Origin of the sequence: Winogradskyella undariae, assembly GCF_013285155.1 — a bacterium.
In the GTDB taxonomy this organism is placed as follows: domain Bacteria; phylum Bacteroidota; class Bacteroidia; order Flavobacteriales; family Flavobacteriaceae; genus Winogradskyella; species Winogradskyella undariae.
In genome coordinates this window covers 1-57,671 of the sequence record NZ_JABTEL010000012.1, presented here as the reverse complement: position 1 = coordinate 57,671, position 57,671 = coordinate 1, and the positions used below count along the sequence as shown (strand labels likewise).

General features: G+C 31.7%; 57 protein-coding genes (1 of these 57 running past the window's edge). 22 read left to right on the top strand and 35 right to left on the bottom strand.

Going from position 1 to position 57,671, the window contains the following annotated elements; genetic code table 11:
* On the bottom strand, positions 1-351 hold the beginning of the coding sequence (locus HSX10_RS15035; RefSeq protein WP_173589066.1) for a proline dehydrogenase family protein. Its footprint begins 822 nt before the window's first position; 351 of the gene's 1,173 nt are visible here — the first part of the coding sequence; its start codon is at positions 349-351; its stop codon lies off the left edge, out of view.
* Positions 352-453: 102 nt separating this feature from the next.
* On the opposite strand from HSX10_RS15035, the gene aroB reads away from it, so the two are divergent.
* Positions 454-1,524: a 3-dehydroquinate synthase gene (gene aroB / locus HSX10_RS15030; protein ID WP_173589065.1), complete on the top strand. Its 1,071-nt coding sequence runs from the start codon at positions 454-456 to the stop codon at positions 1,522-1,524.
* Here aroB and HSX10_RS15025 read toward each other — a convergent pair.
* From HSX10_RS15025 to HSX10_RS15015, 3 genes are all read right to left on the bottom strand, one after another.
* On the bottom strand, positions 1,521-2,033 hold the full coding sequence (locus tag HSX10_RS15025) for a DinB family protein (RefSeq protein WP_173589064.1): 513 nt from the start codon (positions 2,031-2,033) through the stop codon (positions 1,521-1,523). The genes aroB and HSX10_RS15025 overlap by 4 nt on opposite strands.
* 70 nt (positions 2,034-2,103) lie before the next feature.
* Positions 2,104-2,583 carry an Lrp/AsnC family transcriptional regulator gene (locus HSX10_RS15020; RefSeq protein WP_173589063.1) on the bottom strand — a complete coding sequence of 160 codons (480 nt, stop codon included), beginning with the start codon at positions 2,581-2,583 and terminating at the stop codon, positions 2,104-2,106.
* 74 nt (positions 2,584-2,657) lie between these two features.
* Entirely contained in the window at positions 2,658-3,800 is a 1,143-nt protein-coding gene (locus HSX10_RS15015; protein ID WP_173589062.1) for a M14 family zinc carboxypeptidase, read from the bottom strand.
* 303 nt (positions 3,801-4,103) lie between these two features.
* Here HSX10_RS15015 and HSX10_RS15010 point away from each other — a divergent pair, with 303 nt between their 5' ends.
* Both HSX10_RS15010 and HSX10_RS15005 read left to right on the top strand, forming a co-directional pair.
* Positions 4,104-4,520 (top strand): helix-turn-helix domain-containing protein, encoded by a 417-nt coding sequence (locus HSX10_RS15010; protein ID WP_173589061.1) that lies wholly within the window; start codon positions 4,104-4,106, stop codon positions 4,518-4,520.
* A gap of 40 nt (positions 4,521-4,560) precedes the next feature.
* Complete coding sequence (locus HSX10_RS15005) at positions 4,561-4,950, top strand: hypothetical protein (protein WP_173589060.1); 390 nt, start codon at positions 4,561-4,563, stop codon at positions 4,948-4,950.
* 108 nt (positions 4,951-5,058) lie between these two features.
* Here the strand turns inward: HSX10_RS15005 and HSX10_RS15000 are convergent, their stop codons facing one another.
* The 9 genes from HSX10_RS15000 to HSX10_RS14960 all read right to left on the bottom strand — a co-directional run bounded on the left by HSX10_RS15000 (position 5,059) and on the right by HSX10_RS14960 (position 18,860).
* Complete coding sequence (locus tag HSX10_RS15000; protein WP_173589059.1) at positions 5,059-7,674, bottom strand: DNA gyrase/topoisomerase IV subunit A; 2,616 nt, start codon at positions 7,672-7,674, stop codon at positions 5,059-5,061.
* Positions 7,675-8,148: a hypothetical protein gene (locus HSX10_RS14995; protein ID WP_173589058.1), complete on the bottom strand. Its 474-nt coding sequence runs from the start codon at positions 8,146-8,148 to the stop codon at positions 7,675-7,677.
* Between the two features lie 83 nt (positions 8,149-8,231).
* A complete protein-coding gene (locus HSX10_RS14990; protein WP_173589057.1) occupies positions 8,232-10,091 on the bottom strand; it encodes a DNA topoisomerase IV subunit B in 1,860 nt (619 codons plus the stop codon).
* Positions 10,092-10,238: 147 nt separating this feature from the next.
* Positions 10,239-11,150: a DMT family transporter gene (locus tag HSX10_RS14985; protein WP_173589056.1), complete on the bottom strand. Its 912-nt coding sequence runs from the start codon at positions 11,148-11,150 to the stop codon at positions 10,239-10,241.
* A gap of 65 nt (positions 11,151-11,215) precedes the next feature.
* Positions 11,216-11,671 (bottom strand): SRPBCC family protein, encoded by a 456-nt coding sequence (locus HSX10_RS14980; protein WP_173589055.1) that lies wholly within the window; start codon positions 11,669-11,671, stop codon positions 11,216-11,218.
* 194 nt (positions 11,672-11,865) lie between these two features.
* Positions 11,866-13,371 carry a hypothetical protein gene (locus HSX10_RS14975; protein ID WP_173589054.1) on the bottom strand — a complete coding sequence of 502 codons (1,506 nt, stop codon included), beginning with the start codon at positions 13,369-13,371 and terminating at the stop codon, positions 11,866-11,868.
* Between the two features lie 106 nt (positions 13,372-13,477).
* A complete protein-coding gene (gene ychF, locus HSX10_RS14970) occupies positions 13,478-14,572 on the bottom strand; it encodes a redox-regulated ATPase YchF (protein ID WP_173589053.1) in 1,095 nt (364 codons plus the stop codon).
* Between the two features lie 246 nt (positions 14,573-14,818).
* Positions 14,819-18,406, bottom strand: coding sequence for a PAS domain S-box protein (locus HSX10_RS14965; RefSeq protein ID WP_173589052.1), 3,588 nt, complete (start codon positions 18,404-18,406; stop codon positions 14,819-14,821).
* 7 nt (positions 18,407-18,413) lie between these two features.
* A complete protein-coding gene (locus HSX10_RS14960) occupies positions 18,414-18,860 on the bottom strand; it encodes a response regulator (RefSeq protein ID WP_173589051.1) in 447 nt (148 codons plus the stop codon).
* A 647-nt stretch (positions 18,861-19,507) separates the two neighbouring features.
* Between HSX10_RS14960 and HSX10_RS14955 the strand changes: the two genes are divergently transcribed.
* A complete protein-coding gene (locus HSX10_RS14955) occupies positions 19,508-20,773 on the top strand; it encodes an arylsulfotransferase family protein (RefSeq protein WP_246293578.1) in 1,266 nt (421 codons plus the stop codon).
* Positions 20,774-21,061: 288 nt separating this feature from the next.
* Here the strand turns inward: HSX10_RS14955 and HSX10_RS14950 are convergent, their stop codons facing one another.
* The 7 genes from HSX10_RS14950 to HSX10_RS14920 all read right to left on the bottom strand — a co-directional run bounded on the left by HSX10_RS14950 (position 21,062) and on the right by HSX10_RS14920 (position 25,263).
* A complete protein-coding gene (locus HSX10_RS14950) occupies positions 21,062-21,403 on the bottom strand; it encodes a hypothetical protein (RefSeq protein WP_173589050.1) in 342 nt (113 codons plus the stop codon).
* 161 nt (positions 21,404-21,564) lie between these two features.
* Positions 21,565-21,942, bottom strand: coding sequence for a hypothetical protein (locus tag HSX10_RS14945; protein ID WP_173589049.1), 378 nt, complete (start codon positions 21,940-21,942; stop codon positions 21,565-21,567).
* A gap of 217 nt (positions 21,943-22,159) precedes the next feature.
* Complete coding sequence (locus tag HSX10_RS14940) at positions 22,160-22,639, bottom strand: hypothetical protein (RefSeq protein WP_173589048.1); 480 nt, start codon at positions 22,637-22,639, stop codon at positions 22,160-22,162.
* Positions 22,640-22,663: 24 nt separating this feature from the next.
* Complete coding sequence (locus HSX10_RS14935) at positions 22,664-22,957, bottom strand: hypothetical protein (RefSeq protein WP_173589047.1); 294 nt, start codon at positions 22,955-22,957, stop codon at positions 22,664-22,666.
* Between the two features lie 311 nt (positions 22,958-23,268).
* A complete protein-coding gene (locus tag HSX10_RS14930; RefSeq protein WP_173589046.1) occupies positions 23,269-24,291 on the bottom strand; it encodes a transporter in 1,023 nt (340 codons plus the stop codon).
* A gap of 77 nt (positions 24,292-24,368) precedes the next feature.
* Positions 24,369-24,743 carry a hypothetical protein gene (locus tag HSX10_RS14925; protein ID WP_173589045.1) on the bottom strand — a complete coding sequence of 125 codons (375 nt, stop codon included), beginning with the start codon at positions 24,741-24,743 and terminating at the stop codon, positions 24,369-24,371.
* Between the two features lie 163 nt (positions 24,744-24,906).
* On the bottom strand, positions 24,907-25,263 hold the full coding sequence (locus HSX10_RS14920) for a 4Fe-4S dicluster domain-containing protein (protein ID WP_173589044.1): 357 nt from the start codon (positions 25,261-25,263) through the stop codon (positions 24,907-24,909).
* A gap of 77 nt (positions 25,264-25,340) precedes the next feature.
* On the opposite strand from HSX10_RS14920, the gene HSX10_RS14915 reads away from it, so the two are divergent.
* From HSX10_RS14915 to HSX10_RS14875, 9 genes are all read left to right on the top strand, one after another.
* Positions 25,341-26,399, top strand: coding sequence for an acyl-CoA reductase (locus HSX10_RS14915; protein ID WP_173589043.1), 1,059 nt, complete (start codon positions 25,341-25,343; stop codon positions 26,397-26,399).
* A 104-nt stretch (positions 26,400-26,503) separates the two neighbouring features.
* Complete coding sequence (serC, locus tag HSX10_RS14910) at positions 26,504-27,565, top strand: 3-phosphoserine/phosphohydroxythreonine transaminase (RefSeq protein ID WP_173589042.1); 1,062 nt, start codon at positions 26,504-26,506, stop codon at positions 27,563-27,565.
* Between the two features lie 112 nt (positions 27,566-27,677).
* Complete coding sequence (locus HSX10_RS14905) at positions 27,678-28,628, top strand: D-2-hydroxyacid dehydrogenase (protein ID WP_173589041.1); 951 nt, start codon at positions 27,678-27,680, stop codon at positions 28,626-28,628.
* Positions 28,629-28,788: 160 nt separating this feature from the next.
* Positions 28,789-29,421, top strand: a complete 633-nt coding sequence (locus HSX10_RS14900) for a DUF937 domain-containing protein (RefSeq protein ID WP_173589040.1) — start codon at positions 28,789-28,791, stop codon at positions 29,419-29,421.
* Between the two features lie 248 nt (positions 29,422-29,669).
* On the top strand, positions 29,670-30,107 hold the full coding sequence (locus HSX10_RS14895) for a DUF6146 family protein (RefSeq protein ID WP_173589039.1): 438 nt from the start codon (positions 29,670-29,672) through the stop codon (positions 30,105-30,107).
* A gap of 49 nt (positions 30,108-30,156) precedes the next feature.
* Positions 30,157-30,651 carry a DUF6787 family protein gene (locus tag HSX10_RS14890; RefSeq protein ID WP_173589038.1) on the top strand — a complete coding sequence of 165 codons (495 nt, stop codon included), beginning with the start codon at positions 30,157-30,159 and terminating at the stop codon, positions 30,649-30,651.
* Positions 30,648-30,989 (top strand): hypothetical protein, encoded by a 342-nt coding sequence (locus HSX10_RS14885; RefSeq protein WP_173589037.1) that lies wholly within the window; start codon positions 30,648-30,650, stop codon positions 30,987-30,989. Before HSX10_RS14890 ends, HSX10_RS14885 begins: the two co-directional genes overlap by 4 nt.
* A 37-nt stretch (positions 30,990-31,026) precedes the next feature.
* The gene (locus HSX10_RS14880) at positions 31,027-33,423 is read left to right on the top strand and encodes a TonB-dependent receptor (protein ID WP_173589036.1); all 2,397 of its coding nucleotides are present in this window, start codon (positions 31,027-31,029) and stop codon (positions 33,421-33,423) included.
* A 14-nt stretch (positions 33,424-33,437) separates the two neighbouring features.
* Entirely contained in the window at positions 33,438-34,010 is a 573-nt protein-coding gene (locus HSX10_RS14875) for a type 1 periplasmic binding fold superfamily protein (protein WP_173589035.1), read from the top strand.
* 44 nt (positions 34,011-34,054) lie between these two features.
* Here HSX10_RS14875 and HSX10_RS14870 read toward each other — a convergent pair whose 3' ends face one another.
* Positions 34,055-34,333 carry a hypothetical protein gene (locus HSX10_RS14870; protein ID WP_173589034.1) on the bottom strand — a complete coding sequence of 93 codons (279 nt, stop codon included), beginning with the start codon at positions 34,331-34,333 and terminating at the stop codon, positions 34,055-34,057.
* 197 nt (positions 34,334-34,530) lie between these two features.
* On the opposite strand from HSX10_RS14870, the gene HSX10_RS14865 reads away from it, so the two are divergent.
* Positions 34,531-35,196 (top strand): ABC transporter ATP-binding protein, encoded by a 666-nt coding sequence (locus tag HSX10_RS14865; RefSeq protein ID WP_173589118.1) that lies wholly within the window; start codon positions 34,531-34,533, stop codon positions 35,194-35,196.
* Positions 35,197-35,199: 3 nt separating this feature from the next.
* On the opposite strand, the gene HSX10_RS14860 is transcribed toward HSX10_RS14865, so the two are convergent.
* Together HSX10_RS14860 and HSX10_RS14855 are read right to left on the bottom strand one after the other, a co-directional pair.
* Positions 35,200-36,363, bottom strand: coding sequence for a DUF3999 family protein (locus tag HSX10_RS14860; RefSeq protein ID WP_217363290.1), 1,164 nt, complete (start codon positions 36,361-36,363; stop codon positions 35,200-35,202).
* A gap of 49 nt (positions 36,364-36,412) precedes the next feature.
* The gene (locus tag HSX10_RS14855; RefSeq protein ID WP_173589032.1) at positions 36,413-38,818 is read right to left on the bottom strand and encodes a DUF2339 domain-containing protein; all 2,406 of its coding nucleotides are present in this window, start codon (positions 38,816-38,818) and stop codon (positions 36,413-36,415) included.
* 361 nt (positions 38,819-39,179) lie between these two features.
* On the opposite strand from HSX10_RS14855, the gene fumC reads away from it, so the two are divergent.
* Positions 39,180-40,577 (top strand): class II fumarate hydratase, encoded by a 1,398-nt coding sequence (fumC, locus tag HSX10_RS14850; RefSeq protein ID WP_173589031.1) that lies wholly within the window; start codon positions 39,180-39,182, stop codon positions 40,575-40,577.
* 189 nt (positions 40,578-40,766) lie between these two features.
* Positions 40,767-42,005 (top strand): imidazolonepropionase, encoded by a 1,239-nt coding sequence (hutI, locus tag HSX10_RS14845; protein WP_173589030.1) that lies wholly within the window; start codon positions 40,767-40,769, stop codon positions 42,003-42,005.
* Between the two features lie 57 nt (positions 42,006-42,062).
* Here hutI and HSX10_RS14840 read toward each other — a convergent pair whose 3' ends face one another.
* Positions 42,063-42,950 carry a DUF8428 domain-containing protein gene (locus HSX10_RS14840; RefSeq protein WP_173589029.1) on the bottom strand — a complete coding sequence of 296 codons (888 nt, stop codon included), beginning with the start codon at positions 42,948-42,950 and terminating at the stop codon, positions 42,063-42,065.
* Positions 42,951-43,061: 111 nt separating this feature from the next.
* On the opposite strand from HSX10_RS14840, the gene HSX10_RS14835 reads away from it, so the two are divergent.
* Complete coding sequence (locus tag HSX10_RS14835) at positions 43,062-44,081, top strand: formimidoylglutamase (RefSeq protein WP_173589028.1); 1,020 nt, start codon at positions 43,062-43,064, stop codon at positions 44,079-44,081.
* Positions 44,082-44,263: 182 nt separating this feature from the next.
* Here HSX10_RS14835 and HSX10_RS14830 read toward each other — a convergent pair whose 3' ends face one another.
* From HSX10_RS14830 to HSX10_RS14820, 3 genes are read right to left on the bottom strand one after another with little or no spacing between them, the layout of a single operon-like run.
* A complete protein-coding gene (locus HSX10_RS14830) occupies positions 44,264-45,091 on the bottom strand; it encodes a mechanosensitive ion channel family protein (RefSeq protein WP_173589027.1) in 828 nt (275 codons plus the stop codon).
* Between the two features lie 35 nt (positions 45,092-45,126).
* Positions 45,127-45,300 carry a hypothetical protein gene (locus tag HSX10_RS14825; protein WP_173589026.1) on the bottom strand — a complete coding sequence of 58 codons (174 nt, stop codon included), beginning with the start codon at positions 45,298-45,300 and terminating at the stop codon, positions 45,127-45,129.
* Positions 45,284-45,877 carry an RNA polymerase sigma factor gene (locus HSX10_RS14820; protein ID WP_173589025.1) on the bottom strand — a complete coding sequence of 198 codons (594 nt, stop codon included), beginning with the start codon at positions 45,875-45,877 and terminating at the stop codon, positions 45,284-45,286. Before HSX10_RS14820 ends, HSX10_RS14825 begins: the two co-directional genes overlap by 17 nt.
* 322 nt (positions 45,878-46,199) lie before the next feature.
* Between HSX10_RS14820 and HSX10_RS14815 the strand changes: the two genes are divergently transcribed.
* Entirely contained in the window at positions 46,200-46,793 is a 594-nt protein-coding gene (locus HSX10_RS14815; protein ID WP_173589024.1) for a hypothetical protein, read from the top strand.
* A 43-nt stretch (positions 46,794-46,836) separates the two neighbouring features.
* On the opposite strand, the gene HSX10_RS14810 is transcribed toward HSX10_RS14815, so the two are convergent.
* The 7 genes from HSX10_RS14810 to HSX10_RS14780 all read right to left on the bottom strand — a co-directional run bounded on the left by HSX10_RS14810 (position 46,837) and on the right by HSX10_RS14780 (position 52,985).
* Positions 46,837-47,436, bottom strand: coding sequence for a DUF6515 family protein (locus HSX10_RS14810; RefSeq protein ID WP_173589023.1), 600 nt, complete (start codon positions 47,434-47,436; stop codon positions 46,837-46,839).
* 238 nt (positions 47,437-47,674) lie between these two features.
* Positions 47,675-47,974 carry a hypothetical protein gene (locus HSX10_RS14805; RefSeq protein ID WP_173589022.1) on the bottom strand — a complete coding sequence of 100 codons (300 nt, stop codon included), beginning with the start codon at positions 47,972-47,974 and terminating at the stop codon, positions 47,675-47,677.
* Between the two features lie 128 nt (positions 47,975-48,102).
* The gene (locus HSX10_RS14800; RefSeq protein ID WP_217363288.1) at positions 48,103-48,837 is read right to left on the bottom strand and encodes a LytR/AlgR family response regulator transcription factor; all 735 of its coding nucleotides are present in this window, start codon (positions 48,835-48,837) and stop codon (positions 48,103-48,105) included.
* 48 nt (positions 48,838-48,885) lie between these two features.
* Positions 48,886-49,902, bottom strand: coding sequence for a hypothetical protein (locus tag HSX10_RS14795; protein WP_173589021.1), 1,017 nt, complete (start codon positions 49,900-49,902; stop codon positions 48,886-48,888).
* Positions 49,903-49,915: 13 nt separating this feature from the next.
* On the bottom strand, positions 49,916-50,515 hold the full coding sequence (locus HSX10_RS14790; protein ID WP_173589020.1) for a YbhB/YbcL family Raf kinase inhibitor-like protein: 600 nt from the start codon (positions 50,513-50,515) through the stop codon (positions 49,916-49,918).
* A gap of 12 nt (positions 50,516-50,527) precedes the next feature.
* The gene (locus HSX10_RS14785; RefSeq protein WP_173589019.1) at positions 50,528-51,856 is read right to left on the bottom strand and encodes a YHYH protein; all 1,329 of its coding nucleotides are present in this window, start codon (positions 51,854-51,856) and stop codon (positions 50,528-50,530) included.
* Positions 51,857-51,950: 94 nt separating this feature from the next.
* Complete coding sequence (locus HSX10_RS14780; RefSeq protein WP_173589018.1) at positions 51,951-52,985, bottom strand: sensor histidine kinase; 1,035 nt, start codon at positions 52,983-52,985, stop codon at positions 51,951-51,953.
* Positions 52,986-53,537: 552 nt separating this feature from the next.
* On the opposite strand from HSX10_RS14780, the gene HSX10_RS14775 reads away from it, so the two are divergent.
* Positions 53,538-54,179: a DUF6266 family protein gene (locus HSX10_RS14775; protein ID WP_173589017.1), complete on the top strand. Its 642-nt coding sequence runs from the start codon at positions 53,538-53,540 to the stop codon at positions 54,177-54,179.
* Between the two features lie 154 nt (positions 54,180-54,333).
* On the opposite strand, the gene HSX10_RS14770 is transcribed toward HSX10_RS14775, so the two are convergent.
* The gene (locus HSX10_RS14770; RefSeq protein ID WP_173589016.1) at positions 54,334-54,591 is read right to left on the bottom strand and encodes a helix-turn-helix domain-containing protein; all 258 of its coding nucleotides are present in this window, start codon (positions 54,589-54,591) and stop codon (positions 54,334-54,336) included.
* Between the two features lie 401 nt (positions 54,592-54,992).
* On the opposite strand from HSX10_RS14770, the gene HSX10_RS14765 reads away from it, so the two are divergent.
* The 3 genes from HSX10_RS14765 (at position 54,993) to HSX10_RS14755 (ending at position 57,572) form a co-directional block, all read left to right on the top strand.
* Positions 54,993-55,394, top strand: a complete 402-nt coding sequence (locus tag HSX10_RS14765; RefSeq protein WP_173589015.1) for a hypothetical protein — start codon at positions 54,993-54,995, stop codon at positions 55,392-55,394.
* A gap of 242 nt (positions 55,395-55,636) precedes the next feature.
* The gene (locus HSX10_RS14760) at positions 55,637-56,200 is read left to right on the top strand and encodes a DUF6624 domain-containing protein (protein ID WP_173589014.1); all 564 of its coding nucleotides are present in this window, start codon (positions 55,637-55,639) and stop codon (positions 56,198-56,200) included.
* Positions 56,201-56,621: 421 nt separating this feature from the next.
* Complete coding sequence (locus HSX10_RS14755) at positions 56,622-57,572, top strand: Kelch repeat-containing protein (protein WP_173589013.1); 951 nt, start codon at positions 56,622-56,624, stop codon at positions 57,570-57,572.
* Positions 57,573-57,671: the final 99 nt, after the last annotated feature.

Below are 57,671 nucleotides of genomic sequence, written 5' to 3'. Positions count from 1 at the left end.
ATTAATAATCTTCAGGATTTTTTCTAAAGCATTATCAAACTGATTTTCTTCATCCTTACCTTCAACAGAGTAATCTAAAACAGAACTAACACCTTCCGTGTATAGTTTATCTATAACGGGCAAGCAGTCATCTTCATTAATTCCACCACAAAAATGATCAAAAACAGTGGCTCGTATAAGTTTTTCTACAGGAAGATGCGCTTTTAATGCAAAATTTGTCGCAATAGTTCCAATCCGAACCAATGGTTCTGAAGAAATCATTTTAAATAAAAAATACGCACGATCTAATTCTGAATCAGATTTTAGAGTAAAGGCCGTAGCTGTGTTCTCAAAGAGTGAACGATCTATCATTAGCTTAAAGAATATGTAATGACAAATATATTTAATATTGTTTTACATTTTTTTCTAAAAAGGAAGTATTTTCACATATTATTACTGATTATAATTTTTAATATGAATTCTATTACTACAAAAGACGCCGTTGTATATTTTAACTCTGATGTTTACACAGAACTTAACGGTTATATAAAAACAACTGAACCTTCAAAAATATTTGTTCTAGTTGATACTAACACGCACGATTATTGTCTACCTAAGTTTTTAGAACGCTTAGAAAATGGAGATATCGCCATTGAGGTTATGGAAATGCCAAACGGTGAAGAACATAAAACCATTGATATCTGTACAGGTGTCTGGGAAGCTTTATCTGAATATAACGCAGACCGCAAAAGCTTATTAATCAATTTAGGTGGCGGTGTTGTTACCGATTTAGGTGGCTTTGTTGCCAGTACTTACATGAGAGGTATTCCATACATTAACATTCCTACATCTTTATTGGCCATGGTTGATGCTTCCGTTGGAGGTAAAACAGGTGTAGATTTAGGTGTTTTAAAAAACCAAGTTGGTGTAATTACTGAAGGTAAAATGGTTGGTATAGACACATCATTCTTAGATACATTACCTCCGAACGAAATGGTTTCTGGATTTGCTGAAATGCTAAAACACGGTTTAATTTATGACGAAAAGTATTGGGATACTTTAACGCATCTTGAAAAACTAGATATTTCTGATTTAGATAGTTTAATCCATCAATCGGTGATTATAAAAAATGATGTTGTAACCTCTGACCCAACAGAACAAGGTTTAAGAAAAATATTGAATTTCGGACATACTCTAGGCCACGCTATAGAAAGTTATTTTCTTGAAAATGACGAAAAAACAACACTTCTACACGGAGAAGCTATTGCATTAGGTATGATTTTAGAAACTTACCTCTCTACCAAAGTTTGTGGTTTAAGCAATGAAAGCTTAGAAATTATTAATGAAGGCATTCTAAAAACGTTTTCTAAAGTTGAAATTACTAAAGAAGATCAATTACAAATTGTCGAATTATTAAAATACGACAAGAAAAACAGTCATGGTATTGTAAAATTTGTACTTCTTGAAGCTATAGGGCAACCTAAAATAGACTGTGTAGCTACAAATGAATTAATCTCAGAAGCTTTTGAGTATTATAACAATTAAAGATAACGCTCTTTTATAATTAGGTTGTGATGATTTTCATGACCTAATATAATATAACCTAAAGCTCTAACAGAAATAGGAAAACCTGAAGCCTCACCTATAAAAAGTAAATTATCTCCTGTTAATGAATTAAACAAAGTAATAGTAGCTTGTCTTACTGCTTTATACTCTTCAATTAAGCTTTCCATTGAACGGTTTTTAGCAAAACCGTGCTCAACATAACCATCTTGTTCAAAACCTGCTAAAGACGTTTTATCACCTCTCGCTATACGTAGTGCTCTATAAGCCAAAATACGTTCTGTATCTATAATATGTAATAACACATCTTTTACAGTCCATTTACCTTCCGCATAAGCATAATCATATTTCTCTTCCGGAATACTATGATAAAAAGAAGCAACTGACTCTAGATGTTGTTTTAATCCCTCTACCAAACTTTCGTATTTATTAACCTTATCTATATAAGGCTGAAAGTAAGCATTGCATTCTGATGTACTAAGTCTATTCATATACCAATTTTACAAAAAAAAGCCCAAAGTAAAATAAACTAAGGGCTTTTGTTAAAATATATTCTAATGCTTACAATTCATTAAAAATAGTATGCATTAATCGTTTTTTATCATTTAAACTTTCCTCTAAAGAAATCATTGTTTCTGTTCTATAAACACCATCAATATCATCTAACAAAAAGATAATATCTTTAGCGTGCATGGTATCTTTAGCTCTTATTTTACAAAAAATATTGAATTTCCCTGTTGTAATATGTGCTACCGTTACATATGGTATATCAGAAATACGTTCTAAAACAAATTTAGTCTGTGATGTATTTTGAAGAAAAACACCTACATAAGCTATAAATGAATAATCTAGTTTTTGGTAATTTAAGGTTAATGATGAACCCATAATAATACCTGCTTCTTCCATTTTCTTTACACGTACATGTACAGTACCTGCAGAAATCAATAATTTCTTAGCGATATCTGTAAAAGGAATTCGTGTATTATCAATTAACATATCTAGAATCTGGTGATCAACTTCATCTAATTTAAACTTTGCCATAATCATATAATATTTAAAGTAAATGCAAAATTAAGACATTTAAGTTAACGATTGTGCATTTTAAATGAATTATTTTAAGGTTTTAATAAGATTCTTTCATCATTTACCATTACGAAAACGATTTCGGAACCTATATTTAACTCAGAATTACCTGATGTTGTTACAGCACAGCCCTTTGCATCTATTTCTTTGTGACCAAATTTAGTTTTTAAGTCAGAAATAGCATCAACCACAGGAGTAAAATGTAATTCTCTAGAAATCAACACTTCTTTATACTGAATAGCTATATCTACAAGTTCGTTTGAATCAGAATATTTTACATTTCGTATGATAATATCATTGAAACACTTTCCATTTTCAGGAATTAAGAAGTAAGATTCGTAGTTTTTCTGCTTAATTTCATTAATTATCGCATCTAGACCTTTAAGTATTGCTAAAAACATAAATCTTCTCACCTCTTCCCTATCATAATCATCAGCATAATGACCAGCTTCATATAAAAGTGTTGGTACACCAAAGTTTTGAAAAGTATCTCCAACGCAATTCAAATTAAAACCATCATCATAACGTCCTATGCCATTAGGAATTTCGATCTGTAATAGTTTATTAATTTCAGCTATAATAGCCATAGAAGCTTTCCTATTCGCTGTTAGCGTACGTTCTGGATCTTGTGCAGGTGATAAGAATGATAATGTTGCAACCTTATTTGTTTCACCAACACTAAATAAAGTACGCTGTCCATGTAAATTAAAACAATAATCAGGTTTTACATCATTATATATTTGACGTAATATCTTACTTTCTGGTTGTGTTAAATCTTGAGCATCCCTATTTAAGTCTACTAAATTAGCATTTAAGCGTGTAAAACGCTCCGCACCATCTGGGTTTAATATAGGAATTACAACCAAAGTACAACGCTCTAAAATTCGTTTAGCAACATCATGATCCGATTCTAAAAGATTAAAACAATCAAAAAGTGCTTTTGTAGATGTAGATTCGTTTCCGTGCATTTGAGACCATAATAAAACTTTAATTGGTCCTTGTCCATATGTTAAACTATAAATTGGTCGCTCTTCAACAGAATAACCAAGTGTCTTTATAATAGGTTTTGATAATTTATCAATACAGGGTTGTATATGTGAATTCGTTATATAACGACCGTGTAATTCTTCAGTTTTTAACTCTAAGTATATATGGTTTAAAAGTTCTAGATTCATAAGGTTATTTTCTTGGTTACAAATGTAATCATTTACTCATTTACAAATGTAAACAATAAAAACCAGCTTTTAAGTTACAACCGTAAACGTGAATTTTAAAAGTAGTTTACTTATAAATCAACATTTCCTACAATAAATAGTCACAACACAATATAATACATCATTCGTCTTGTTTTCAGTTGTTTACATACCTAAACTAAAGTGATTATTTATGCTTAATATATTTAAAACAGTAATAATTTAGGTCATCTAAACTCTAATGTTTACATTTGTACCACGGCAAACACAACCTAAATGTTTACAATGATAAACTCAACTGAATTCACTAAACGTTTACAAAAAGTAATCGATTTTTATAACGAATCTGCTTCTGGTTTTGCTGAAAAAATCGGAGTACAACGCTCTAGCATTTCACATATATTATCTGGAAGAAATAAACCTAGTTTAGACTTTGTTATGAAGATTCTACACGCCTACCCGGAAGTAGAATTATATTGGTTACTGAATGGAAAAGGAAATTTCCCTAATAATCCTAATACACCAGAATTACCAGGGTTAAAAATTTCAGAACCCACAAAGCCTATTGATCAAGAAATAGTTGAGAAACAACAAACAGTAAAACATGATTCGGTTTCTGTTCCCAGTTCTGAATCGGATTCAGAGATTGAAAAAATAGTTATCTTTTATAAAAATGGAACTTTTAAGAGTTATAACCCTTAATTATAATTTTGCTATTAGTTATCTTTGCCAAAAGATTCTTATGAAGTTACTCTTATCCATATTAGCACTAACACTATTAACAAGCTGCTACTCGACAGCAGAACGCAATTGTTCGGATTTTAAAACTGGTACTTTTGAATTTACCTACACCATAGACGGTATTGAGCAAACAAACAGATTTAAAAGAACAGAAGACCTAAATATAGATTACCATGAAGGTGTTGAAGATTCATCTTCCGTAAGATGGATTAATGACTGCGAGTTTATTCTAAAAAAACTACACCCTGTTAGTAATGCGGAAAAAGAAGCGATACACATGAAGATTCTCTCTACAACTAAAGATTCATACACTTTTGAATATAAACGCGCTGTAAAAAGAGCTAATAAACCTTCTCGCGTAGAGAAAGGCACAGCAACAAGAATAAAATAGTAGCAAATAAAACCGAGTTAAAGATAATAAGGTTTGATAATTTTTTAAAATCAAAAAAGCTGAAATGGAAACCACTTCAGCTTTTTTGATTTATGTAAATGAATAACTTTAAAATAAAGAACCCTGAGCTTGATCTTCTTCATCTTCACTTTTAGATTGAGATTCTGAATCTCCAGAATCTTTTTCGTTTTCCGTATCAACAACCTCCTCCTCTTCAAATTCATAAGGCAACGATTCCAACGGGTTTACTTGATTTATTTTATCTCTAGTTAACTGATTACCTAAGGCAGTAATACCTTTTACTGAAATAAATTCTTCAAGATTAACTTCTAGATTTGGTTTGCGTTCTTTACCACGTTCTTTTGTGAATTCTACATCTACAACTGGACGCCAATCTGTAGAAACAATCTCTAATTGAGAATCTGGATGATCCGAAATAAAGTCTTCTTCTCTACCTTCATGCTCAATAATAAAACGCTTAACATAATAACGCTCTTTCTCTCCGTCGTAATAAATTGCTGAAATTGGTTTTTTAGGAATCCATTTTTCCATAACAATCATTTCATTATCAAAATGCGCTGTTAATTCTGGCGTAATCGTTTTTACTATTCCAGACTGAGTAATAATTAACAACCTGTCTTCACCTCTAAATTCTCCAATTAAATCACCTCTTCCGTCTACATTTAAACGACGAACCGTATCATCGAACCAAATTTTACGAGGTTTTAATGTTGAAACTCCTTTTTCTTTTAGCTCAATACGCTTAATCGCATATTTAGTAACCGTATTCCCTTTAGAAACTCTACCTTTTATAAGAACATCTGCAAAGTCTAAATCCCATTTTAATTTCTTAATACTACCAACTTGTCTTAGCATTATAGTTACAACCTCTGCTTCACCATTAGGGTTTGCAGAAAAATACCATAAAGCAGAACCTTTTGTTCCATTAGTTAAATCGTACTCACGATCTCTCGTCATACTTGTTACCGCAAATCGCTTCACGTAAGATGGTCCGGTTTTACCATCGCGATAAATCATGTTATAAATAGTACGCTTATCTTTTTTCTTGAAAATTGCAACATGAATAATATTCTTACCTATAAAAGTTTTAGAATCCACTTTAGTCACCATCATAGTTCCTTGATTTGTGAATACAATAACATCATCGATATCACTACAGTCACAAACATATTCGTCACGTTTTAGTGAGGTCCCAATAAATCCTTCAGCTCTATTAACATAAAGCTTCGTGTTTCTGATCACTACTTTTGTAGCATCTACATCATCAAAGATTCTGATTTCAGTTTTACGCTCTTTACCTTCACCGTAATCTCGTTTCAATCTTTCAAAAAACGCTATAGCATAATCGATTAGATTCGCTAAGTGATGTTTTACTTCAGCTATCTGATCTTCTAAAGCATCAATTTTCTGTTGTGCTTTATCGATATCAAATTTAGAAATACGTTTAATTCTTATCTCAGTTAAACGTGTAATATCTTCAACAGTAATAGCACGTTTTAAATGTTTAATATGTGGCTGAAGTCCTTTATCGATAGCTTCAATTACACCATCCCAAGTTTCTTCCTCTTCAATATCGCGGTAAATTCTTTTATCAATAAAAATACGCTCTAAAGACGCAAAGTGCCATTGCTCTTGAAATTCACCTAATTTTATTTCTAATTCACTTTTTAAAAGCTGAACTGTATTATCTGTAGAACGACGTAACATTTCTGTAACACCAACAAAATAAGGCTTGTTATCTTCAATTACACAACCTAATGGCGAAATTGAAGTTTCACAACTTGTAAAAGCGAAAAGTGCATCAATAGTTTTATCTGGTGATAAGCCTGCAGGCAAGTGAATTAAAATTTCAACTTTAGCTGCTGTATTATCTTCAATCTTTTTAATCTTAATTTTTCCTTTATCATTCGCCTTAAGCACAGAGTCTATAAGCGAAGTTGTTGTTGTACCAAAAGGAATCTCCGTAATAACAAGTGTATTTTTGTCTCGTTGAGAAATTTGTGCACGCACTCTCACTTTTCCACCTCGCAAACCATCATTGTAGTTTGTGAAATCTGCAATACCAGCCGTTGGGAAATCCGGTAAAATAGTAAATCGTTTTCCTTTTAAATGCTTTACAGAAGCCTCAATAAGCTCAATAAAATTATGAGGTAATATTTTTGTAGACAAACCAACCGCAATACCTTCACCTCCTTGCGCTAACAATAACGGAAACATTACAGGTAAATTTATAGGTTCCTTACGACGACCATCATAAGAAGCTTGCCATTCTGTAATTTTAGGATTATAAACCACATCCATTGCAAACTTAGAAAGTCTAGCTTCAATATAACGAGATGCTGCTGCACGGTCTCCTGTTAATATATTCCCCCAGTTTCCTTGAGTATCTATTAAAAGATCTTTCTGACCAATTTGAACCATAGCATCTGCAATACTTGCATCACCATGCGGGTGATATTGCATAGTATGACCAACAATATTCGCTACTTTATTGTAACGACCATCATCTAAATCTTTCATAGAATGCATTATACGACGCTGAACAGGTTTAAAACCATCTTCAATTGCCGGAACTGCACGTTCTAAAATAACATAAGAAGCATAATCTAAAAACCACTCTTTATACATTCCGGTAACCTTGGTAATTGTCTCTTGACTACCGTTATCCTCATTTATAAATTCTTCATGTTCTTCTTCTGCCATCTATCCTAATTTGTGAGATTTATTTTCTTTTATAATCTTTTTTAAAGACTGTCTTACGTATCTAATTTTTTTACGTTTCAAAAGTGTTATATTAAAGCTTTCATTTGAAATACTACCGCTACTACCTGTAGTATAAATAGTTAAATTCTTATACAAATAATAATTACTAATTTTATATCCTGTTAATTTTTCTCTAGGAACTTCAACTTTATTTTCTCGGTAATTAAAATGATCATTAAGAATCAATCCGCTATTTGTAATAATTACATTAGCGCCATCGCTATCATATTCAAAAAAACGAGCTACAAAATGTACAATAATTACAGCGACCAACAAACCTAATAACACATATAATGAACCTCCTTCAACCAAACGAAAAGATCTAAAAACTGTTGCCAACAAAACCGCAATGACTAACAGTATAAAATAGATAGAAATTATGGTGTTTTTTATTTCCCTGTTATCTGTTCTCATTATTTAGTATTCACTTTTGATTTTTAATTTTGCTTTCTAAATTCGAAGCAAGGCAATTCAACAAAAAAATATGTTTAATAGAATTACAAATCTTCTTCAATAACATCTAATTCAACTTTAAGATTGTCAATAATAAATTCTTGACGTGTTGGTGTGTTTTTACCCATATAAAAAGACAGTAAATCTTCAATAGACATATCCTTATCTAACATTACTGGATCTAATCGAATATCCGCACCTATAAAATGTACAAACTCATCTGGCGAAATTTCACCCAAACCTTTAAATCGAGTAATTTCTGGTTTTGGTTTTAATTTCTCCATAGCATCACGTCGTTCTTGTTCAGAATAACAATAGATGGTTTCTTTTTTATTTCGGACTCTAAATAATGGCGTTTGTAAAATATACAAATGACCATCTTTTATAACTTCAGGAAAAAACTGTAAAAAAAATGTAATCAGCAATAAACGAATGTGCATCCCATCGACATCGGCATCTGTTGCAATCACCACATTGTTATAACGCAAATCTTCTAAAGACTCTTCTATATTTAAAGCTGCTTGAAGTAAATTAAATTCTTCATTTTCATAAACAATCTTTTTACTTAATCCATAACAATTTAAAGGCTTTCCTTTTAAACTAAAAACAGCTTGCGTATTTACATCTCGAGATTTTGTAATACTACCCGATGCAGAATCTCCCTCCGTAATGAATAAAGTAGTTTCTAAATTGCGATCGTTTTTAGTATCTCCGAAATGCACACGGCAATCTCGTAATTTCTTATTATGAAGACTCGCTTTCTTTGCTCTATCTTTTGCTAATTTCCGAATTCCAGATAATTCCTTACGCTCACGTTCTGCTTGAAGAATTTTACGTTGTAATTTTTCAGCTGAATCTGGATTTTTGTGTAAATAGTTATCTAAATAACGTTTTACATAGTCGTTAATATATGTTCTTACGGTTGGCAACTCGCCTCCCATATCTGTAGAACCTAATTTAGTTTTTGTCTGACTTTCAAAAACAGGTTCCATTACTTTAATAGCAATTGCTGTAACTACTGATTTTCTAATATCTGAAGCTTCGTAATTTTTACCATAAAATTCTCTAATGGTTTTAACTATAGATTCACGGTAAGCTGCTAAATGTGTACCACCTTGTGTTGTGTTTTGTCCATTTACAAAAGAATGGTACTCTTCACTATATTGTGTTTTACTATGCGTAATTGCAATTTCAATATCTTCACCTCTAAGATGAATAATAGGATACAACATGTCGGTATCCTTTATGTTTTCTGAAAGTAAATCTTTTAGCCCGTTTTCACTATGGAATTTTTCACCATTAAAAACAATGGTTAATCCAGGATTAAGGTATACATAGTATTTAAGCATCTTAACGACATACTCGCTACGATACTTATAATTTTTAAAGATAATTTCATCTGGAATAAAAGATACTTTAGTCCCTTTTCTTCGTGATGTATCATCTAAAAGATCTTGATTTGTAAGATTTCCTTGAGCAAATTCTGCTGAAGCCGATTTATTGTCTCGTGTAGATTCTACTCTAAAATAAGAAGAAAGCGCATTTACAGCCTTGGTACCAACACCATTTAAACCTACTGATTTTTTAAAGGCTTTAGAATCGTACTTACCCCCCGTATTCATTTTAGAAACAACATCAACCACTTTTCCTAAAGGAATACCACGACCATAATCGCGAACAATAACACGTTCTCCTTGAATAGAAATTTCAATGGTTTTACCAGCCCCCATAACAAACTCGTCAATAGAGTTATCTAGAACTTCTTTAAGTAAAATGTAAATACCGTCATCTGGAGAAGACCCATCTCCTAACTTACCGATATACATACCAGGACGCATTCGGATATGTTCTTTCCAATCGAGTGAGCGTATGTTATCTTCAGTATAATTTGTCTGTTCTGACATAGGAATAGGTAAGTGTTAGGTTGAAAGGCTAAATATAAGATTATACCTTAAAAAATGAAACAATCAGCGGCTAAATTAATTAACAATAATGATAGATAATGTTGAGAACCTTGATATTCTTAAAACATAACTTCTAAATAGAAATATTTAGTCTTGTCTTTTCTTTTTTCGCTTCTTTTTTGAAACTAATAAGATTCCTAAAATTACAACTACAGTTCCAATAATCTGTATTGTTGTTAAGCTTTCATTTAAAAAAATGACGGCGAGTATTATGGTAGATATTGGTCCAATACCTGCAACGATGGCGAAATTAGACGAACTTATCAATTTTATGGAAATAGAGACTAAAAATGAAGGAATCACTGTTGCAAAAATAGCAATACACAGTCCTAAAGCATAGACTTGCCATGGGAAACTAAAAATATCAACCTCAGAAAAAATACTAAAATGGACAAACACACAAATACTACACACAATCATAGCATAAGCGGTAAAACGCATCACACCAAATTTCGGAATTAACCAACCACTCCCCATTAAATAAGCCGCATAAGTTACAGCACTTAAAAACACAAAAAGGCCTCCTAAATAAGTCTCGCTTCCTGAAACAGAAACTTCACTCGCAAATGTGATTATAATACCAACATAAGTAATTATAATAGCTAGTTTCTGCTTATTTGTAATTACCTTTTTTAAAAACCATTTATTAAATAGCAATACAATGGTTGGATATATAAAAAGGATAATACGTTCTAAACTAGCTTTTATATAAGTTAAGCCTATAAAATCGAAATAACTCGCTAAATAATAACCAACAAACCCGAAAAAAATCAACCAAAGATAATCTTGTCGCTGTATGTCTTCTTTTTCTTCATTACGGTATAAATAAGCAATAACGATATAAAACGGAAAAGAAAATAACATTCTCAGCTGCAACATACTAAGTGCATCAATGTTATATTGATAAGCTAATTTTATAAGTACTGCTTTTGAAGAAAAAAGCACAATACCAATGATACCAAGTATAATACCAGAAAGAAAAGTTTGTCTAACTTTCATGTTCTGAAATTATAATGGTTTCTATTAATCTTACAATCTCAAATTCAGGAATTACCATATTCAAACTAAAAAATTTCTTCTGCTTTAATTCTTAAATATTCATTTCTTGTCATTAGCAAATTCTTCATGTATTGTTTTAAAAAAAGAAAGTTTGCTAATCTCCCTAAAACTCCAAAAGGAGATTCAAAAGAAAATCTATCAATCATTAATGTCTTATTCTTTTCAATTTGAAAAATATGTTGGTGCTTAAAGGATTTAAATGCACTAGACACCATTTCGTCTACAAAATAGTTTGGACTTTCAAATTCTGTGATTTTTGAAGTTAATTTTTGTTGGACACCAAAATGAGTGGCTTCCCAAGTTACGGATTCTCCTAACTCTATTAATCCTGAAGTTTTGCCTGCAATAGCTTTTTCACTTGAATGTGCCATAGACGCTTTATGAAAATCAATATTACGTGCTAAATCGAAACAGGTTTTTAAATCTGCTTTAATCATGGTATTAATTTCTAGTGTTGGCATTTAACTATGATTATGAGATTGCCACGTCCTTCGTCCTCGCAATGAAAATAGCTGTATTTCACCTAATCCCATCACATATTTGTCAATGGAATTATCTAAAACTTCTTATTAAATAGTATTAATAAAATAACTCGAATTTTTTTAAAAATCAATGGTTAGGTTAAACAACAGAACCTTTACTTTTAAACTTTTATTTATTTTTCTATTTTAATTAATTGTTTTTCTGTTCCATAATTTCCAAATAATATTATATTATCCTCTTTAGTTGTTACAAAATTATTAAAATGAAATAATACATCTGAATCCTTATTTTGGTAGATGTTTTTATGATTTGTTTTTCCATTTTCATCTATTGAAACAGAATAGATAGCAGAATCATCACTCTTAAACTTTAAAAATTCAACACTTCCATTTTTAGATTCTTTTATTTTCCTAGAAGCATTAAAGAAGAAATAAATTTTGTTGTTTGTATATACAGAAACATATGATGTATATGATGGCAAAACTGCTTTTTGATTTTTATTTATATTTCTAGCCCATATTAATTTGCCTTTATTATCAATTTTAGCTGAAATAATATCATCAAAACAATATATTGGATAATCCTTTCCATATTCAACATAATACTCTTCTCCTGTAATTATAATATCCCCATTGTCTTCCATATAAGCATTAGACAACAAAATATCTTTCAACTCTTTATCTGAACTTTTACCATATTTATCTATTATAAACTGATTTGAGAACTTATTAAAACTACTATTTAAAAGCTCAAATTTTTCAATGTTTATTAAATAACGACAAACTCCACTTGATTTACTCTCTTTGTTTTTTCCGTACAAACCTACGTACGATAGTTTATTGTTTTTGGTAACTGAATTTAAAGATTTAATTAAATTATTATCGTTTTTTAAAACTATTGTTTCATAATCTTTATCATTCAGTTTATAGGACTCAAAATGATAATTAATTTTATCATCTTTTTTAGTCGCTCTAGAGTTATTCTCAAAAATCTTACCTAATAAATAAACAGTACCATCTATATCATTTAAGCTAACATTTTGAAAAACGAAAAAATCATCTTTAATGTTTTTCTTAAATAAATACTCCTTTACTTTTTCAAATTTCTTATTAAATACAACGATTTTATGAGTTGCTACATCATCATTTTTTATATCAAAACTCAAAGCTATAAAATTTTTATTTTCTGAAAAAAACACAGTTCCGAAAGCAGCTGGATCATATGATTTAGGCATAGCATATAAAGCAACACCTAGTTTTTCTTCTTTCCCTACGGAACATAAACTCTTCTTTTTAAAATCCATAGAACTTATTGGGGCAGATAACACACTAAATTCATAACCACTTGCTTTATTCTTTTCATCAAACAAAATAATATTAATTATACCATTATCTATTACTATGTTACTAGAGGCATTATCAATTTTTGATCTTTTAATTAATTTTAAATCAGCACCATAATGCTCTACTAAATATGAATCTGCCGGCTTACTAGCTTTTTTTTGTACTGTTCTTACCAATACGACACCATCATTTCCATCACTCTCTGAAAAAATCACACGTGACCATTTTACTTCGTCCTTAAAAACGGAGCCTGTAATAATGTTTTCATAATTATTTTGTCCGAAAACAATAATATTCACAAACAATAATAAAATAGTAACAATTAACTTTCTCATAATTAGTTTTTGGTATTTAAATAAAAAAGCAAGATAAAAATTTATCTTGCTTTTAGTCTATATTCTATGTTTTTTAATCTATAGGCTATAAATCTATTGCCTCTTTTTACACATTAAATAAGAAATGCATTACATCGCCATCTTTTACAACATAATTCTTTCCTTCTACGCGCATTTTTCCTGCTTCTTTTACTTTAGCTTCACTTCCAAATTCTACAAAATCATTGTAAGCAATAACTTCTGCTCTAATAAAACCTTTTTCAAAATCGGTATGAATAACTCCTGCTGCCTGTGGCCCTGTTGCACCAACATTTACCGTCCAAGCTCTTACTTCTTTTACACCAGCTGTAAAATAGGTTTGCTGATTTAATAATTTGTAAGCTGAACGAATTAATTTAGCAGATCCTGGCTCATCTAAACCAATATCAGATAAAAACATTTGGCGTTCTTCGTAATCATCAAGCTCATTAATATCTGCTTCTGTACCAACAGCCAACACTAAAACCTCAGCGTTTTCGTTTTTTACAGCTTCTTTCACTTTATCTACGTAAGCATTTCCTGTCGTTGCAGCGCTTTCGTCAACATTACAAACATACATTACTGGTTTATCTGTAATAAATTGAGAAGGCACAACGTAATCTTCATAATCTTCTTCCGAAAATTCTAAAGCTCTTATAGAAACTCCTGCTTCTAAATTTTCTTTTATTTTAAGAAGAACAGCTTCTTCTTTTTGCGCTTCTTTATTACCTGTTTTGGCAGCACGTTTTACTTTATCTAATTTTTTATCTACAGTATCTAAATCTTTCAACTGTAATTCCATATCAATAGTTTCTTTATCTCTAATAGGATCTACAGAACCATCAACATGAATAATATTATCGTCATTAAAACAACGTAATACATGTAAAATAGCATCGGTTTCTCTAATATTAGCCAAGAACTGATTTCCTAAACCTTCACCTTTACTCGCTCCTTTTACTAAACCTGCAATATCAACAATCTCTACAGTTGCTGGTAAAACACGCTCTGGATTAACTAATTCTTCTAATTTCTCTAATCTAGGATCAGGTACATTTACCACACCAATATTAGGTTCTATTGTACAAAACGGAAAGTTGGCACTCTGCGCTTTAGCATTAGATAAACAGTTAAATAAGGTTGATTTTCCTACGTTTGGTAATCCTACGATTCCTGCTTTCATCGATAATATATTTTTATTCCTTTATTTAACAGGAATCTTATTAGTAAAATTTATAATTTCTATAACGTCTCTACTCCTATTAATAAAAGGAAAGTTGTTACGAAATTTTGCGAGTGCAAATGTAGTTAATTCGTAGAATAGTTTGAATTATATTTTTTGAAATGATTTTTGGGTTCAAAAAAACAGACCAGAAGCCTAGAATTTTTATAATCATTTGTAATACTATAAATATGTATAATCCTATAACTAAGGTGCAGGAATATAAATATCAAAAACAGCACCTTCTCCCATCTTGCTTTTAGCACTTATAAAACCTTCATGGTTTTCTATAATACGTTTTACAATAGCCAGACCAATACCGGTACCAGAATAGTCTTCCCTGCTGTGCAAACGCTGAAAAACTTCAAAAATACGTTCGTTGTAGTGCTGCTCAAAACCAATACCATTATCAGAGAAACAGATATGGCAATAAGTACGCTGTGGTTTTAAAGCTGCAATACCAGTAGCCACCCCTTTTAAGGTCTCGCAACTGATTTTAATATGTACGGGGACATCAGCTTTAGCAAACTTAATAGAATTACTGATTAAGTTTAAAATTACCTGCTGAAACTGCACCACAATAATCTTAACATTACAAATGTTCTCTAGCTCAAAGTAAACCTCTTTTCCTTCCAACTCTTCACTTAGCGTTTCTTTAGCATCATCTATAATCGCTTCAAGACTGTAAATATCAAAAGTGCTCACCTGAGCATTAGTTCTAGAATAAGCTATTAAATCTTGTATCAAATTTTGCATCCTAGAAGCGGACACCTGCATTCTAGAAAAATAATTCCTAGCACTATCAGATAACCGATCTAACTCCTTTTCTTTTATGCGAGAGGCAAAAGTCTGAATCTTTCGCAAAGGTTCTTGCAAATCATGACTAGAGATATAGACGAAAGACTGCAACTCTTTATTCATTTTTTCCAAATCTACATTCTTCTGTTGCAACTCGTTAGTACGCTGCTGCACCATCTTTTCAAGCTTGGTTGTAGATTCTTTTTGTTCTTGAATGTCGGTACTGGTACCTACCCACATTTTAATAACTCCATCAGCATCCTTTTGAGGGATAGCACGGCTTAACTGCCAACGGTATTCTCCATCATGTTTACGGAAACGATGTTCTAATAAAAAATCCTTGCCCAAGTTAATGGTCTCATTCCACACCCTTATATTTTCGGCTCTATCATCGGGGTGTATCATTTGTAACCAACCATCTTTTTTTATCTGCTCTAAAGTCAATCCTGAAAAATCAAAAACCGATTGATTAAAATAATTAAGATGCCCCTCCGGATCTGAGGTCCAAATAAATTGCGGCATAGAATCTGCCAAAAGCCTAAACTTCTCTTCGCGATCTAATAACTGCTGATGAAAGTTTCGTTCTTCTGTAATATCTCTAACAGTACCAAGCATACGTTCTGGCACATTATCAGCATCATAAAAAACTTTGCCTTTTACATCTTTCCAACGCAGCACTTGATCTTCTCCTATTATCCGAACTTGGTAATGTAATACACCCGAAATAAACGCTTTTTCAAAAGCCTTTTCTCTAAGATCTACATCATCAGGGTGTACAAAAGATATTAACCTTTCTTGTGTTAAGGCATTACCATTAGAAAAGCCTAAAATATCATAACAACGGTCCGATGCTTCCATCGCCTGGGTTCTAAGATTCAAATCCCAAATTCCCAGCTCACTAGCTTCTATAACAAGTTTTAATTTCTCTTCATTTTCTTCTATAAGATGCTTCGCTTTTACTGTGGCTGTAACTTCTGTAGCGACAACCATAATACCCGTAATAACATTATTTTCCTTTAACGGATGGTAAACAAAATTAAAATAGCTAACTTTTGTTTTCCCTTTACGGGTTAACCCAATAGGAAACTCATAACCATAAAAATCATTTCCGGTATCATAAATAGCGGCTATAATAGGAGCTATAGATTCTTCGACTTCTGGCAAACTTTCAAAAAGTGGTTTCCCTACGAATTCTGTTTCTGTTTTATCTACAATTTGCAAATAACTAGCATTGGCCATTTCTATAACATTCTCAGGACCTCTAAAAACAACAATACCTAAAGGAGCTTGCATTACTGAGCTTCTAAAACGCTTTTCACTTTCTTCTACTTTTTGTTTAGCTTCATTCAGTTCTGTAACGTCTGCAGCTGTATTCATTACAGAATGAACTTGACCATCAGCATCAACAATAGGTGTAAAACTATAATTAAAATAACCACGCTTAAGAATGCCATTGGTTAAAATATCTGCATATTCATTTTTAGCATGAAACGGTTCACCAGTTCGCAGTACCTCTTGCACTTGCTCAAAAACAGGCAGGTTATCAACTTCGGGTAATATATTTGTAAATAATTCTCCAACCACATCATTTCCTTTCCCCCAAACGTCCATAATAGATTGATTAGCAAGCGTTATACGCATCTCCTTCCCTGTAAAAACTCCTATTGGAAATGGTGCACTATCAACTAAAGCACGCATATTTTGTTCACTTTCTTCCACCTTTTTTCGGGCTAAAACCTGCGAGGTAACATCATACCCTATGGCCATAACACCATTAATGTTTAATTCAGAATCATAAAGGGCTTCGTAAGAAAAATTGATATATATGGTCTCTAAAATTCCTTTTCTTTTAATTTGAAGAGGATGCTCAGAGGTCGCGTAGCGGCGACCTGTCTCAGATACAGCATCTAACAATTCCTTTATACCTTGAGAGATTAATTCTGGCATGGCATCAAAAATCGAAATATTAAGAACCTCAGCTGCTGTTTTCCCCCATAATTCTAAAGCGTATTTATTCGCAATTTCAACCTTATAATCACTCTCTCTAAATATAGATATAGCAACGGGTGCCTGAAGAATCATAAGGCGTAGATTTCGTTCGCTTTCTTCTATTTTTTTTCGAGAAACAACTCGATCCGTTACATCTTCTAAGGTACCTGTTAACCTGTAAGCTACTTGATGGTCATTAAACCAAGCACGACCTCTGGCATGAACAATGGTTTCTTTTGAGGTGAGGGGGTTGATAATAGCATATTCAATATCATAATTTCCTCCTAAACGGTATTCTAAAACGTCTTTAATAGCACTAGAAACACGTTCCTTATCATTTTTAGCAACGGCATTAAGGGCATCACTGAGTGTTAGTTCTGCTTTATCAGGCAAACCAAACCAGACTTTTAATCTGGAGTTGCAAGTGAATCTGTTAGTCAGTGGGTTATAATCGTAGGTTGCTAGTTTAGAGGCTTCCAATACAAACTCCAATTCATTTTCATGAGCCTTTTGTTCGTCTTCTACCTGCCTTTTATGGGGCGCATCAACAATAGTGATCAGGACACCTCCAACGGCTCCAGAGACTAGCTTAATAGGACTAAAAGCTAAATCAAAATAGCAACTTTCAACGTCTCCATTCTGATTTAAAGGCAGCAAAAAATCTGAAAACCGAGCGGCTTCGCCTTTCATCGCCTTATCTAACAGTGTACCAATAAGATCCCAAACTTCCGCCAAAGTGTCTCTTATACTTCGTCCTAAACCATCAGGGTATTTAGTACGATCTAATAGCTGAAGATAACCCGTATTGTAAATTTGAGTGTATGAGGAGCCCCAGGCAATACACATTCCAAAAGGATGGTCTAACATAGTCCTTACCATAATCTTTAAAGACTCTGGCCAAGTTTCTGGGGCTCCTAAAGACGTAGTAGTCCAATCTTTAGTTCTAATGTGGGCTCCAATAGTACCGCCTCCTTCTAAAAAATTAAATTGTTCAGCTTTAATACTCATGGAATAATTAAGGTTCAATAATAAATTGAGCTCTCGAACGCTCTGGCGTTTCAAGCTCAGTAATCTGAGAAATGGCTTTAGTAATCGCCTTTTTTATATTAGTGAATTCACAGGGCTTTTGTATGTAATAATGAGCGCCTAAATCATAAAGATGATTAACAACCGTACGATCTAACGAAGTAGAATAAATAACAACAGGAATAGCCTTTAATTTAACGGAAGACTTCATAGCTTCTAAACATTCGCTCCCTGATTTTCGAGGCATATTAATATCTAAAAAAACAAGATTAGGAACAGGGTTGTCCGCTGCCAATAAAAAATCCATAAGAGCTACACCGTCATTTAAAACCGAAAGTGTAAGGGTACTAGATATTTCGCTTACAGCTTCCGCAAAGAAGTCGCAATCGTCAATATCATCATCAGCAAGCAAAAGGTGAAACTTAGTATTTTCCATATTATAGAGTTTTAAGATGGGCATATATCTCCCAATCAAGTGATTTAAAACAATATTCTTACAAGATGCAAATTAATATTAAAAATTTAAGAATTATAAAAGTAACTTTATTTTATTAAAGCATTAATTAACCCTTATAAAATATATTCACAACGCTTTTTTGGTTTTATAAAGCATCAAATTAAGCACATTAAACGTTATAAAACTAGAGCTATAGTATTAAAAATAGTTAATAAATTATTACCATTAATTTTCAAACGAAATCTACAAATAAATTAACAAACTTGTAAGGTTATTTTATAGCCCCGCCTTTATTAACTGTTCTTTTCTTAATATAAAAACCTTACAAAACAGATGAATCTGATATTGAGTTATAATTTAAAGTTTACTAAGAACTACTCTGATCAGTTTTTTTCAATAGTTATAACGATAAAAAGTTCACCCTTTAGACCTAAAAATTTAAAAGGAGTCAAATCTATTCAATAATTAATAAGCACAATGGTAAATAGACAAAACAACTTATTATAAAAAAAACACAACACTCTAAATCACAAACAATTACAACACAAACCAACAAAATTCTCATAATTAAGCGAGTGTTTTTATTATAAACAGCATCTAAATACATAACATAAAACATAGATCCTATGAAAAATACAATGAGAATAAATTCAGCCATTGCTAAGCCTTTAGTATTATTAGCCATTATGGCACTATTTACAGCATGTAATGATGATGATATTGAAAGTAGCGACGGTAGTGATACCGATACTACAACAGGAACAGATACCTCAACCTATGTTTTGGTGGTAGACCAAACAGGGCAAGGTGCAGATATAATTAATCATGATGGTGATGAAATATTTAGTTGGAACTTTGATGCCGCAATAGGCAATGATGCCAGTCTATTAGATGACGGTAGTATGTTAGTGTGTCTAAAAGCCAACGATGCGGCCATTACCTTTGGAGGATATGGTGGTGTATTTCAAAAAATAAATGCCGACCAAACAACAGATTGGGAGGTGTCTTATAGCACCACCACACAAACAGCCCATCATGATGTAGATTACTTATCTAATGGAAATATAATATTCCCGGTATGGGAACAACTTCTGGTAAGTGATGCGTCCGAAATGGGATTTTCAGGAAGTCAAGACATTTATCCTGAAGCCATAATAGAAATGAATCCTGTAACCCAAGAAATCGTTTGGGAGTGGCATGCTACAGATCATTTAATTCAAGATCATAACAGTACTAAACTTAATTATGGTACCGTACAAGACAACCCTAACAAAATAGACATTAACTACAACAGTGGGCAAGCCAATGGAGATATTATGCACGCTAATGGTATTACTGTAGATGAAACAAATAACATTATTTATCTCACAATTAATAACTATAGCGAGATATGGGTTATAGACCACAGCACAACCACAGCTCAAGCAGCAACAAGTACGGGTGGAAACTATAATTTAGGTGGAGATTTAGTGTACCGTTTTGGTAACCCATTAGCTTACGATAACGTAGGAGAAGTAACCATAAACGATGTACATTATCCTAATTTATTAGATACAGGGAACATGTTAGTGTTTTCTAACAATATTTATGATAACCAATCAGCTGTTTTTGAATATCAATTGAATCCTCCGTATCAACTTATTGCGGGTCAAGATAACGAACCAGAATTGGTATGGTCATTCACCGATTCAGAACTATACAGCTCTGGATTAGGAGGCGCAGTAAGAACTCCTAACGGAAATACACTTATTGCTGAAGGTAGAGATGGAACAGTTTGGGAAGTTTCTAATAGCGGTGAAGTTTTATGGAAATATGCCGGGTACGATACTCTTTGGAGAGTTTACGCCATACCTGTAGATGACGATAGACTTTCTTTTTTAGGAGTGAATTAAAAAACAAAGCATTTATAAAAATGACTTTTACTTAATTTTTGTAAAAGTCATTTTTTATTTTGTAAGAACTACACTCCGAGTAAATTATCGCAAATCAGACACAAAAACATCATAATATGACACCCCCTAGAATACCTCTTCTGTAATAATTATAATGTAATCTTATAATGTAGATTTCAAAAAAAAAAAAAAAAACAACTAATAAGAAAGACGTTTTATAATCCAAAAAAAAATCCCAAACCAAAGGCTCAGGATCTCTATTCTAATATAAAAATTGTTTTCTAAAGCTTACTCACTATCACTTTTACGATCTAAAAGTTTTTGAGACACTTTGTAAGTTGCTCCATATGCCAAACCGGCTTGGCGTTTCTTAAAATCTGATAACGCTTGCGTGTACCATTTTGGATCTGTAGCTTTTTTCTTTGCTTTATCATGACCAGAAGTTCCAAAAACTTCACCATCTAGGCGTGCTTCAATACTATAGATTCCAAGACCAAAATGTGCTGCACGTTCTAAAACGGTAGCAAAATCTAATTCTGAAAAATAATGTGTTGCTTCAGATTCGTAACCATCATTGATGTTCTCTAAACCTGTAAATATATGTTGTTCTAAAAATTCGTTCTTTTCCATAGTATTCTTAATTCACTTAAATCATAAAAAATCTGTTTTAAACACTAAAACAGATGTACTGAAACAGCTTCAGTAGGCATTGGCAAAGTTAGTTGTTCTTTAGATGATAGTCATATATTAGAATCAAATAATTTCTAAAATAAAAAATAAACTACAAAACACTACGCTTGGGTAACGTTTTTAAAAGTCGGGTGATTCTCTGTAATAGTACCAATCCCTTTTTTATTCACTTTAAAAGTAACATCCTTTGTTGTAGAAAATAATATAACAGTTAAAAAAGTAGTTTTTAAATGCGATTTTAGAATCACTAATGCGTCTTCTAAAGTCATTTCTTCTTCAATATCTTCAGTCTCCCTTGATCTAAAACTGTATTTAAGTAAAACCTGAAATTCATCATCAGAATATATAGGTCTAAGAAATATATTTTTCAGCTCAAGTTTACCAATAGTTTTGGCCATCGTTAATTTGGCAAATGTTCCTGCTTCAATACTTTCTTTTACTTTTTCCCAGAAAACAATAAAATCATTTTGGTAAGTCATATGCTTCAAAAATTAATTTTCAAAATTACAGAATTTTCTATGAATCATGTGTAATAAACACTTATTTATTCATGTAAAGACTGCGCCCAATAACATCTTCACCTTTAAATATTAATCTAACAAATTATATGGTTATTTAAAAACGGATTTTATATATTAAGAGATTTCCCCCTTAAATAATCTATACTCGGTCTTTGCCCAATTTATACTTGTCTTTTTATTCTGTAGTTATTAATAATACATTTACACCATCATTACTTCCACAATTTAGAATTGTAGAACTTGCATCTTTTAATAATGTTACTGTTTTAACAACATCATAATCAATTTTATATTTTTTTTTGTCATTTCCCTCAACAAGAATTCCATTCAAAATAACTAATGAAATACTATCATTAGTTTGAATTTTATATCTAGACTTAAATTTTTTTGATTCTATTTCAGATATACTGAATGATTCTGTAGCTGAATTAATTTGAGATATTTTTATAATTTCAGATTTTCTATCTACTGTAACTTTAGAAATATTCTTTGGGGCTAAATAATACTTTTTTAAATCAATTTCTTCATTTTCATTAAGTACTGTCTTGTAGCCCTTCTTTAAATTAAGCTTTCGTGCTTTATCATAGTTTACCGTTTTTATCCCACTACAAGAAAATAAAATTGAAATAAAAATTAAAAATATAATTTTAGACATTGTTTAGGTTTAATAAAAGGATTATTAATATAATTTTGCTTTTTCACTAACCTCCGTTTCACTAGAAATTGGACTATCACCCACTAATGAATCTCTTTCTATAATAAGTTCAGTATTTGGTTTTGCATCACATTTATCAAGTGCTTCACAACCTGTGATATAAACCATATTTTCAACCTGACTAAATTTCATAGTTTTATTTTTAATTACGCTATAATAATCTTGATCAAAAACATTTATCTGAGCAATAGCCGAAAATGTTCCTAAAAAAAAGATTAAAATTAAAAATATCAGATTTTTCACTTTGAATATTGTCATGCGTATGGTATTAATTAAAATTGTTTTATAATATTTACCTGATGCAATTATAATTCTATCCTTACGAAGATATGTTTTTTAAACTTCTTTAGTTTCTAAATCAAAGGGTTCTCTTCATTTTTTTAATGTTTTATACAATATCTATCATAACACAATTAATATATGAATTTTGCTTAATTTAACTTGTGTTGCTAAAATAATAACTAAATCTAAACACCTATTAAAAGCATTTTTTTTATATATGAGAGTAAAAGCAAAACGACTTAAGTTTACACTTAAGCCGTTTTATTTTTACAGAAAATTAGGCATCATTATTCTTTATGCCCAATAACATATTGAACTCCAAATGTTGCCATTAAAGTGTTTTTCATTTGAATACCATTAACTTCCTGAAAGGTAGGAATCTTTACTTCTGCAGCTAATCGTAAATTTTTAAAGCTACCTTTTGGTATTAAAAAATTTGTTCCTAAACCAACATCTATTTGACTTCTTCCAGAGTTAACTGTATTAAATAAGGGCATCATCAATGGATTTAAGTCAGCATCTACTCCATCTATTTTTTGAGTATCATAATAGCTCAAACTTGTTGATAAACTAAAAGATTCAGATAGCTTAATCGCTCCCCAACCTACGACATCAAATCTGTTTCCTAATGTGTAATTTTCAGAATTCTCTCCTATTCTAACTTTATAAATAGATTGAGCTCCCCAAGAAAATTTATCTGACTGTCCTAAATAAGTTAACCCCAAACTCGGATCCCAAGTTCCACTTCCTAATTGCATTGGGTAAGCTAATTGAGCATTATCTGCCATTGGTGTTGCATCACGCTGATCAATATCTCCTGTAGGAATAGAAACTCCAACATTACCATGTAACGACTGTCTATTACGATTCATTATTTTAATAAGGCTAGATACTGTTAAATCTCCTAATCCACCCGATTCTGTTAAGAAATCAACACCCGCTCCTGTTTTTAAATCCATAGAATTGGTAATATAACTCCCCATTACCATTAATGTAATTTGGTCTGAAGGTGCATACATTACACCGAGCATATGCATATCCATACTCATTTTTTGTGGTGCAATCATATAATCTTCATAAATATCTTCATTTGATATATCATTTGAAGACTGAAAATTTCCATCCATCCACATAGGCATATACCTATAAGACAACATAAATTCTCCTTTTTTATGATAATGGTCACCCATAACACTTATAGGTGCGTGACCATCTGGTCTTGCTGAAGTCCATTGATCTTCTTGTGCGACACCCACATTAGAGCATAGCAAAATAATGCCTATAAAAGGCAATACAATTTTATTGTACATTATTTACTTTTTTTGTTAATTGAAATTAAAAATATTTTAAGTTTTCGATCTAATATGAAAACTAAACGAATCTCTAATTAACATTTTGGTGGTGGCGTAGGTGGTGAGATTGTTAAATCTATAATTGAAAATTGATAAAAAGCATTATTTTGTTTAGAAACAGATTTTAGTAGTATAAACTTTGAGAATTCATAGTTACACGATATCATCGGAATTCTTTCTAATTTAGTAGTTAATGCATTTTTACCTTGCCCCTCAGACTCTTGTGTTTCTTTTAATTGTAGACTTAAATAACACTTTCCATTGCAGGTTACTACAGGCTTATTTTTGTTTATGCATAGAACTTCTGAAATATATTCATAATTAAAACAATACTCTAAAAAAGGCAATACAGGCCTTATTTCCGCAAAGCAGAAGACAATTAATATACCGATAGCTATTTTTATTCTCATTCAAAGTTATGCACAACTTTGAAGTAGTCACAAATATTAGAAAAAATTACAAAAAAAGTAATGATTTTATAATGACTTCTATAAACGAGTCTTTCTAAAACATAAAAAATCCCAAGCCAAAGACTCAGGATTCTATATTATTAACGTGTATTATGCTTATTGCTTAATGACCGTTAGGATGCATAAAGCGTTGTTTACCTAAGAGTTGCTCTTCAGTTTCCACATGATCTTCATCTGGCACACAACAATCTACAGGACAAACAGCAGCACATTGGGGTTCTTCATGGAAGCCCATACACTCTGTACATTTATCTGGAGCAATGTAGTAAACTTCATCACTTATGGGTTCTTGTGTTTCTTCAGAATCAACTTCTTTACCATTCGGAAGTACTAATTTCCCTTCTAAACTTGTACCGTCTGCATAACGCCAATCGTCTGCTCCTTCGTAAATAGCTGTATTAGGACATTCTGGCTCACAAGCTCCACAATTAATACATTCGTCTGTGATTATAATTGCCATAGTAATTTTTTTAGTATTGTTTGCTTAAATTTGCAATTGCAAAAATAAAGCCAAAACATCGTATAACCAAACTCTTTATGGATTTACAATATAGAATTAACGCATTTGTAAAATTAGGTGAATTTTTAAGTCAATTTCAAGAAAATGAAAGCATAAAAAAGGATACCATTGAAGCCAACGATTTATTTTATGACGGCTTTAAACATCAATTAAAATTAGCTCAAGAACATAATGGATGGTTTACTAAAGCTAACATTTCACTTACCTTAAAAAATTGGTCTAATGCATTGACTAATAAAAATATCAATCATTGGTTAGAGAAATATAACTTTAAGGACGTAAATACACAAACGGTTGCCATAATTATGGCAGGAAATATTCCGTTGGTAGGTTTTCATGATTTTTTATCTGTACTTATTTCTGGTCATAATGTATTGGTTAAACAATCATCTAATGACAAACATATATTACCGTTCTTAGCTAAATATTTAGAGGTTGTAGCACCAGCTTTTAAAGGGAAAATAACCTTTACAGAAGAAAAACTGAACCAATTTGATGCTGTTATTGCTACAGGAAGCGATAATACGGCACGTTATTTTGAATACTATTTTAAGAACAAACCTTCCATTATTAGAAAAAATAGAAATTCAGTAGCCGTTTTAACCGGAAACGAAACTCAAGAAGAGCTCGAAGCATTATCTGACGATATCTTTATATATTATGGACTAGGCTGTAGAAATGTTTCTAAATTATTTGTCCCTAAGGATTATGATTTTGAAAAATTTTTCAATGCCGTTTATAAATGGAATGCTATTATAAACGAATCTAAGTATGCTAACAATTACGACTATAATAAAGCGGTTTATTTAATGAGCGAGTTTAATATGTTAGAAAACGGATTCTTAATGATAAAGGAAGACGAAAGCTACGCCTCACCTATTGCCACAATGTTTTATGAGTATTATGACAGTAATGACGAATTACTTCAAAAATTAAAAACGGATTCAGATAAAATACAATGTGTTGTATCACGTTCTTTTGTAGATACAACCATTCAATTCGGTGAAACTCAAAACCCACAACTTTGGGATTATGCTGATGGAGAAGACACTATTGAATTTTTATTAAAAATATAGAGTAAAAATTATCAATTCTATAACACTAAATAAGCAATTAATTATCACCTTTGTAGCTGTTTAATTAGAAAAACACAACTTTTCATAACTAAATATTAAGATTAATGAAAAAACATAATTTTAGCGCAGGTCCCTGTGTATTACCAAAATCTGTAATGGAACAAGCAGCTTCAGCTGTATTAAACTTTGATGAAGGCTTATCTATTTTAGAAATTTCGCATCGTAGCAAACCATTTGTAGATGTTATGGAAAACGCTAGGTCTTTAGCTTTAGAGTTGTTAGGACTTGAAGGTAAAGGTTACAAAGCATTATTTCTTCAAGGTGGTGCAAGTACTCAATTTTTAATGGTAGCTTTAAATCTTTTAGAAAAAAGAGCTGGTTATTTAAACTCTGGTACTTGGGCAGATAAAGCTATAAAAGAAGCTAAAATCTATGATGATATTTACGAAGTAGGTTCTTCTAAAAGTGCTAATTACAATTATATTCCTAAAGGATACGATATCCCTGAAGATTACGATTATTTCCACTGTACTTCTAACAATACTATTTTTGGAACTCAGATGAAGGATTTCCCTACATCACCAGTTCCTATGGTTTGTGATATGAGTAGTGATATATTTTCTCGTCAGTTAGATTTCTCTAAATTTGATTTGATCTATGCTGGTGCTCAAAAAAATATGGGACCTGCTGGTACAACCCTTGTTGTTATTAAAGAAGACATCTTAGGAAAAGTATCTCGTAAGATTCCTTCTATGATGGATTACAAAACGCACATAAGCAAAGGAAGTATGTTTAATACACCTCCTGTATTCCCTGTATACGTTTCTATGCTAACTTTAGAATGGTTAAAAAACCTAGGTGGTATTAAAGCTATTGAAAAAGAAAATGAGAAAAAATCAAGATTGATGTATTCTGAAATTGATTTAAATCCATTATTCAAAGGTTACGCAGCAAAAGAAGATCGTTCTTTAATGAATGCTACTTTTACTTTAGAGAATGAAAATCTTAAGGAAACTTTTGAATCAATGGTAAGAGAAGCTGGTATTAATGGTATTAATGGACACAGAAGTGTTGGTGGTTATAGAGCTTCTATGTACAACGCATTATCTTTAGATAGCGTAAAAGCACTTGTAGAAGTTATGAGTGAATTAGAAAGTAAAGCTTAATAAAAAAGACTTATATATCCGAATAAGCAATGCCTTATTTGGATATATAAAAAATATAATTTAAAGTTTCAAAATTAGCAATTGAAAACTTTTAATCTTTTAAACTTAAATAATGAAAGTATTAGCAAACGATGGAGTATCTCAAAGTGGAATTAACGCTTTAGAAGCTGCAGGTTACGAAGTAATAACAACAACTGTTGCACAAGAACAATTAGAAAACTACATCAATAAAAATGAAGTTTCTGTTTTATTAGTAAGAAGTGCAACAACAGTAAGAAAAGATTTAATTGACAACTGCCCTAGCCTAAAAATTATTGGTCGTGGTGGTGTTGGTATGGATAATATTGATGTAGATTATGCACGTAGCAAAGGTCTTAAAGTCATTAATACGCCGGCTGCATCTTCACATTCTGTAGCAGAATTAGTATTCGGACATTTTTACGGTTTAGCACGTTATTTACATAACTCTAACAGAGATATGCCATTAGAAGGAGATGCTAACTTTAAAGGTTTAAAGAAATCTTATGCTAAAGGAACCGAATTAAAAGGAAAGACTTTAGGTGTTTTAGGTTTTGGACGTATCGGTCAAGCAACTGCAAAAGTAGCACTTGGTGCAGGAATGAAAGTTATTGCTTTTGATCCATTTTTAGAAAAAGCCAATTTAGAATTAGAATTCTTTGATGGCCAGAAAGTAAACTTTGAAATTAAAACGATTTCTAAAGAAGACGTTTTAAAACAAGCAGACTTTTTAACACTTCACGTACCTGCTCAAAAAGATTACGTAATTGACGAAGCAGAATTTAACCAAATGAAAGATGGTGTTATCATTGCTAACGCTGCTCGTGGTGGTGTTGTTAATGAAATTGCACTTGTTAAAGCAATAGAAAGCGGTAAAGTATCGAGAGCTGCATTAGACGTTTTTGAAAAAGAACCAAAACCAGAAATTCAGTTATTAATGAATTCTGCATTATCGTTAACACCACACACCGGTGCTGCGACTAATGAAGCGCAAGACAGAATTGGTACAGAATTAGCAGAGCAAATTATAGCTATTCTCGGATAGATACACCTGTATTTCTCAGGAGTAACAGTTTTAAATGATTCTTAAAAAAAGAAATATTTCAAAATTGTGACCAAACGAAAAAAAATGAGTCCTACTATATGTGGGACTTTTTTTTGTACCTTCATATACAATATATAACTAACCTTAAATAAAAAATAAAATGGCAGGAATATTAGATTTATTAAACAGTGATTTAGGAAAAAACATTATTAGTGGCGTTTCTGGTTCTACAGGAACCGATCAAGATAAAACAAGTAGCGTATTAACGATAGCTTTACCAGTACTTATGAAAGCTATGGAACGTAATGCTTCTACCCCAGAAGGTGCAGCAGGACTTATGGGAGCTTTAAGCGGAAATAATGGAAGTATCTTAGACAATCTTGGTGGTTTGTTTGATGGTGGTGTAGATGATTCTGTAAAAAATGATGGCGCAAAAATTCTTGGTCATGTATTAGGAAGTAAACAACAAGGTGTTGAACAAGTTATTGGTCAAAAAGCAGGTGTAGATGCTGGTTCTGTAGCAAACATTTTAAAAGTTGCAGCTCCAATTTTAATGGGAGTTTTAGGTAAGCAAGCTAGCCAAAATAACGTAAGTTCTCAATCTGACATTAGTGGTCTTTTAGGTGGATTATTAGGAGGAAGTGATGCTTCTAATGAACAAAACTTTTTAGAAAAAATATTAGATGCTGACGGTGACGGAAGTGTTGTAGATGATGTTGCTGGAATGTTATTAGGTGGCGACAAAAAAGAAGGAGGAATAGGAAGTCTTTTAGGAGGCATGTTCGGAAAATAAAATTACTTACCCTACTTACATATGAGCAGCTTTAACGAGTTGCTCTTTTTTTTATAATAACCTAACTGAAATAATAACTTTACGCAGTGAAACACTAAGTTTACTTATTATCACTTGTACAAAACTAAAATTTACAATTGCTTTGTAGTGTTAAATCAAAGTGAAACCTTATTAACACTACTAATTTTTAATATCTTTATTTCGTTATGAAATAGACATATTTAACATTGAAAATAATAAAATAGCATATGAAAAAGATTATTCCATTTATTATAATCCTCATTTTAATTGCAAGTTGTAAATCTTATAACACAAGTCCTGTAATTAATAACGAAAACCAAAATAGCCTAACAGAAAACGATACAGTATCTATTAGTAGTGACGAAAACGATTATGAAATTATAATCATAGAACCTGGGTTTAATTCTTGGTTGCAAGGCACTGCTAGACCCGAAGGTTATCATACTCAAGAATGGTTAGAATCTAGAAATACGGTTTTAGTTCAAGCATGGAATCAAAGAAATCTACAACCTCAAACCTACGATCCAAATCTTTACGAAGTGCGCATAGATTATGATAATAGAACTGATTACGGTTATGAAGTCAACTATAAATTATACAATTACTTTCTGTATTTTCAATTAAAGTACAAACAAAAACTTTCTTCCTTTACACCTAGAATTTAAGCTATAAATACAGCTTTATTCATTAGTTTTGTTTTAGGAAACTTAAGCTATGGAAAAATTTAAAAAACATTGGGAGATACAACATAATTGGCAGTTTTTATTTCCCTTCTTTGGTCTTATAATCCTAGGTTATTCAGCTTTTAAAATTGCGAACGCTTTTTTAGAAGATTATGGAATTACAATAACCATTATAACTTCTCTTTTTATCTTCTTTGGCTTATTGAAATTAACTTTATTCATTTTTAAAAAATTAGAAAAGAAATGGATTCTCGACTATAAATGGGAAATGATTCGTGTATTTATGGTCTTTGCATTTACAGGTTCATCTTCTTTATTTGTTGGCAGACCTATTATTCGCTTTATCGGAATTACTAAAGAAAACTTAAACATTGCAATTTATTGGTTTTTATACATTATCATTGGGCTTGTTTTCTATCAAATTCTATTAGTAACCTTTGGTTGGCTCTTCGGTCAATTCAAATTTTTCTGGGAATTTGAAAAGAAAATGCTCCGCAGATTCGGGTTAAATCGATTTTTAGATTGAATATAAAAGCAGTTCTTACATCACTTTTTAAAACATTAGCTATTGTGCTAGTGCTTGCTGTGCTGTTTCCTTCTGCTGTAAAACTATCGCATGCATTTACACATCAATACCACAAAGTTTGTGACGCTGATGGAGAATATAAAACTCACTTTCACGAATCTGACCTGTCTTGTGATTTTTATAAATTTAAACTTACAAACACACAATTCTTGGTTTTATATAACTATGATATCATAGTTAATACCCAAACTACCAAGATCTTTTTTTCGCATTATATTTCTTTTAATAATTATCAGCAATTAACAAGGTTTGTTAGAGGTCCGCCTCAAGTGAGTTAGAATTTTCGTTTTCTAATACACTAATAAATCTATTTTGATGAAACAAATAATTATAGGTCTAGTTATCGCTATCTCAAGCTTTAGCTACGGTCAAGATTGCACCTATATTTTTTTAGGCGAACTTAAAGATTTTCATGACGGAACACCAATTGAGTCTGCAACTATCTACCAAAAAGAAAGTGGTAAATATGCTTTTTCAGACTTAGATGGTAAATTCAAAATTGAAAACTTATGTGCAGGAACCTTAACATTAACCATATCTCATGCGAATTGCGAAACCAAAACCGTAAGTTTTGAAATAAATGGTGATTCCTTTAAAACCATTTTAATGGAGCACCATATTGAAGAGCTCAATGAGGTTTCTGTAACAGCACATGTAGATAAAAAGGAAACCAAAACAGCCCAAGAAACCGTACTTAAGGAACAGACTCTAAAAAAGTATTCTGCTTTAAGTATTGGTGACGCGCTAAAGGAGGTTGCAGGAGTTTCTTCTATTAGTACAGGGAGTTCTATCGTTAAACCTATGATTAATGGTATGCATAGCAGCAGATTAATTATGTTAAACAATAACGTTAGATTACAGGACCAAGATTGGGGAATTGAGCACGCACCTAACATGGATGTTAATGCGGTATCTCAAATCTCTGTAATTAAAGGTGCCGGTGCACTTGCGTATGGAGGTGATGCTATTGGAGGTGTGGTTGTTGCAAATCCAGAGCGTGTGTTTTTAAAAGATACATTGTTTGGAAAAACAACACTTAGCGGACAAACTAACGGTAGAGGTTATGCTTTTAACACCAAGTTAAATAAGTATACAAAAAAAGGTTGGTTTGCTTCTGTGCAAGGATCTCTTAAACAAAATGGTGATTTTGAAGCTCCAGATTATGTATTAACCAACACAGGTTCTAATTCTAAAGGATTTACTTTTCGCGCAGGAAAACAAACCTTTGAATCTGGTTTTGAAGTCTTTTATAGCTACCTAAACAATGAAATAGGGATTCTGAAAGCTTCACATATTGGAAATATTGAAGATTTAGTTTCTGCCATCAATAGCTCAGAACCTTTAGTGATAGAAGACTTTAGTTACGACATAAATGCACCTAAACAAGATGTAACACATCAGGTTGCAAAAGCAATGTATTACAAACGTTTTAATAATTTTGGTAAAGTAAATTTACAATACGACTATCAAAACAACCAACGTTATGAATATGATATCCGTGTTGGAGATGACAGAGATACACCCGCTTTAGACCTAAAACTTCAAACCCATACCATTTCATCAGATATTGTATTAGATGCTCTTAAAGGTTACAAGCTAAAGTTTGGAATAATGGGAAGATACCAAGATAACTTTGCAAATCCAGATACAGGCATAAGACGCTTAATTCCGGATTATGACAAGTATGATTTTGGAATCTATACTACAGCTGAGCATAATTTAAACGCTAAAATGACTTTAGATTTTGGATTACGTTATGATTACAATCGCATCGATGCTAAAAAATACTATATCACATCACGTTGGGAAGAACGTGGTTATGATGAAGATTTTTCAAATATCATCCTTGAAGATTTAGGAACTCAGCTTTTGGTAAACCCGGTGTTTGATTATCATAATTTTTCTGCTTCAGCAGGGTTTAATTATCAACTAAATGAGCATAATAGTTTTATAGGAAACTATAGCTTATCTAGCAGACCACCAAATCCTTCAGAATTGTTTAGTGATGGCTTACACCACTCTGCTGCTAGAATTGAATTGGGTGATTTAAATTTAACAAAAGAAACTTCTAATAGAGTTTCGGCAAGTTATAATCATAATTCAAATCAACTTAACTTAACAGTAGAAGCGTTTTATAATCACATTAATGATTATATGTATATAGAACCAACAGGCATTGAGCAAACCATTAGAGGTGCTTTTCCTGTTTGGGAATATTTACAAACTGATGCCGAGTTATACGGTATCGATTTAAGTGCAAACTATAATTTTAATGCGCATTTTAATTTTTCAAATAAATCTTCTTATACTGTAGGAAATGATATTGAAAATGATAGACCGCTTATAAATATACCTGCATTTAATACCCGAAACAGTATCACTTACACTAACGATTGGAAACAGTTTTCAGCGTCTTTGACGAGTGAATGGACTTTTGAACAAACAAAATACCCAGATAATAACTTTGAAACTTACATCGCTTCTACAAACGAAACTGTTTTAGTCGATGTAAGCACACCTCCAAGTGCTTATCAATTGTTAAACTTTTATTCTGAAGTCACTTTAAAAACTTCAAATAAAACCAATCTTAATATTGCTCTTAGCGTGAATAATTTATTAGACACCAACTATAGAGCTTACTTAAACCGCCTTCGTTATTTTGCTGATGACATGGGAAGAAATGTAATGTTACAATTACAATTTAACTATTAACAAAAATTAAAAACATGAAAACAATTAAATTTTTATTTATTACCGTATTAAGTTTATCTGCATTAGTATCTTGTTCATCTGATGATGACACTCCTGAAGCTGTAAATGAAGAAGAAATCATTACAACAGTGCGTTTAGAACTAACAGCAGCGAGTGGTGATATGGTAGTGCTTCAAAGTCAAGATTTAGACGGTGAGGGACCAGATGCACCTGTTTATACTATTAATGGAACTATTTTAGCCGATACAGAATATACAGGAGATATTCAGTTTTTAAATGAACTTGAAAGTCCTGCTGAAGATATAACTGAAGAAGTATTAGAAGAAGGCGTTGACCACCAAGTATTTTACACATTTACAACCAACAACGCTGATAGTAGTGTAACTTATACTGATATGGATGATAATGGTAATCCTATTGGATTATCAACGACATTTAATTCTGGTGCTACTTCAACAGATAATATATTAGTGGTTACTTTAAGACATGAACCAACAAAAAGTGCTGATGGTGTTAGCACTGGAGACATTACAAATGCAGGCGGTGCAACAGACGCTAACGTAACGTTTACATACGATGTCAACTAAAACATAGTTTAAACTAAAAAAAGCACTCCAATGGAGTGCTTTTTTTATTCTTTAATTTCTGGTGTTTCTTTTTTAATAACGTAAGTATACAACCACATCAATGTAAATGTTGGTATCACATCAAACCCCGGTAAAGCTTCTTCTACAACAGAAATGACTCCTGCGACTTTCCCTGCTTTTCCTTTATACAGTTTAGTCATTAACCAACCTGAAATTGGAGCCCAAACAATATCAGAAAACTCACCGATTCCTGGAATTATAAATGAGACTAAGCCTAAAGCATCAAAGAGTAGACTTAATCCTAATTTTTTGTATTTATTCATATAATGTATTAATTACTATAGATAAAGCAATAACTATTCCAAATAAAATGCTGCTGTCACTTTCGCACTACAACGTGTAATTTACAAAATCAATAGAATTATATAAAATAAATCTTTTCAGTAAAAAGAACAAATTTAGAGCATAGTATTGTAGATTATTCTATTAAGTATTACTTTCACATGATATGAGTAAAACTGTGATTTCTGCAAAGCAAATTAAGAAAGCCTATAAAGATCTTCATGTCTTAAAGGGTGTTGATTTAACCATTTTAGAAGGTGAAGTTATTTCTATTGTTGGTGCTTCTGGTGCTGGTAAAACTACGCTGCTTCAAATTTTAGGAACCTTAGATAAACCCGATTATAAATCGGACACCGAACTAATTATAAACGGACAATCTATAAAAACCCTAAACGACAAAGCTTTAGCTAAATTTAGAAATAAAAACATTGGTTTTATATTTCAATTTCATCAGTTACTACCAGAATTTACAGCATTAGAGAATGTTTGTATACCTGCGTTTATAAATAACACCCCTAAGGCAGAGGCCGAAAAACGTGCTAAAGAATTATTAGATTATTTAGGCTTAAGCGAACGTATACACCACAAACCAAACAGTATGTCTGGTGGTGAACAACAACGTGTTGCTGTAGCTAGAGCTTTAATAAATAATCCGAATATTATTTTTGCAGATGAACCTTCAGGGAATTTAGATAGTGAATCTGCCGAGCAATTACACAACTTATTCTTTAAGTTAAGAGATGAATTTAATCAGACTTTTGTTCTTGTCACTCATAATCAAGAATTGGCTGAAATGGCAGACCGAAAATTAACGATGGTAGACGGAAAGATTGTTAATGAATAATTTCTATTTCTTCAACATCTTTAAAGTAAAACCGCTTAAAACCAAAATAACAACCCCTATAATTGCCCAAAGCCAATATTTATTGTCTAATAATGGTTCTACCTTAGCTTGCTCTTGTTTCTCTATAATTTGCTCCTCTCCTATTTTTAAAGCTTCTAATCCCTCTGGTACTTTTGTTTCAAATTTCGCAATATCATAATTAGGATGTCTTGCTGAAGTATTACCATACACCAACATATAATCTGCAGGTTCTGTAAATCTTGTAATTAACTGATACTCGTACCCTTTCAAAGTCATTTCACCAAAAGACAAAGGCTGGTTATCACCGTTATATATAGATAATCTAATATGCTTAGCTATGGTGTTATCAAAATTAAACGAATTAGCTTCTAAAGAGTTTAATGTACCATTAGTAATGGTTTTGTAATAGTATTTCCAACCTTTTTCTGTTTTAAGGCTGTCATTTCTATATTCAATTTTAATAGGTCTGTAATAATCAAAAGTATTGTTAACATTAATATTAAGGTTACTTAAAGATACCAATTGCTCTAATTCTAATTCAATTTCAGTTGTTTTGCTAGGTTTTACAACTTCATTTTTAATAGATTTTATCTGATGATTAATATAACTTCCACCAGATATTTCATGCTTAAAAAGTTGCGCTGATTCAAATTTTGGTTGCTCAGCACCTTTTACAATAAGTCTATAAAAACGATATTTAGCATCAGGAAATACCAGTTTTGTAAATTTATAGTCCGTCGTTTCATTTTTAATAGATAGAATTCTATAATCTTCTAAAATGGTAAACCATTCGTTTTGGTTTTGACTGCCTTGTAATTCAACTTTCCAATCAAAATTTTGATTATTAAAATTAAGATCAATCTGATTAATAGTATTTGTAGAATTCAACTGAAATGTAAAATAATCCCCGTTAGCTCCTTTTGTTTTATTAATAAGATGAAACGGAATTGTTTTCTTTATCACTTTTTCAGAACGAATTTTTAATAAATACGGAGCTTCAATAGTATCATTATTCACTGTAGTTCCATAAATTCTAATATCAGATAAATCTGAATTTACCTTAGAAAAAACAGCATCTGGCAAAGTAATTTTATGCCATTCGTCACCTACATTCTCTATGGCTCTTTTATAATTGTACGTTTTCATTTGTGCAGAACAGAAGACTGTACACCCTATAAGGAAACCTATAAATAGTCTAGTTTTTAACGTCATCAGTAATATGATTTTTGTATTTATTGTATAAAAATGAAATGATTAAAAGTAACACTCCAAGTGATACAAATACTATAGTTTTAGAAATGGTATTGAGGTGAGAAATGTCGTAGAAAAACAACTTTACCAATGTAATACCAAAAAATGCGATACCACCAATACGTAAATATGCTTTGTTTTTCCAAATTCCGAAAGCTATTAATAAGAACGAATAAACACCCCATAGGATACTTAATCCTAATTTGTAAGACTGTGTAGAATCAGACATATCCATCCAATGGATAAGCTCGCTACTTAAAACCCATATTATAGATACGTGCAATAAAATATCATAAGCAATTTTAAATCCTTTGTTGACCTCTGCTTGTTTAATAAAACGATAACACGTATATAAAGCAAAAGCTAAAAAGGCAAAACAGACATATCTAATCCATAAATAGAACTCACCCTGAGCAAAATATTCTGAAGGATTTAAATAACTTTCTCTTAACTCACTCAACGTCAATAAACCTTGAGTTAAAAACGTAAAAACACTTACTACAATTAAGCCTAAGGCTATTTTATCTAAGGGTTTACTTTTTATAATCTTAAAATTAATTAGCGCTAACAAAGACATAAAGAGTAGCGAATAATTTAAAACCCAAATGATTTTAAAATCATTTAAATCATAATTATTAATAACGTTATTATAAGTCGTTTCGTCAGGAATACTTAGTTGAGAAGTATAATATAATTGATCCCAATAGGTTTCTATTTCTAATCTAAAGGCATAATAAGCACTAAATAATAAGATCGCAGGAATTCCATAACTAAATACACGATTCCAAATAGAATCTGGCTTTAAAGCAGAAACATAGGCTTCTTTTTTAGAGAACCAAACAATGGCACCAAATGCAGCGATAAACAACAATGAGGTTAAAAAGTAAACATTAAAAATAAGTGGTAATATATTTTCTTCATCAATACCGTAATAAACACTATAGCCATAAGACCAATCTTCTAGTAAGCTTATAAAAGCTAAGACCATTAAAGGATACGATAGTTTTTCATAAACCTTAATTGCTTTTGTACGTCCTAAACCAAATAATAATGCCGCTTCTGTTACCCAAAGTAAGGTTACCCAATTTCCGTTAAGTTGCACAGGAATAGTAATTGTAATAAATACCAATACCATTGCAGATGCTAAATAGAATAAGTTTTTATCTCCTAATTTTTTCTTATAAAATATAACGCTAACAATAAAATGAATCACCGCATTACAAATCGTAAACAGACCTAATAATTGAGAACCTGTCTCATTATCTTCTAAAATAGCAATACCAAAGCCATAAAACAGAAATGAATTAAGCAATAACAAAACAACATCACTTGTTTTAAACACTTCTTTTCTTAGCATTTTATAAGCTAAAAATGTGACATAAAATATTAAGAAAAATAGACTTAGAAAACCTAATGCTAAATAAAAGTGATCTACTTCATCATATTCAAAGAAATACCAAGATCCATAAATTAGCCATGTAAATATAAAGGCTGAATAGTATAATGGTTTCCAATATTTTTTGAACGAAAGTATTAAAATACCAATATTAATGATAGCCATATAACCAAAAAGCACTTCTACTTGCCCAGAACCACTGCTTAGTAAAAAAGGCACTGCGTATGCACCAACTAAACCAATATGCGCTATAACCTGTCTGTTATAGTTAATAGCTGCAACCACTGTAAATGTGGTAAAAACAACCATAAGCACAAAGGCTGGTACTTGCGGTATTAAGCCATAAAAATCATACGCAAAATACGTGAGGACATACAAAATAACGATTGCTCCACTAACAAGCACAGCGCTGTAGGATTCGTACTTTTCTTTTAACTTTATACCAAAACCTAACAAACCTATGGCCATTAAATAACCAATAACGATTCGGGTGGTAGGACTTATTAAATTATTTTCAATAGAATATTTTGCCCCAATCACAACACCAATAATGGTAATAAGGATTCCTATTTTATTTAGAAGGTTTTCACCTATAAATTTCTCTAAGCTCGATTTAGATTTAGGTTTCTTATATAGAACTTTAGCTTCTTCTTTATGCTCTATAATTTTATTTTGAGATATAGGCTGTGTATCTATAACAGGTGCTATTTCTTCGCGTATAAGTGATGCTATTTCTGTTTTAGGTACAATTTTAACATCATTTTCATCTATAGGTAAAGGCTCAGCTAACGGTGCTTCTTCTATTGTTTTTGGAGCTTCTGTAATTACTCCAGATTGTAACCTGTACAATTCTTCTTTCAAACTGTTAATTTCAGAAGAAAACTCAGCCTGCTTTTTAAAAAGAAGCTCTAATTTTTCAATAAGTTTATCTATAAGTTCTTGACTATGTGCCATATATTACTGATTTGATTGTCTTTTAATATTGAAAAGACTAAGCTAAAATAGCTTATATATTTAGAAACATCTATTTTATGAATTGAAGTTGTAAAATATACGACCTTAATCAAGGATAAATCGCGGTTGTAATTTAATTTTTAAGTGAACTACATTCCATATTTTAATTACGTGTTTTCATATAAAAAATAATAACAATGATAAATGTCAGTATTAGCCTTAATATATTTTTTTAGTAAAAAAGAATCCTAACACTTATTAACAGATTAATCATATAACTGTTTAAATAAAACCCTTTAGAATACTTATTTACCCCCTTAAATTGCTAAATTTGTAAAGCAATTAATACATATATATAGACATGGATTACAGAATAGAAAAAGACACTATGGGTGAGGTTAAAGTACCTGCCGACAAACTTTGGGGAGCGCAAACAGAGCGTTCTCGTAATAACTTTAAAATTGGAGCAACAGCATCAATGCCTTTAGAGATTGTTTATGGTTTTGCATACTTAAAAAAAGCTGCTGCTTACGCTAATTGTGATTTAGAAGTCTTATCTAAAGAAAAGCGTGATTTAATAGCGCAAGCTTGTGATGAAATATTAGAAAAAAAATACGACGATCAGTTTCCTTTAGTGATTTGGCAAACGGGTTCTGGTACGCAGAGTAATATGAATGTGAATGAAGTTGTAGCCAACAGAGCACATCAAATTGCAGGTAAAATTATTGGAGAAGGAGAAAAAACAATTCAACCAAATGATGATGTTAATAAGTCTCAATCATCTAACGATACCTTCCCTACAGGAATGCATATTGCAGCCTACAAAAAAGTTGCAGAAACAACAATTCCTGGTGTTATTAAATTACGTAATGCTTTACATAAAAAATCATTAGAATTTAAAGATGTTGTAAAAATTGGTCGTACACACTTAATGGATGCTACACCTTTAACTTTAGGACAAGAGTTTTCTGGTTATGTATCTCAATTAGATCATGGCTTAAAAGCTTTACAAAATACTTTAGCTCACTTAAGCGAATTAGCTTTAGGAGGAACTGCTGTTGGTACAGGAATGAACACACCTAAAGGTTACGATGTGTTAGTTGCTAAATACATTGCAGAATTTACTGAATTACCTTTTATAACTGCAGAAAATAAATTTGAAGCTTTAGCGGCACACGATGCTATTGTTGAAACTCACGGTGCTTTAAAACAATTAGCGGTGTCTTTAAATAAGATTGCTAATGATGTTAGAATGATGGCTTCTGGTCCGCGTTCTGGAATTGGTGAAATTATCATCCCTGCTAATGAACCAGGAAGTTCTATTATGCCAGGAAAAGTTAACCCTACACAATGTGAAGCTTTAACTATGGTTTGTGCACAAGTCATGGGTAACGATGTAGCTATTTCTGTTGGTGGTACACAAGGACATTACGAACTTAACGTTTTTAAACCTATGATGGCTGCTAACTTTTTACACTCTGCGCAATTAATCGGAGATGCTTGTGTAAGTTTCGAAGAACATTGTGTTGTCGGAATCGAACCAAATCATCAAGTTATTGAAGAGCTATTAAACAACTCACTAATGTTAGTAACGGCTTTAAATACTAAAATTGGTTATTATAAAGCTGCCGAAATAGCAAATACAGCTCATAAAAATGGTACAACTTTAAAAGAAGAAGCTATAAACTTAGGTTATGTTTCTGCTGAAGATTATGACGCTTGGGTAAAACCAGAAAATATGGTAGGTAATTTAAAATAATTATCAAACACATTGAATTTAATAGTTGTTTTTCCTTCTAATTAAATTCTATTTAGAAATTAAATAATAAATTGGCATCAGAATTTTAAAAGAATAAGAAGTCAATTTTATAAAATATAAAAACGCTAGGAAATCATTACTAGCGTTTTTTTAGTGAAAAACAACATATTTATATTAACACCAATTAGCATGTCTATACTAATAAAAAACATTAAACAACTCGTTCAGGTTCATACACACAATAAAACGATTAGAAAAGGGAGTGATATGAACATACTTCCTATTTTAGAAAATGCTTATCTCTACATTGTTGACGATACCATTATAGAATATGGCGTAATGGAAGATTGCGAAGGCATCCATGCCGAAACAATTATTGATGCCACCGGTAAAATTGTTTTACCCTCTTGGTGCGACTCACACACCCATATTGTTTATGCCGGTGATAGAACTTCAGAATTTGTTGACCGAATTAATGGTTTATCTTACGCAGATATTTCTAAAAAAGGGGGCGGTATTTTAAACTCCGCAAAAGTACTTCAAGAAACTTCTGAAGAAGCCCTATTTAATCAGTCCTTAAAACGATTGAATGAATTAATAGCCATGGGAACTGGTGCTGTAGAAATAAAAACAGGTTATGGATTAACGGTTGAAGCAGAATTAAAAATGCTTAGAGTAATAAAGCGCCTTAAGCAAGAAAGTTTAGCAACCATTATCCCTACGCTATTAGCTGCACATGCCATTCCGGAAGACTATAAGTCTAAAAAGCAAAATTATATTAAGCTAATAATTGAAGAACTGATCCCTAAAGCAGCTGCATTAAATATCACTCATTTTGTAGATGTTTTTTGTGAAGATGGTTATTTTAATATTAAAGATACAGAAGCCATTTTAGAGGCCGGTAAAAAATATAATTTACAGCCAAAAATTCACGTTAATCAATTTAATATTCTTGGCGGAATAGAGCTTGGTGTAAAACACAATGCACTCTCTGTTGATCATTTAGAAGAAATTAATGATGAAGATATTGAAGCTTTAAAAGACAGTAATACAATGCCTGTTGCTTTACCTGGCTGCTCATATTTTATAGATATCCCGTATACGCAAGCCAGAAAAATTATAGACGCAGGTTTACCCCTAGCTATTGCTTCAGACTATAACCCAGGAACAGCTCCTAGTGGAAACATGAATTTTATAGTAAGCGCTGCTTGTGTAAAATTAAAAATGACACCAGAAGAAGCTATAAACGCAGCTACAATTAATGGTGCATACGCTATGGGAATAAGTAGTATGTATGGTAGTATTACAAGAGGTAAAAAAGCAAATATAATTATTACCAAACCTATGGATCACTACAGTGAGATTCCGTATGCATTTGCTCACAACCCAATAGAGCAAGTGATTATTAATGGTCAATTATTAAAATAAAAAAAAGTCCAGAAGTTTTAACTTCTGGACTTTTTTTATCACTATAAATGCTATCTATTATTTCAATTCAAATTCTGAAGTAGAAATCATTCCTTTATCACTAAATACATTTACAATATAACGCCCTTCTGCAAATTTAGAATCTTCTAATTCACTGATATACTCACAAATATTTAAGTTTCTGTTTTCGTAATTAAATCTACTAATTAAACTATAGTTTAAAACTTGATCTTCAAACTGTATTTGTTCATTAGAACCTAATACATTGTTGTTAGGATCAATAATCTGTAAGTACAATTCTTTATCTCCTGCTTCAGCAAGCATATTTTTAGCAACTGTAAAACAAAGTTTAATTTTATCACTACGTCTTGCGCGTTCTGTAGGTATTTGTTTTCCATTATTTCTTTCAATAACACCCATACCAATTAAACCAACAGTTTGTAAGGCAGCAGCATCTTCAACAACAGTTGTTAATTGTGTGTTTTGTACTAAAAGAGAATCTGTAAACATAGTACGCTCTGCTAATTGTACCTGAGTACTATCTAAAGAAGATGCTAAATATTGGTTTTCGCCTTTTAAACGATCATTTTCAGTTAACAAAATATCCATTTCTTCCTGTAATGCCATAAATTTCTTTTTGTAACTCCATAGACTACCAACACTATTTTGAGATACTTTTAAAGAATCCATTAAACCTTGTATACGTTCCTTAGCAGCTATTAAATCTTGGTTTTTAATGTCACTTTCAGCAATAGCTTCTTCGTAATCTTTAGCCATATTACTAAGCTCATCCATCACTTGCTTCTTCTCGCTCATCAATACCTTTTCATTCTCTTGCTTTTCGCTGTAAAGTGTAGAGGTATAAAAAGCAGTGACTAAAAATAATACTAATAGTATGCCTAAGCCTACTTTCAATCCTGTGTTTGATTTTTGGGAACCTTCCATAATTTGTTTAATTTTTAAGTATTGTTAATTCTTGTTTTTTAATTTCTAAATTAAGTGTTAAAGTAATTAAATTAAATGTACTTTTAATATAAATTTTAACTTTTTGACCAAATGCAGCATCTTACCTTATTTACAGAAAAAGAAAAGGAACATCTTTTAAAGAAACGTAAAGAAGAAATTAAATTTGGAGAACATATTCAGCTATTACATAACCTTTCGAATATATACGATGATATTGCCGATTTAGATGTTGACTATGTGATTTTTGGAGTAAAAGAAGATATTGGAGTTGCTGCAAATTATGGAAATCCAGGCACATATAATACTTGGGATGCTACTTTAAATATTCTATTAAATATTCAAAGTAATGAATTTACATCCGCAAAACGTGTTTTAGTATTAGGACACTTAGAATATACTGAGCAACGTAAGGCCTTATTAGAGTTAGACCTCACTAAAAAGAAACAAGTTTCTAAAATTAGAAGCTTTGTAGAAACCATAGATAAAGATGTTACTTATGTAGTTTCTTCTATCATTAAAGCTGGTAAAATTCCTATTATTATAGGTGGCGGCCATAATAATGCCTACGGAAACATTAAAGGTGCTGCTTTAGCTTATAACCAAAGAATTAATGTTATAAATTTTGATGCTCATTCAGATTTTAGAGCAGACGAAGGCAGACATAGTGGTAATGGATTTAGTTACGCCTATGCTGAAGGTTTTTTAAAGCATTATTTCATTTTTGGACTTCATGAAAATTACACTTCCGATACCTTAATTAAAACACTTAAAAAAGTTAAATCTATAAAATACAATACTTACGAAGCTATTGATGTTAGAAAAGAACTTAATTATGTCTCCGAATTAAAAATAGCATCAGATCATATTAATGACAGACCTTTTGGTGTTGAAATAGATTGCGATGCCATTAACAATATTCCTAGTAGCGCAATGACACCTAGTGGTTTTGATGTAAAAAAAGTAAGACAATTTATTAATTATTTTGCAAAACATGAAAACGCTGCTTACTTACACATTTGTGAAGCCATACCAAATGAAAATACAGATACTCAAATAGGAAAATTAATCACTTATTTTATCACTGATTTTATTCGTGCAAAAAATAAATAAACGATAGCAACTTCAATAGAAAAACGAGTCCTTAAAAAGTAAAAACACTCCGATTTATTTTTATTAGACTTTAGACTAACAAAAACCCCTAATCAAATTAATGAAAAGGGGTTTTTATATATCAAGTATATGCAGAATCATACTTTATGTAAACATAAAATCTATAACCCTAACCTTATAACTTAATCCTGCATAAGCACTTGACTTTCTACAATATCTTTAATAGGTACAATTAACTTCCCTTTAGAATTCTTTAATATTACTGAAATACTCTGTACTGCATCTATAACATAAGTTTCGTCATTAAAAATTATTTTCTGACCAACCTCATACGTCTTACGAGCATAAAATGTGTTTAATAATTTATTAACCACTTCCCTAGCCCCAAAACCAAAGGCAATTGCAAAGGCTAATAAAAAGGCTGCCAATATCATAGTGATATTGTTTGTAATGATATCTGTATTAATTCCTGCTTGATTTAAAGCGGTTATAGATATAAACGTAAGTAACAGGAAGAATACAACCTGACTAATCATTTTTCCACCTGATAAATCCATCGATTCAAAAAGTGATTTTAGTCCGTTTTTAACAAAATTAGCAAATAGCAGTCCTATTATAAAGATTGCTAAGGCTGCAAATAATTGTGGCAAATACCCTAATAAATTATTAACCTGACTAGATATTATTTCTAAACCTAAAACATCAGAAACCACAACAATTAAAATAATGTACATTAACCATTTTACTAATTTTGAAACCACTTTAGTGGTATCAAAATTTAACGATTTTCCTTCAACAATTTCAATTTCATTTAGCTTCTTATCAAGTTTATGAACATTAGCTACTTTTAATAGCTTTTTAATGGCTTTAACAACTAGTTTTGTAATAAACCAACCCACTAATAAAATTACAATTGCTCCTAAAAATTTTAGAGCTAGAGCAGAAAACTCAGGCCACATTGATGATAATGATTGCATAGCTTTATTTTTTAATGCGATGATACTGTCCATAATTATAATTTTATGTTAGGGGGATATTGAGTATTCTATTTTTTTCTTTGACTCGTTACACTATCAATGATATGACCTATATTATAAGAAAACAGTTCTGCTAATTCCATAAAAAGCTTAGCTAAAGCAATGTCGTGCATCACTTTGGCTTTAAGCTCCTGAGGAACTTCCTTTAAAGGCTGATCTATTTGCTTAAATGGATTCTCCATCTTTGGTATAATTAGAGTACTTATGTACTAGTTTTTCTTTTGCTCTTTTTAATCGCATTTTAACTGCGCTTTCTCCAATATCTAAAGCATCTGCCAATTCTTTAATAGATAAATTGTCTTGATACTTTAATAGTAAGATCATTTTTTCTTCTGGTGATATCAGTTCCATAACAATTTTTAACTGCTCTACTCTCATGTTCTCAAATTCTTGAGTAGAATCTATATCTTCACCAATATTTTCTATATCAATAGTTTCACTACTAATTGATTTTTTTTCTATTTTTTTAGCTGTATTTCTAGTGACGTAATTTACACAATGATTATACGTAAAAGCATATAACCATGTAGAGAATTTAGATTTACCTTTAAAACTTGCTAATTTTATAAACACCTTTAAAAAAACGTCTTGTGTTAAATCTTTAGCTTCATCAACACCATTGGCAAATCCATAACATTTATTATAAACCATTGAAGCATACCTATCATAAAGCACCTCAAACAACATAGTGTCGTTGGTTTTTACGATTGCTTCTACAAGCGCTTCATCGGTTAGGCTATGAATAGCGTCTTTAGTCAAGAGGATTGTTTAGTATGTAATTAATTGTTGTTAATCTTAAGACACTTGTTTTTTTAACAAGTCACTTAATTTTATATTTTTTTTAGAAAAATATTTTTCTTAAATATTTTGCAAAATTACAATATAAAAATGGTCTAGAACGACTTAGGGGGTATTGAATCTTATTTTTAATAGAAAAAAGCACTCTTAATTATTTATTTATCATTTAAACCTTAATTAGAATTAAGAAACTTTGAAACTACTATAAAATTATTAACTTTAAAAAATATACATCTCAATTTCAACGGTATATTATAACTAAGACCGACTTAAAACCTACTAAATGAGTGATTATCTTCATAGAACTATACCTAATTTAAAGCCCTTTAATTTTAATCGGCACCACGATGCCCTTTTTATAGACCAACAATGGGTATTGGTCAATGGTATTTCTAATAAAAAATCTGTTTATACTTTTAAAACAAATAATATTCTTGAAATAGCACGAAAAGATAACGTTATTAAAACATCATGGACTATTATTCTTAACAATAGACTATCTATTGAAACTGAAGATGGAATGATTACGGTGAATGCTTATTTTAAGGATGATGATATTTTAGTGCTTAATAACCAAGAAAAAGAAGAGTTTGCACTATATATTAATACCACGACCTATGAAGATGATTTAAATTCTATTGAAGATATACAAACGTTCTTAAAAGAAAAATACACTAAAAAAGTGAGTACTATTATCTACGATCACGAATTTTATTTTATTGAAAACTCAAAAGAATTTGGTCCTTTTAAAGTTGAAGAATTAGCAAAAAAAGTAAAGGATAAAGACATAAGTATATATTGTTTTGTTAGAGATGTTAATGAATACGACTATAGTAATAGATTAAGAATTATAGATTTAATAAAAGAATTGGAATAAAACATAGGTTTTACTCCAATTCATCAACACTTAACTTAATAATTTATTCTACATCAATAATACCAACAACCTCATAAGCTCTAGTACCATCTACCTGTACTTTTTCGTATAGAATATTAGCATATTCATAATAGGTTTGGTTATCTATAACTACTTTTTCGTAATCCTCTGGTAATTCATAAACCACAGTTCCTATTTCGGGTTCTACGACTTCATATTCGTTATTATAAGAGATATAAAATGTACCATTAACACTGTAATAATCATGGTTATTAAACCTTACACGTTTATAATTTTGAGGTAATGTTTTAATTCTAAATCCTACCTTAGGTGCAATTACAATGTAACGCCCTCTAGATTGTGTGTAATATCTGTTATTAGCATAGTAATAACTTTGTCCGTTGTGTTTTACTACCGTTTTATTAGGTACTGATCTTACCGAAACTACTTTTCTCGTCGGTTTTTTATAGGTCACTTTAGAACTCGATATTCTTTTATTACCCTTATTCTTCACCACAGTTTTAGTGGTTGTAGTTACTACTGTTTTTTTATTTGTATTTCTTTTTGTCTGTGCAGGCAATTGTGCTGCAAAAGCCACTATAAAGGCTGCTGATAATACGTATGTTTTAATAAATGTTTTCATAATAATTAAGATTTAAAATGCATTAAACTTTTTTCTTTTCAATTATTAAGACTCTATTTTGTCTTAATAGTTTAAAGATATATATCATAAAAGCATAAAAAAAAACAAATAGACCAGTGATACAAATTGATCTATAAAACTATTATTTTTATAGATATGGTTTTAGAAGTCTAGTATAAAAGAAAAAAAGGTATACCATAAAACAGTATACCTTCTTCAGTTATAAATCTAGGGGAATTTATTTCAATATATCTAATAAACCTGTTAATTCAGAAAGATTAAGGCTTGAGTTACTATCGGTATCTAAAACATCAAAATTATCTGATACAGAACCTATAGCTTCTGTAGAACTAATAGAGTCACTATTATCTGTATCTAATAAATTAAAAAGACTCGTAATTTGTTGTACTGTTGAGTTAGAACTTAAAGAACTTAACAAAGAAGTCGCTTGTGCTATAGATGATGTATCTATATTTTTAACACTACTACAGCTAAACATTGTGATTGCAACCGTAAAGGTTAAAGCTATTTTTTTCATAATTATAATTTCTATTGATTTTCAAAGTACAAACGTAGTTCTATTTCTTGTTATTAAAAAAAGTAAATAGACCAATACATTGATTTTAAGGACCAAATATAATATTCTATAGATAAAAGAATAAAAACTTAAGAATTTAAAGAGTTATTATTAATAAACTCTAAAAACTTTGGCTTGTAATGTTCTGAAACAGTGATGCGTTGTTCATTAATAATGATCTGGCTTCGCTCTATAACATTTATATTATTTAATGATACAATGAACGATCGGTGCACACGCATAAATTGCGTAGAAGGCAATTCTTCTTCAAGCGACTTTAAGCTCATTAACGTTAATATAGGTTTAGGGTTGTCTTTTATCCAAATTTTAATATAATCCTTTAGACCTTCAAAATATAAAACATCAGCAAGCTTAATACGTAATTGTTTGTATTCCGATTTCACAAAAAGGAATTCTTTTTCTTCAGATACAATACTTTGCTTCTGCCCTTTTACCAATTCAAACCAAGCATTAGCTTTATTAGCAGCGGCTAAAAACTCGGCATAATCAAAGGGTTTTAAAAGGTAATCTATAGCTTCAACCTTAAAACCTTCTAAGGCATAATGATCAAAAGCTGTGGTAAAAATAACACGGGTTTCTTTGGGTAACATTTTAGAAAACTCTAAACCTGTTAAATCGGGCATTTGTATATCTAAAAATACTAAATCTACCGGATTGGTCTTTATATATTCCATAGCCTCAATAGCACTGCTACACTTCTTTTTAAAGTCTAAGAAAGGTGTTTTTTCAACATAACTTTCTACTAAATTGAGTGCCATTGGTTCATCGTCTACAATAACACAAGTAATTTTAATAGGGCTCATATATGGGTTGGTATTTTTTAAGGGGTTAAAACAGGTTGGTAACAGCTATTATTTTACCGTATAGCGCACTAAAACTTCATTGTCTAAAATAACATTGGTAGACCATATAAATTTAGCATCATTTTTGTCATTATCAAACACATTTATAAAATTAGTGTAAGCGGGCTTATTATCGACCCCTATTGTTTTATTTGAAAACTCGGTAGCGTTAGGCCATTGACTATCATTAAAATCTGCGGCTTGCCAGTTTGTTGGGGTCTGCCAATGTAAAGCGTAATAGGCTGTACCGTCATTAGAATCTTGGGTTGTACAGGTTTCGCTTAATCTTAACGCGCCTTCTTCACTTGCGCAAGATAAATCTCTTAAAGGCGCTGTATAATACGTTTGGGCTTTCCAATCTGCATTTGTTGTTGCTATTATTTCACCGCTAGCCTCTTTAAAAACCGCAACCATACCCCCATCTCCAGGATGAAACGCCTTCCCCCTATTGGCCTCTGATCCTAAACCGCTATTTTCTTCCCAATCTACTAACTTCATGGCAATTGTAAATGGGGTATGTACTTTAAAACGAACAATGTTGGAATTAAACTGTGTAAACGGCACATTATCTTTCCCTACCGGAACACCGTTAATATACATTTCGAAGTAATTATCGGCAAATATATAAGCGGTAATCACCTTGCCATCGGCATCTACTTCTATAATATCAGTGCCATCTAAAGCGGCTATGGCTTCTTCATCAGAGGCATACTCTACTTGCGTACAAGGATTAAACAAATTAGACGCCATAGGGAAAGTAGCATCGGTAAAATGAACGTCAGCAGGAACCGTAAATTCTGTACCATCTGTTGCTGTTACTGTGCCTATGGGGGCTTTTCTGCCTCTATCACATTCCAATAGATTTTTAGTCAGCACTGTTGCAGGACCTTGAGATACCGAAGCGGTACCGGTATAAACTTCTGAGGTTTTTGGTATTGCTTTTTTAGCGTTTTCACCATTTTTACAAGCTGTTATGGTAAAGCAGGCCAAAACAACGACCAGTGTTGTATGTTTTAAAGGTCTCATTTTAAAATTGTTTTTAATTAGAATCTATAAAAGTTAAAGTGGTACGGTCTATAATGTTTACGGTATCTAAGGCATCCATAAACACATTATAATCTACAGCTAAACTGTGTTTTTTAGGTAAAGCCGCAGGGGTTTCTGCTAAGGCATAAAGCGCTATGGTATATGTATGCTTGCCTTTACCACGCGAACACGGCGAGGTGTACGATATGGCTGTACCGTCCTTATTACCCCCCATAAACCAAGCGCCTTTAGCAGCCATTTTATAAGGTATTTGGGTAACGCTAGGGTCGATGTCCCATAATAGCAGGTACGAGTTAATTTCTGTTTTATCATCCTTTTTAGGATAATGATACATTACAACGGCTAAAGATTTGGTGCCTTCGGGGACATTTTGCCACGATAATGGTATGGAGTTTTCAACATCATTTACTTTTTCTTCACACTTATAAGCGTCTAATAAAACACCGTTAGCTACCGCTTTACTTGTGAGTTTAAAATTGGCATTTACGGTTTTAAAATCATCATGATTTACTTTTGTTGTTGCTTTTTTATGGTGTTCGCAAGATATTACTCCCATAAAAAGCATAAGAACTATCAATTTTGAATATTTCATTTTTATCTTGGTTTATCTTGGCTTATAAGTTTCTACTGTTGTTGTGCCATCAGGATTTATAAACTGATAGGTATAATTATCATCACTATCCCAATGGTATTTTATAATATAAGGTTTTGAATCTAAGGTATACGTTAATGCATAGTTATTAGCTTCTAAGCTTTTAAAACCTGTAATTTCAGCCCCTTTTAAAGGACGTAAAGCAGGGCGTAATTCTTGAGTTCTGGGTTGGGGATACACTTGATTTTCTGGTGCTTCGGTTTTAGGATCTAAAACAACCTCGCCTCTCATAGCTGCAATAAAATAAGGGTAATCTTTAATGGTGTGGTATTGGTAAGACCCATCGGCATTTGTTTTACCAAGGTATTGGTCTAAAGGATCTGTGGTTTCGCCATACACCGGAAAACCATCTACCGCATAAGCTACCGGATTGCCAGCCCCTACTTGGTTTTGTAAATGCAAAGGGGGTAAATGGTAATGGTAATCGTCTGCACGGCCGCAATGCCCGCCCCAATGGTCTAGTTCTCCAATGGCATTAGCATCTTCGCCTCTATTGTTTAACGGATTAAAAATAGGAATGCCATTTACTGCCACAGCAATAGCGCCTTTAAGTAAATTGGTTTTTGTAGACAACGGCTCTTTTGCCAGTTGAGGCTGTATAGGGATGGCCCAACTATTAGTGCCTGTATAATTTTGCTGAATTGGGACTTGTTGTTGCCAGTTGCTAATGCCTACCATCATTTGGTGATTTGGTAAACCGTTTGATGATATATACAGAAAATCTTTGTCTGCATGTGTGGTAACGCCTTCAAATTTCTCGAAAAACGTCTGCATTACAGCCACCTTATTTTGTGGTACTACTGCCGTACTTGTAGAAGTGGTAGTGGTGTTTTTGCACCCTACAATAACAATAACCCCCATACCTAGTACGCCATAAGATACGTCGCGTATTTTTTTTTGTTTTACAAGTTTAAAAACAGAAAAACACAATAGCAAAACGCCTAAGCCTATAAGTGCCTTATTAAAATAAGTAACCGTTGGTACTTTAGTTGAAATAATAGCATCACTATTTAAGGCTTTTATCAACTGGCTTTGGGTTTTAATATACTGCTGATCTGCATTAGAAAAAGCTGACAAGGGATAGCTTTTAACGGTATGGTTAGCATTACTAAGCCAAACCCTCTCTTTTTCATAACTTATAAAATTGGCTTTTATAACCTCGTTACGTGTTGTGATGGTCCAAGATTTTAAGGGGGTACCATGGCCGCCTTTATGAGCAAAAAGCGGGGTACTTAAGACTAATAAAAAGCAAATTACAATCGTTTTTTTTATAGACTTCATTATTCTTATTTCTTAGTACGTTTATGGCTTATTGGTTTTAGCAACACCAAGCCTATATGCATTGCAATAGCCTTGGTATTGTAGCAAGGCTTATTTAATCCGTTTCAATTTCTAGGCGAGCTATAAACCTATGATCTTTCACTTGGGTTGTAAACTTGCTTTTATTGGGGTATAGCAATTCTATTCGTTTTTCAATATTAGGAAGCCCAATACCAGAGCCACTTTTATCGTTTATCTTTTTAGGGAAATTATCGTTTTCAGTAGTAAATAAAACGGTTTTACCTGTGGCCACCATATTTATATAAATGGTACTTTCTTTACTCCCAGACACTCCATGTTTAAAGGCATTTTCTATTAATGATATAAAGAGTAAAGGGGCTATTTTAATCCCCGTTTCATTGACAGGAAAACTATAATTAACGAGCGTTTTATCTGAAACACGAAGCTTCATTAGGTCTATATACTTGGCCATAAAATCTATTTCTTTAGACAAGGCAACTGATTCTTCATTAGTATCATACAACATGTAGCGCATAAGCTTGCTTAGGCTATGAATAGAGGTTTTGGCTCGTTCTGGAGAAAGATCTACCATCGCATAAATGTTATTTAACGAGTTAAAAAAGAAATGCGGTTGCAACTGGTAATGTAGGTGTTGTAACTCGGACTTTAGTTTAATATGTGCAGCTTCCTTACGTTCGTTTTCGGTTTGTACCCAACGTTTGGTGGTTTTTATAGCAATAGCAAATAATAAAGGCGCCATATAAGACAGCATTTGTATGTAAAGAAACATTTTAAACGGTGGGCCATTACCATCATCTTTAATCGGTTTTTTTAAGATTTCCTGAAAAAAAACATTCTCTATCTGTTCTTTTAAGGTGATAAACACCGCTATCATTACCAAATTAATAACAACAAAAAGCAGCGTTTTTTTAGTGAATAAAAACCGATCTATAAGGCTAAAATAATTGGAGTAAAATATAATGCAGTAAAAGCCTAAAGGGATCCAGAAGTGCGCAATGACTCTTTCAATTTCTTGCGACGCGCCATAAGATAAGACATAAGGCATGCTAAAGAGTACTAGCCATACCAATAGATGCAAGAATAAGGTGATGTTTTTATTTTTGTGCATTAGATTTTTTAAAAAAACGGTTTTTTAAAGCGGTTACTACAGCAACACTTTACGTTTGCTTTGCAATCGCAGTCTTTTAAACCTTAAAACCAAAGGTAAAACTATTTGCTTATTTTTTAATTACAGAATAGATGTTTAGGGAAATTGACCCTATGGATCTTTAGATTGTATCTATTTTATTCTAAAAAAACAAAGCCCACCTCCTCTAGGCATTCTTTACGGGTTAGGGTTCCTTTGGGTTTTGTGGCTATGTGCTCCCTAAAACGTCTATTTTAAGAAAATACAACAGAGGCTCTACCGAAGGATTCCCGAACAACACCCGAACAAAACCCCCTAAAAACAGCACTTTTGTGTCAGGCTGTGCCAGGCTGTGCCACAACAGGTCTGCATGTGTCTGCGTGTGTTACCATGTGTCAGCATGTGTCACAACAGGTCAATCCCCATCAATTACAATCAATAAAAACCAATTGGTATCAACATGTGTCAACCCTTTATATATTAGTATTTTAGGTTATAAATTAGCAGTATATTAATCTATAAATATTTTGTATTATGGCCACATTTGAAAAAGGCATACTTGGCGGATTTTCTGGCAAAGTAGGTAATGTAGTAGGCGCTAGATGGCGCGGAAAAAATGTAATGCGTAGTTTACCACAGCGTGGGGATTATACGCCAACAGTACGACAAGAAGAACAACGGCAGAAGTTTAAAACTGTCATTCGTTTTTTAAGTCCTATTTCAGAGGTTCTAGACCTCTATTTTGGGAGTCCGCAGGGCGATAAGTCGCGGACCAATTTAGCCACCTCTTACCATCTTAAAGATGCCGTAGTAAGCACCGCGCAAGGTATGGTAATGGACTATGCCAAGGTGCTTATAAGCAAAGGCGACTTAAGAGGTGTAGAAGCAGGCACCATAGCCACAGGTGCAGGGCAAACCTTAGATTTTGGTTGGCAAGACAATAGCAGACAAGGCAAGGCCACCGCTACAGATGTGCTAATAGTGGTGGTTTATACTCCAGATCTTAACTTGTTTTACACCAATTTGCAGGTTGCTACCCGAGATGCCACAACGGCAACGGTAAATTTGCCCGACTTTATGGCGGGGTTTGAGGTAGAGGTTTGGCTATCTTTTATTAAACCCGAAACCAATTTTGCAGCTATTAGTACCTACATGGGGGCTGTTACAGTATTGTAAAAGCTAAATACTGTAAAAAATGAAATCTGCAAAAGGATTAAAAAGGGCGTGTTAGCGTGTAACCTTAAACAGGTTATACGTTAATATGCTTTTTTAGGGTTTTGTAGGGAAGAAATACTTATAAAGAAAACATGTAAAAAAGAATGCAGCACTGTTAAAACTGCTTTACATTGCGTATAACGCGTTGCATTAATATTTTAGTTAATAAATGCTTGGGATACATGGGGCTGTGCCCTAACTTAAAATTAGGAATACTCTGTTGTTTCCGTAATCTGTAAATGGTACTACGGCTAATTTTTAAATAAGCCATGGCTTCTTCTGTAGTAAGCCATATTTCATTTTCTAATAAATGTGCCTCCAATTCTATATGGAAGTTTTGCTGCACAGGTTGGTTTTTGTTTTGTTTACTCATTATAATTTAATTTACATACACATCTAATACCTAATAGGTTAGCTGCCTAATATAAAAGTTTTTTTTAAAACTAAAGTATCTTAGCTAAAATGTACATAAATATGGGTTAAAGTGGCATACCGCCTTATTATGGCTGTTTTTTTATTTTTAAGGCACTATATATAAGTTTATAATAAACTAAGGTTTAAATTTTTAAGCAATAAATCTTAAAATCCTTTTGGTAATTTGTAGAAAGTAAGTACATTAGTCTACGGTCTTAGAATTGCTGATCTTGTAGATGGGTAAAGGGGCTTTAAAGGCCTTGTTGTTCTTTTTTTAAAGGGATGATGTTAATGGGTTGGTTTTAAGTTTAAAAAACTAAATAATTCAATAATATTATACAACAAATTAAGATTTCAATTATGAAAAAAATTAATAAGAGAATATTTAAAATAATTACATCATTTTTTCTATTTACTGTTATTAGTTGCGCAACGGGTTCAATTATCATAACAGGAAAAACTAGACCAGCAATTACTCCCGCTGAGGTAAGTCTGTATCCCAACCCTCCAGAAGAGTTTGAAACTATTGGAATTATTGAGGCATCATCTGATATTGAATTTTCAAGACAAGCTACCCAAGATAGAGTAATGAATAAATTAAAATCTAAAGCAGCCGAGGTTGGTGCTAATGGTGTGCTTTTATTGAATACTGAAAGTAAAGAAAGCGGTAGTACTGGATACTTTTCTAATGGAATCTATTTTTCTAGTACAAGTGAAAAAATAGTAGGAAAGGCAAAAGCAATATTTGTAATAACGGAATAATTAAAAGTCTACAAGTAGCACCGTATATAACTTATTGCTAGCTCTAGACTGTTTAGTAATGACCTTTGGTTATTTGTAGAAACATCTATTATTTTAGGACTTTAACTAGTTGCTCTTTTAGAGGGGTAATATGACTTAAAAAGTGTTGTTAGCCTTTGGGTATTGAGGGGTAATTGTTAATATTGTTGTTATATAAAGAGTTCTATGCAATTTGAAAAACACCGTGAATGAATTACAAACTTTTGATATTTAGCCTATTTATAATCCTTTCATCTTGTAAGGATCAAAATTATCAACCATTAGAATTGATAGATATTAATTGCAATAAAGTGCCGGAAATTTTGCAAAATGTTTTTGATAGTGACCAAGGAATGAGAACAAATGGAGGAGAAATTAACCCTAAAATAGATAAAGAAAATCTGATAACAGTAGTTAGTTTAATTGAAAAATGTGGAATGCCTACATTAGAAGTAGTTAGCGATGTGCAAATGAGCGCAGTTTGGGTAGTTTTCCAACATGGAGACAATGCTAATCGAAAAAAATACTTACCACTTTTAGAAAAATCAGCAAAAAATGGAGATTTAAAAGCATCGCAAATTGCTTTGATGAAAGATAGAACAATGATGAACGATGACTTACCTCAAGTATACGGAACTCAAGTAATTCAAAATGAGAATGAATGGATTTTATACGACCTTGCAAATCCAGAAACTGTAAATAAGAGGAGAACGGAAATGGGACTTGAACCTTTACAAGATTATTTAAAACGTTGGAATATTGAGTTTGACATTAAACAATCTGAATAAAAACTGCATAGAACAACGTGTATAATTAATTGCTTGGTTCTTACCTATTTGCGAATATTCCTGCGGAATATTCACAGGTTCGTAAATGTTTGCTAAATTAGTTGCTTAACCACGCAACTAACCATACACAAAACCGTTAAATACCCCTACTCTATAAAATTAAAGGCCTAATAAAAAAGCCCTTGGTTATTTGTAGAAACATCTATTATTTTAGGGCTTTAACTAGTTGCTCTTTAGAGGGTAATATGGCTAAAAAAGTGTTGTTTGCCTTTGGGTATTGAGGGGTAATTGTTATTATTGTTGTTATATAACGAGTTGTGCATAATACACGGAAATCAGTGATTTAACATAAATTAACTTTACCGTAAACAATATACAATAGTATTTATAGTTTTAAGAAAGCAATTAAAACCAATCAGTTATGAAAAATATATTAGTAATTCTTGTAGCAACTATTTTATTAAGCTCTTGTACATCTGATAACAATCCTACAACCCAAAATACATCATCTTTGGATTTTACAGAGGTTATGTCATTTGAAGTAGATACTTTAGACATTGATATGAAAAGTGTTTTAAGTGAAAATTCCTTTTATATAACATATTCAGCTGACAATCTTAATTCAGAAAACGTTCTAAAATATAATTTAAACACGCAGTCACAAATAGACTTAACACATGGCGATGGAAGTCAATCAAGGCAACTTGAAGTTATTGATAATATGATATACTCTTTTGGTGTATCTAGCTTAATAAAGTACGACTTAAATCTTAATAACTTAAATTGGAGTAATCAGTTTTATGGTAAAAAGAAGCATAGGATTACCAAATATGATAATGATGTATTAATTATCTCTGGTAGAGTAGTTTTTAATCCTATTGTTAGTGTTAATGATTATGAAATGAAAATTAGCCGTTTTGAATCAATTAATGAAATTTACAGCGACATAAGCACTTTTCCATATGGAATAAGATTTCAAGCTGATGGAATTGTTTACAACGACAAGCTATATATGTTTGGAGGAACTGATGAGTCAATAAATTATAGTGAATTAAATGTTTATGATTTGATAAATGACACATGGAATCAAGAAACACTTCCTTATGGCATTTATGAATCTTTTACAAGTTTATATAACGATTCAGTCCTAGTCACAGGAAATAAAGAATCGGATAATAGTAATGCCTTTATAGGTGTTTATGACATTGCAACAAATACATTCATCGAATTAGCCACATCATTGGATTTAAATAACATTACCATTCGAGGGATAACGATAATTAATGATGAAGTTTATATAGCCTACGCTGATTGGGTTTCACCTATGCCAAATTTAATAACAATTAAAGTGGTAAAAGCTTCTCTTCTATAGGTTTTAATAAAAAGTACTATGCACAACAAAGTACTGTGGTAAAAAACAAGTAAAAACTTATTAATTTATTGCTAAAGTACTTCTGTAATTATTATCATA

What these genes read in the sequence shown, in the direction of transcription:
- aroB (WP_173589065.1), top strand. Translation starts at nt 454, where the DNA reads ATGAATTCTATTACTACAAAAGACGCCGTTGTATATTTTAACTCTGAT.
- HSX10_RS15025 (WP_173589064.1), bottom strand. Translation starts at nt 2,033, where the DNA reads ATGAATAGACTTAGTACATCAGAATGCAATGCTTACTTTCAGCCTTAT.
- HSX10_RS15020 (WP_173589063.1), bottom strand. Translation starts at nt 2,583, where the DNA reads ATGGCAAAGTTTAAATTAGATGAAGTTGATCACCAGATTCTAGATATG.
- HSX10_RS15015 (WP_173589062.1), bottom strand. Translation starts at nt 3,800, where the DNA reads ATGAATCTAGAACTTTTAAACCATATATACTTAGAGTTAAAAACTGAA.
- HSX10_RS15010 (WP_173589061.1), top strand. Translation starts at nt 4,104, where the DNA reads ATGATAAACTCAACTGAATTCACTAAACGTTTACAAAAAGTAATCGAT.
- HSX10_RS15005 (WP_173589060.1), top strand. Translation starts at nt 4,561, where the DNA reads ATGAAGTTACTCTTATCCATATTAGCACTAACACTATTAACAAGCTGC.
- HSX10_RS15000 (WP_173589059.1), bottom strand. Translation starts at nt 7,674, where the DNA reads ATGGCAGAAGAAGAACATGAAGAATTTATAAATGAGGATAACGGTAGT.
- HSX10_RS14995 (WP_173589058.1), bottom strand. Translation starts at nt 8,148, where the DNA reads ATGAGAACAGATAACAGGGAAATAAAAAACACCATAATTTCTATCTAT.
- HSX10_RS14990 (WP_173589057.1), bottom strand. Translation starts at nt 10,091, where the DNA reads ATGTCAGAACAGACAAATTATACTGAAGATAACATACGCTCACTCGAT.
- HSX10_RS14985 (WP_173589056.1), bottom strand. Translation starts at nt 11,150, where the DNA reads ATGAAAGTTAGACAAACTTTTCTTTCTGGTATTATACTTGGTATCATT.
- HSX10_RS14980 (WP_173589055.1), bottom strand. Translation starts at nt 11,671, where the DNA reads ATGCCAACACTAGAAATTAATACCATGATTAAAGCAGATTTAAAAACC.
- HSX10_RS14975 (WP_173589054.1), bottom strand. Translation starts at nt 13,371, where the DNA reads ATGAGAAAGTTAATTGTTACTATTTTATTATTGTTTGTGAATATTATT.
- ychF (WP_173589053.1), bottom strand. Translation starts at nt 14,572, where the DNA reads ATGAAAGCAGGAATCGTAGGATTACCAAACGTAGGAAAATCAACCTTA.
- HSX10_RS14965 (WP_173589052.1), bottom strand. Translation starts at nt 18,406, where the DNA reads ATGAGTATTAAAGCTGAACAATTTAATTTTTTAGAAGGAGGCGGTACT.
- HSX10_RS14960 (WP_173589051.1), bottom strand. Translation starts at nt 18,860, where the DNA reads ATGGAAAATACTAAGTTTCACCTTTTGCTTGCTGATGATGATATTGAC.
- HSX10_RS14955 (WP_246293578.1), top strand. Translation starts at nt 19,508, where the DNA reads ATGAAAAATACAATGAGAATAAATTCAGCCATTGCTAAGCCTTTAGTA.
- HSX10_RS14950 (WP_173589050.1), bottom strand. Translation starts at nt 21,403, where the DNA reads ATGGAAAAGAACGAATTTTTAGAACAACATATATTTACAGGTTTAGAG.
- HSX10_RS14945 (WP_173589049.1), bottom strand. Translation starts at nt 21,942, where the DNA reads ATGACTTACCAAAATGATTTTATTGTTTTCTGGGAAAAAGTAAAAGAA.
- HSX10_RS14940 (WP_173589048.1), bottom strand. Translation starts at nt 22,639, where the DNA reads ATGTCTAAAATTATATTTTTAATTTTTATTTCAATTTTATTTTCTTGT.
- HSX10_RS14935 (WP_173589047.1), bottom strand. Translation starts at nt 22,957, where the DNA reads ATGACAATATTCAAAGTGAAAAATCTGATATTTTTAATTTTAATCTTT.
- HSX10_RS14930 (WP_173589046.1), bottom strand. Translation starts at nt 24,291, where the DNA reads ATGTACAATAAAATTGTATTGCCTTTTATAGGCATTATTTTGCTATGC.
- HSX10_RS14925 (WP_173589045.1), bottom strand. Translation starts at nt 24,743, where the DNA reads ATGAGAATAAAAATAGCTATCGGTATATTAATTGTCTTCTGCTTTGCG.
- HSX10_RS14920 (WP_173589044.1), bottom strand. Translation starts at nt 25,263, where the DNA reads ATGGCAATTATAATCACAGACGAATGTATTAATTGTGGAGCTTGTGAG.
- HSX10_RS14915 (WP_173589043.1), top strand. Translation starts at nt 25,341, where the DNA reads ATGGATTTACAATATAGAATTAACGCATTTGTAAAATTAGGTGAATTT.
- serC (WP_173589042.1), top strand. Translation starts at nt 26,504, where the DNA reads ATGAAAAAACATAATTTTAGCGCAGGTCCCTGTGTATTACCAAAATCT.
- HSX10_RS14905 (WP_173589041.1), top strand. Translation starts at nt 27,678, where the DNA reads ATGAAAGTATTAGCAAACGATGGAGTATCTCAAAGTGGAATTAACGCT.
- HSX10_RS14900 (WP_173589040.1), top strand. Translation starts at nt 28,789, where the DNA reads ATGGCAGGAATATTAGATTTATTAAACAGTGATTTAGGAAAAAACATT.
- HSX10_RS14895 (WP_173589039.1), top strand. Translation starts at nt 29,670, where the DNA reads ATGAAAAAGATTATTCCATTTATTATAATCCTCATTTTAATTGCAAGT.
- HSX10_RS14890 (WP_173589038.1), top strand. Translation starts at nt 30,157, where the DNA reads ATGGAAAAATTTAAAAAACATTGGGAGATACAACATAATTGGCAGTTT.
- HSX10_RS14880 (WP_173589036.1), top strand. Translation starts at nt 31,027, where the DNA reads ATGAAACAAATAATTATAGGTCTAGTTATCGCTATCTCAAGCTTTAGC.
- HSX10_RS14875 (WP_173589035.1), top strand. Translation starts at nt 33,438, where the DNA reads ATGAAAACAATTAAATTTTTATTTATTACCGTATTAAGTTTATCTGCA.
- HSX10_RS14870 (WP_173589034.1), bottom strand. Translation starts at nt 34,333, where the DNA reads ATGAATAAATACAAAAAATTAGGATTAAGTCTACTCTTTGATGCTTTA.
- HSX10_RS14860 (WP_217363290.1), bottom strand. Translation starts at nt 36,363, where the DNA reads ATGAAAACGTACAATTATAAAAGAGCCATAGAGAATGTAGGTGACGAA.
- HSX10_RS14855 (WP_173589032.1), bottom strand. Translation starts at nt 38,818, where the DNA reads ATGGCACATAGTCAAGAACTTATAGATAAACTTATTGAAAAATTAGAG.
- fumC (WP_173589031.1), top strand. Translation starts at nt 39,180, where the DNA reads ATGGATTACAGAATAGAAAAAGACACTATGGGTGAGGTTAAAGTACCT.
- hutI (WP_173589030.1), top strand. Translation starts at nt 40,767, where the DNA reads ATGTCTATACTAATAAAAAACATTAAACAACTCGTTCAGGTTCATACA.
- HSX10_RS14840 (WP_173589029.1), bottom strand. Translation starts at nt 42,950, where the DNA reads ATGGAAGGTTCCCAAAAATCAAACACAGGATTGAAAGTAGGCTTAGGC.
- HSX10_RS14835 (WP_173589028.1), top strand. Translation starts at nt 43,062, where the DNA reads ATGCAGCATCTTACCTTATTTACAGAAAAAGAAAAGGAACATCTTTTA.
- HSX10_RS14830 (WP_173589027.1), bottom strand. Translation starts at nt 45,091, where the DNA reads ATGGACAGTATCATCGCATTAAAAAATAAAGCTATGCAATCATTATCA.
- HSX10_RS14825 (WP_173589026.1), bottom strand. Translation starts at nt 45,300, where the DNA reads ATGGAGAATCCATTTAAGCAAATAGATCAGCCTTTAAAGGAAGTTCCT.
- HSX10_RS14815 (WP_173589024.1), top strand. Translation starts at nt 46,200, where the DNA reads ATGAGTGATTATCTTCATAGAACTATACCTAATTTAAAGCCCTTTAAT.
- HSX10_RS14810 (WP_173589023.1), bottom strand. Translation starts at nt 47,436, where the DNA reads ATGAAAACATTTATTAAAACATACGTATTATCAGCAGCCTTTATAGTG.
- HSX10_RS14805 (WP_173589022.1), bottom strand. Translation starts at nt 47,974, where the DNA reads ATGAAAAAAATAGCTTTAACCTTTACGGTTGCAATCACAATGTTTAGC.
- HSX10_RS14800 (WP_217363288.1), bottom strand. Translation starts at nt 48,837, where the DNA reads ATGAGCCCTATTAAAATTACTTGTGTTATTGTAGACGATGAACCAATG.
- HSX10_RS14795 (WP_173589021.1), bottom strand. Translation starts at nt 49,902, where the DNA reads ATGAGACCTTTAAAACATACAACACTGGTCGTTGTTTTGGCCTGCTTT.
- HSX10_RS14790 (WP_173589020.1), bottom strand. Translation starts at nt 50,515, where the DNA reads ATGAAATATTCAAAATTGATAGTTCTTATGCTTTTTATGGGAGTAATA.
- HSX10_RS14785 (WP_173589019.1), bottom strand. Translation starts at nt 51,856, where the DNA reads ATGAAGTCTATAAAAAAAACGATTGTAATTTGCTTTTTATTAGTCTTA.
- HSX10_RS14780 (WP_173589018.1), bottom strand. Translation starts at nt 52,985, where the DNA reads ATGCACAAAAATAAAAACATCACCTTATTCTTGCATCTATTGGTATGG.
- HSX10_RS14775 (WP_173589017.1), top strand. Translation starts at nt 53,538, where the DNA reads ATGGCCACATTTGAAAAAGGCATACTTGGCGGATTTTCTGGCAAAGTA.
- HSX10_RS14770 (WP_173589016.1), bottom strand. Translation starts at nt 54,591, where the DNA reads ATGAGTAAACAAAACAAAAACCAACCTGTGCAGCAAAACTTCCATATA.
- HSX10_RS14765 (WP_173589015.1), top strand. Translation starts at nt 54,993, where the DNA reads ATGAAAAAAATTAATAAGAGAATATTTAAAATAATTACATCATTTTTT.
- HSX10_RS14755 (WP_173589013.1), top strand. Translation starts at nt 56,622, where the DNA reads ATGAAAAATATATTAGTAATTCTTGTAGCAACTATTTTATTAAGCTCT.